Source organism: Geodermatophilus sp. YIM 151500, from assembly GCF_025716945.1.
Lineage (GTDB): Bacteria > Actinomycetota > Actinomycetes > Mycobacteriales > Geodermatophilaceae > YIM-151500.
Genome location: NZ_JAOVZT010000002.1, coordinates 315,425 through 364,318 on the forward strand (window position 1 = coordinate 315,425; position 48,894 = coordinate 364,318).

General features: G+C 74.8%; 46 protein-coding genes and 1 tRNA gene. 29 read left to right on the top strand and 18 right to left on the bottom strand.

What is annotated here, in order from left to right; all coding sequences use genetic code 11:
• Nucleotides 1–122 precede the first annotated feature (122 nt).
• The 7 genes from OF117_RS05065 to OF117_RS05095 form a co-directional block, all read right to left on the bottom strand.
• On the bottom strand, nucleotides 123–1,304 hold the full coding sequence (locus OF117_RS05065) for an RtcB family protein (protein ID WP_263551713.1): 1,182 nt from the start codon (nucleotides 1,302–1,304) through the stop codon (nucleotides 123–125).
• A gap of 93 nt (nucleotides 1,305–1,397) precedes the next feature.
• On the bottom strand, nucleotides 1,398–2,111 hold the full coding sequence (locus OF117_RS05070; protein WP_263551714.1) for a metal-dependent hydrolase: 714 nt from the start codon (nucleotides 2,109–2,111) through the stop codon (nucleotides 1,398–1,400).
• Between the two features lie 125 nt (nucleotides 2,112–2,236).
• Entirely contained in the window at nucleotides 2,237–2,428 is a 192-nt protein-coding gene (locus OF117_RS05075; RefSeq protein ID WP_263551715.1) for a DUF6104 family protein, read from the bottom strand.
• 30 nt (nucleotides 2,429–2,458) lie between these two features.
• Complete coding sequence (locus tag OF117_RS05080; protein ID WP_263551716.1) at nucleotides 2,459–6,367, bottom strand: multifunctional oxoglutarate decarboxylase/oxoglutarate dehydrogenase thiamine pyrophosphate-binding subunit/dihydrolipoyllysine-residue succinyltransferase subunit; 3,909 nt, start codon at nucleotides 6,365–6,367, stop codon at nucleotides 2,459–2,461.
• Nucleotides 6,368–6,537: 170 nt separating this feature from the next.
• Nucleotides 6,538–7,347: an ankyrin repeat domain-containing protein gene (locus OF117_RS05085; RefSeq protein WP_263551717.1), complete on the bottom strand. Its 810-nt coding sequence runs from the start codon at nucleotides 7,345–7,347 to the stop codon at nucleotides 6,538–6,540.
• Nucleotides 7,348–7,464: 117 nt separating this feature from the next.
• The gene (locus OF117_RS05090; protein ID WP_263551718.1) at nucleotides 7,465–8,226 is read right to left on the bottom strand and encodes an ABC transporter permease; all 762 of its coding nucleotides are present in this window, start codon (nucleotides 8,224–8,226) and stop codon (nucleotides 7,465–7,467) included.
• Nucleotides 8,223–9,167 carry an ABC transporter ATP-binding protein gene (locus tag OF117_RS05095; RefSeq protein WP_263551719.1) on the bottom strand — a complete coding sequence of 315 codons (945 nt, stop codon included), beginning with the start codon at nucleotides 9,165–9,167 and terminating at the stop codon, nucleotides 8,223–8,225. The genes OF117_RS05090 and OF117_RS05095 overlap by 4 nt, the downstream gene beginning before the upstream one ends.
• Before the next feature lie 183 nt (nucleotides 9,168–9,350).
• On the opposite strand from OF117_RS05095, the gene OF117_RS05100 reads away from it, so the two are divergent.
• From OF117_RS05100 to OF117_RS05120, 5 genes are all read left to right on the top strand, one after another.
• The gene (locus OF117_RS05100; RefSeq protein ID WP_263551720.1) at nucleotides 9,351–10,499 is read left to right on the top strand and encodes an adenylate/guanylate cyclase domain-containing protein; all 1,149 of its coding nucleotides are present in this window, start codon (nucleotides 9,351–9,353) and stop codon (nucleotides 10,497–10,499) included.
• A 114-nt stretch (nucleotides 10,500–10,613) separates the two neighbouring features.
• Entirely contained in the window at nucleotides 10,614–11,063 is a 450-nt protein-coding gene (locus OF117_RS05105) for a hypothetical protein (RefSeq protein ID WP_263551721.1), read from the top strand.
• Complete coding sequence (locus OF117_RS05110; RefSeq protein WP_263551722.1) at nucleotides 11,060–11,323, top strand: hypothetical protein; 264 nt, start codon at nucleotides 11,060–11,062, stop codon at nucleotides 11,321–11,323. The genes OF117_RS05105 and OF117_RS05110 overlap by 4 nt, the downstream gene beginning before the upstream one ends.
• Before the next feature lie 26 nt (nucleotides 11,324–11,349).
• A complete protein-coding gene (locus tag OF117_RS05115; protein WP_263551723.1) occupies nucleotides 11,350–12,045 on the top strand; it encodes a Crp/Fnr family transcriptional regulator in 696 nt (231 codons plus the stop codon).
• Nucleotides 12,046–12,058: 13 nt separating this feature from the next.
• On the top strand, nucleotides 12,059–13,696 hold the full coding sequence (locus OF117_RS05120; protein ID WP_263551724.1) for an ABC-F family ATP-binding cassette domain-containing protein: 1,638 nt from the start codon (nucleotides 12,059–12,061) through the stop codon (nucleotides 13,694–13,696).
• 45 nt (nucleotides 13,697–13,741) lie between these two features.
• Here the strand turns inward: OF117_RS05120 and OF117_RS05125 are convergent, their stop codons facing one another.
• The 3 genes from OF117_RS05125 to OF117_RS05135 are packed head-to-tail and all read right to left on the bottom strand — an operon-like array spanning nucleotide 13,742 to nucleotide 15,820.
• Nucleotides 13,742–14,362: a GNAT family N-acetyltransferase gene (locus tag OF117_RS05125; RefSeq protein WP_263551725.1), complete on the bottom strand. Its 621-nt coding sequence runs from the start codon at nucleotides 14,360–14,362 to the stop codon at nucleotides 13,742–13,744.
• Complete coding sequence (locus tag OF117_RS05130; protein ID WP_263551726.1) at nucleotides 14,359–15,489, bottom strand: alpha/beta fold hydrolase; 1,131 nt, start codon at nucleotides 15,487–15,489, stop codon at nucleotides 14,359–14,361. The genes OF117_RS05125 and OF117_RS05130 overlap by 4 nt, the downstream gene beginning before the upstream one ends.
• Nucleotides 15,410–15,820 carry a hypothetical protein gene (locus tag OF117_RS05135; RefSeq protein WP_263551727.1) on the bottom strand — a complete coding sequence of 137 codons (411 nt, stop codon included), beginning with the start codon at nucleotides 15,818–15,820 and terminating at the stop codon, nucleotides 15,410–15,412. Before OF117_RS05135 ends, OF117_RS05130 begins: the two co-directional genes overlap by 80 nt.
• Before the next feature lie 120 nt (nucleotides 15,821–15,940).
• Here OF117_RS05135 and OF117_RS05140 point away from each other — a divergent pair, with 120 nt between their 5' ends.
• Nucleotides 15,941–16,711, top strand: a complete 771-nt coding sequence (locus tag OF117_RS05140) for an SDR family NAD(P)-dependent oxidoreductase (RefSeq protein ID WP_263551728.1) — start codon at nucleotides 15,941–15,943, stop codon at nucleotides 16,709–16,711.
• 21 nt (nucleotides 16,712–16,732) lie between these two features.
• On the opposite strand, the gene OF117_RS05145 is transcribed toward OF117_RS05140, so the two are convergent.
• Nucleotides 16,733–18,100 carry a circularly permuted type 2 ATP-grasp protein gene (locus tag OF117_RS05145; protein ID WP_263551729.1) on the bottom strand — a complete coding sequence of 456 codons (1,368 nt, stop codon included), beginning with the start codon at nucleotides 18,098–18,100 and terminating at the stop codon, nucleotides 16,733–16,735.
• Entirely contained in the window at nucleotides 18,097–18,972 is an 876-nt protein-coding gene (locus OF117_RS05150; protein WP_263551730.1) for a RimK family alpha-L-glutamate ligase, read from the bottom strand. Before OF117_RS05150 ends, OF117_RS05145 begins: the two co-directional genes overlap by 4 nt.
• A 70-nt stretch (nucleotides 18,973–19,042) precedes the next feature.
• Here OF117_RS05150 and OF117_RS05155 point away from each other — a divergent pair, with 70 nt between their 5' ends.
• Entirely contained in the window at nucleotides 19,043–21,049 is a 2,007-nt protein-coding gene (locus OF117_RS05155; protein ID WP_263551731.1) for a hypothetical protein, read from the top strand.
• Between the two features lie 30 nt (nucleotides 21,050–21,079).
• Here the strand turns inward: OF117_RS05155 and OF117_RS05160 are convergent, their stop codons facing one another.
• Together OF117_RS05160 and OF117_RS05165 are read right to left on the bottom strand one after the other, a co-directional pair.
• Nucleotides 21,080–21,481: a hypothetical protein gene (locus tag OF117_RS05160; RefSeq protein ID WP_263551732.1), complete on the bottom strand. Its 402-nt coding sequence runs from the start codon at nucleotides 21,479–21,481 to the stop codon at nucleotides 21,080–21,082.
• A gap of 90 nt (nucleotides 21,482–21,571) precedes the next feature.
• A complete protein-coding gene (locus OF117_RS05165) occupies nucleotides 21,572–22,102 on the bottom strand; it encodes a hypothetical protein (protein ID WP_263551733.1) in 531 nt (176 codons plus the stop codon).
• A gap of 243 nt (nucleotides 22,103–22,345) precedes the next feature.
• Between OF117_RS05165 and OF117_RS05170 the strand changes: the two genes are divergently transcribed.
• Nucleotides 22,346–23,602, top strand: coding sequence for an erythromycin esterase family protein (locus tag OF117_RS05170; RefSeq protein WP_263551734.1), 1,257 nt, complete (start codon nucleotides 22,346–22,348; stop codon nucleotides 23,600–23,602).
• A gap of 182 nt (nucleotides 23,603–23,784) precedes the next feature.
• Here OF117_RS05170 and OF117_RS05175 read toward each other — a convergent pair whose 3' ends face one another.
• From OF117_RS05175 to OF117_RS05190, 4 genes are all read right to left on the bottom strand, one after another.
• Nucleotides 23,785–24,144, bottom strand: a complete 360-nt coding sequence (locus OF117_RS05175) for an MmcQ/YjbR family DNA-binding protein (RefSeq protein WP_263551735.1) — start codon at nucleotides 24,142–24,144, stop codon at nucleotides 23,785–23,787.
• Between the two features lie 282 nt (nucleotides 24,145–24,426).
• Nucleotides 24,427–24,498, bottom strand: a tRNA-Arg gene (locus OF117_RS05180).
• 60 nt (nucleotides 24,499–24,558) lie between these two features.
• A complete protein-coding gene (locus OF117_RS05185; RefSeq protein ID WP_263551736.1) occupies nucleotides 24,559–25,233 on the bottom strand; it encodes a DUF305 domain-containing protein in 675 nt (224 codons plus the stop codon).
• Nucleotides 25,234–25,262: 29 nt separating this feature from the next.
• The gene (locus OF117_RS05190) at nucleotides 25,263–26,078 is read right to left on the bottom strand and encodes a DUF3105 domain-containing protein (RefSeq protein ID WP_263551737.1); all 816 of its coding nucleotides are present in this window, start codon (nucleotides 26,076–26,078) and stop codon (nucleotides 25,263–25,265) included.
• Between the two features lie 173 nt (nucleotides 26,079–26,251).
• Here OF117_RS05190 and argS point away from each other — a divergent pair, with 173 nt between their 5' ends.
• The 21 genes from argS to atpD all read left to right on the top strand — a co-directional run bounded on the left by argS (nucleotide 26,252) and on the right by atpD (nucleotide 48,879).
• Nucleotides 26,252–27,913 (top strand): arginine--tRNA ligase, encoded by a 1,662-nt coding sequence (gene argS, locus OF117_RS05195; protein ID WP_263551738.1) that lies wholly within the window; start codon nucleotides 26,252–26,254, stop codon nucleotides 27,911–27,913.
• Entirely contained in the window at nucleotides 27,910–29,478 is a 1,569-nt protein-coding gene (gene lysA, locus OF117_RS05200; protein ID WP_263551739.1) for a diaminopimelate decarboxylase, read from the top strand. Before argS ends, lysA begins: the two co-directional genes overlap by 4 nt.
• Entirely contained in the window at nucleotides 29,475–30,776 is a 1,302-nt protein-coding gene (locus tag OF117_RS05205; protein ID WP_263551740.1) for a homoserine dehydrogenase, read from the top strand. Before lysA ends, OF117_RS05205 begins: the two co-directional genes overlap by 4 nt.
• Before the next feature lie 11 nt (nucleotides 30,777–30,787).
• Nucleotides 30,788–31,870, top strand: a complete 1,083-nt coding sequence (gene thrC, locus OF117_RS05210) for a threonine synthase (protein WP_411969422.1) — start codon at nucleotides 30,788–30,790, stop codon at nucleotides 31,868–31,870.
• 74 nt (nucleotides 31,871–31,944) lie between these two features.
• A complete protein-coding gene (thrB, locus tag OF117_RS05215; protein WP_263551742.1) occupies nucleotides 31,945–32,868 on the top strand; it encodes a homoserine kinase in 924 nt (307 codons plus the stop codon).
• Between the two features lie 372 nt (nucleotides 32,869–33,240).
• The gene (gene rho / locus OF117_RS05220) at nucleotides 33,241–35,199 is read left to right on the top strand and encodes a transcription termination factor Rho (RefSeq protein WP_411969423.1); all 1,959 of its coding nucleotides are present in this window, start codon (nucleotides 33,241–33,243) and stop codon (nucleotides 35,197–35,199) included.
• A 248-nt stretch (nucleotides 35,200–35,447) separates the two neighbouring features.
• Nucleotides 35,448–35,672, top strand: a complete 225-nt coding sequence (gene rpmE, locus OF117_RS05225; protein ID WP_263551744.1) for a 50S ribosomal protein L31 — start codon at nucleotides 35,448–35,450, stop codon at nucleotides 35,670–35,672.
• 116 nt (nucleotides 35,673–35,788) lie between these two features.
• Nucleotides 35,789–36,868: a peptide chain release factor 1 gene (gene prfA / locus OF117_RS05230; protein ID WP_263551745.1), complete on the top strand. Its 1,080-nt coding sequence runs from the start codon at nucleotides 35,789–35,791 to the stop codon at nucleotides 36,866–36,868.
• Between the two features lie 10 nt (nucleotides 36,869–36,878).
• Entirely contained in the window at nucleotides 36,879–37,733 is an 855-nt protein-coding gene (gene prmC / locus OF117_RS05235; protein WP_263551746.1) for a peptide chain release factor N(5)-glutamine methyltransferase, read from the top strand.
• Between the two features lie 87 nt (nucleotides 37,734–37,820).
• Nucleotides 37,821–38,462: an L-threonylcarbamoyladenylate synthase gene (locus OF117_RS05240; protein WP_263551747.1), complete on the top strand. Its 642-nt coding sequence runs from the start codon at nucleotides 37,821–37,823 to the stop codon at nucleotides 38,460–38,462.
• Between the two features lie 130 nt (nucleotides 38,463–38,592).
• A complete protein-coding gene (gene glyA / locus OF117_RS05245) occupies nucleotides 38,593–39,870 on the top strand; it encodes a serine hydroxymethyltransferase (RefSeq protein ID WP_263551748.1) in 1,278 nt (425 codons plus the stop codon).
• A 21-nt stretch (nucleotides 39,871–39,891) separates the two neighbouring features.
• Nucleotides 39,892–41,166: a glycosyltransferase family 4 protein gene (locus tag OF117_RS05250; protein ID WP_263551749.1), complete on the top strand. Its 1,275-nt coding sequence runs from the start codon at nucleotides 39,892–39,894 to the stop codon at nucleotides 41,164–41,166.
• Nucleotides 41,163–41,693, top strand: a complete 531-nt coding sequence (locus OF117_RS05255; protein ID WP_263551750.1) for a hypothetical protein — start codon at nucleotides 41,163–41,165, stop codon at nucleotides 41,691–41,693. The genes OF117_RS05250 and OF117_RS05255 overlap by 4 nt, the downstream gene beginning before the upstream one ends.
• Nucleotides 41,694–41,708: 15 nt before the next feature.
• A complete protein-coding gene (locus OF117_RS05260; RefSeq protein ID WP_263551751.1) occupies nucleotides 41,709–42,047 on the top strand; it encodes an AtpZ/AtpI family protein in 339 nt (112 codons plus the stop codon).
• Nucleotides 42,044–42,874 (top strand): F0F1 ATP synthase subunit A, encoded by an 831-nt coding sequence (atpB, locus tag OF117_RS05265; protein ID WP_263551752.1) that lies wholly within the window; start codon nucleotides 42,044–42,046, stop codon nucleotides 42,872–42,874. The genes OF117_RS05260 and atpB overlap by 4 nt, the downstream gene beginning before the upstream one ends.
• An 85-nt stretch (nucleotides 42,875–42,959) precedes the next feature.
• Nucleotides 42,960–43,190 carry an ATP synthase F0 subunit C gene (atpE, locus tag OF117_RS05270; protein ID WP_263551753.1) on the top strand — a complete coding sequence of 77 codons (231 nt, stop codon included), beginning with the start codon at nucleotides 42,960–42,962 and terminating at the stop codon, nucleotides 43,188–43,190.
• Nucleotides 43,191–43,237: 47 nt separating this feature from the next.
• Nucleotides 43,238–43,813, top strand: a complete 576-nt coding sequence (locus OF117_RS05275; RefSeq protein WP_263551754.1) for a F0F1 ATP synthase subunit B — start codon at nucleotides 43,238–43,240, stop codon at nucleotides 43,811–43,813.
• Entirely contained in the window at nucleotides 43,813–44,661 is an 849-nt protein-coding gene (locus tag OF117_RS05280) for a F0F1 ATP synthase subunit delta (RefSeq protein ID WP_263551755.1), read from the top strand. Before OF117_RS05275 ends, OF117_RS05280 begins: the two co-directional genes overlap by 1 nt.
• A gap of 68 nt (nucleotides 44,662–44,729) precedes the next feature.
• The gene (gene atpA, locus OF117_RS05285) at nucleotides 44,730–46,367 is read left to right on the top strand and encodes a F0F1 ATP synthase subunit alpha (protein ID WP_263551756.1); all 1,638 of its coding nucleotides are present in this window, start codon (nucleotides 44,730–44,732) and stop codon (nucleotides 46,365–46,367) included.
• Between the two features lie 3 nt (nucleotides 46,368–46,370).
• The gene (locus OF117_RS05290; protein ID WP_263551757.1) at nucleotides 46,371–47,342 is read left to right on the top strand and encodes a F0F1 ATP synthase subunit gamma; all 972 of its coding nucleotides are present in this window, start codon (nucleotides 46,371–46,373) and stop codon (nucleotides 47,340–47,342) included.
• A gap of 94 nt (nucleotides 47,343–47,436) precedes the next feature.
• Nucleotides 47,437–48,879, top strand: a complete 1,443-nt coding sequence (atpD, locus tag OF117_RS05295; RefSeq protein WP_263551758.1) for a F0F1 ATP synthase subunit beta — start codon at nucleotides 47,437–47,439, stop codon at nucleotides 48,877–48,879.
• The last annotated feature ends 15 nt before the right edge of the window (nucleotides 48,880–48,894 follow it).

The following is a 48,894-nucleotide window of genomic DNA, read 5'->3' on the forward strand; positions in this document are numbered from 1 at the left end:
GGTGAGGTGCTGGAACGGCCACCCTCCAGGGGCCCGCGCCGAGCCGGGTGAGGTGCTGGAACGGCCACCCTCCAGGGGCCCGCGCCGAGCCTGCGAGGCGTGGGGAGGAGGGTGGTCCTTTCTCAGTCGCCCTTGACGTTCACCAGCTGGCGCAGCGTGTGCCGCACCTCCACCAGGTCCTCGGCGTCGCGCATGACGACGTCGACCGGCTTGTAGGCCGCGGGGATCTCGTCGAGGAAGACGTCGCTGTGCCGCCACTCGATGCCGGTCATCGCCTCCTCCAGCTGGGCGCGGGTGAAGGTCCTGCGCGCCCTGGAGCGGGAGAACGCCCGCCCGGCACCGTGCGGTGACGACTCCAGCGAGAGCGGCTCGCCCTTGCCCGTGACCACGTAGCTCGCCGTCCCCATCGAGCCGGGGATGAGCCCGTCCTGCCCCCGCCTGGCCTGGATCGCCCCCTTGCGCGACACCCACAGCTCCACCCCGTCGTGCGTCTCGCGCCGGGTGAAGTTGTGATGGGCGTTGATCCGCTCGAGCTCCGGGGTCGCGTCGACGCGCATGTGCCGGGCCAGGCAGTCGGCGACCCGGTCCATCATCTCCTCGCGGTTCAGGAGCGCGAACTGCTGCGCCCACTGCAGCTCGGCCATGTAGCGGTCGAACTCGCGGGTGCCTTCGTCGAGCCAGGCGAGGTCGCGCTCGGGCAGGTCGAGCCGGTCGCGCTCCGCCCGCTTGCGCGCGACGGTGATGTGGTTCGAGGCGATGCGGTTGCCCACCCCGCGGCTGCCCGAGTGGAGGAACAGCCAGACCCGCCGCCGCTCGTCGGCGGTCACCTCGATGAAGTGGTTGCCCGACCCGAGACTGCCCAGCTGCAGCGGCCAGTTCGGCGACGTGGCGTCCACCGACTCCAGGACGCCGAGGCCTCCGGCGAGCTCGCGCAGCTCCTCGACCCGCTTCTCCGCGGTCGGCGTCAGCCGCTTGTTGTAGTGCCCGGCCGACAGCGGGACGGCGCGCTCGATGTCGCCGCGCAGCGGCGCGAGCGGTCCGCGGGCCCGGACCTCCTCGACCGTCCACGGCGTCCGGACGGCGATCATGCCGCAGCCGATGTCGACGCCGACGGCCGCCGGGATGATCGCCTCCAGCGTCGGCAGCACCGAGCCCACCGTCGCGCCCTTGCCCAGGTGCGCGTCGGGCATGAGGGCCACGTGCGGATGGACGATGTCCAGGGACGCCGTCCGCTCGGCCTGCCGGCGGGTCTCGTCATCGAGGATGCTGGCCCAGTTGAGCAGCTTGTCGCCGAGTCTCTCCACGGCTCGAGTCTGCGGTGCGCGCGGGCGACGCGGCCATGGGATATCAGCAGTGTCCCGTTTCCGCACTCGCGGCCGCACTGGCGGGGCGGGTGCTCAACCCAGCGAGCTCAGGCGCTCCAGCCACGGGTCGACGAGATCGCGCGCCGCGGTGTTCACGTAGGCGAAGGCGACGGCCGTGGCGAAGAACAGCGGCACCAGCACCGCCTTCTCCAGCGTCGCGCCGGTGCGCAGCGGGCTGAGCTTGAGCCGCGCGCGGCCGACGACCCAGAGCACGGGCACCGGGATGCCGTGGGAGGTCAGCGCGTCGCCGGCGATGTGCACGAGCACCCCGGTGGCCACCGCCCAGGGCAGCCAGAGCGGTCCGGCCAGGTGCTCGAGCAGCAGCCAGGCCCCGCCCCAGGACAGCAGCAGGTTGCCGATGACGGTGTTCTCCGCCCGCCCGGGGATGACGAAGTGCAGCGCCCGCAGGGCCAGCCCGATCGCCACCGCCATCAGCAGCAGGCTCGACCAGTACCACCCGGAGGCGAGCAGCGCGAGGAAGCCGAAGACCACGGGGGCGAGGACGGCGTCGTGCGTGCCCCACCGGTGGCCGCGGGCCACCGTGCCGACCACGCCGGAGGGGACGTCGGACAGCGGGCCCCACATCCGGGAGATCGTGGCCCCGCGCTGGTCGAGGTCGGGCAGCATCGCGAAGCCGCCCACCGCGGCCACCCATGCAACCTGTCCCACGGTTCCCTGGACGGGGGCCCACGGCAGCGTCACCGCGCCGGTCGCGAGCCCCGACAGCGCGTGGGAGTGACCGAGCATGCTCGAAGCGTGCAGCTCCACGGGCGGCCAGCGACGGAGGCGCGCGGGACGGACGCTTGCCCGGCGCCGGAACGGCGGGACGCGGCGTCACCGCACCGCGCCGCCGTGCGCCCGGGCCGCGGTGGTCAGTCGTCGAGGTCGGCGTCGGGATCCGCCCCGCCGCGGGCCAGCCAGGTGGCCAGCCGCTCGACGGGCACCTCGAAGTCGGGGTGCTGGTCGACGAAGGCCTGCAGCTGGTCGGCCAGCCAGGCGAGGGTGACCTCCTCCTCGCCCCGCCGGTCGGCGAGCTCCTCGATGCCGCGGTCGGTGAAGTACACCTCCCGAAACTACGACGCCCGACCGAGGCGTCAGCCGGCGAAGGCCTCCGCGACGAGCTCGCGCTGCTCCACCTCGTGCACCTTCGCCGAACCCACCGCGGGCGACGCCGACGCCTTGCGGCTGACCCGGCGCAGCGACCGGCCCTGCGGCAGATGCTCGGGCAGGTTGACCGCCATGAACTGCCAGGCGCCCATGTTGGCCGGTTCCTCCTGCACCCAGACCACGTCGGACGCGTCGGGGTAGCGCTCCAGCGTGGCACGGATCTGCTCGGCGGGCAGCGGGTAGAGCTGCTCGACGCGCACGACGGCCGTGTCGGCGCGGCCGTCGTTCTCGCGCTGCGCCATGAGGTCGTACGCCACCTTGCCGCTGCACAGCAGCACCCGGCGGACGGCGCCGTCGTCGAGCGGGTCGCCGCCGACACCGGGGTCGGGCAGCACGGGGCGGAAGCCCTCGTCGGTGAAGTCCGACACGGGGCTGACCGCCGCCTTCGCCCGCAGCAGCGACTTCGGCGTGAACACGACCAGCGGCCGGTGCACGTCGGACAGCGCCTGGCGGCGGAGCAGGTGGAAGTAGTTGCCCGGGGTCGAGCAGTTGGCCACCGTCATGTTGTTCTCGGCGCACAGCTGCAGGAACCGCTCGATCCGGCCGCTGGAGTGGTCCGGGCCCTGCCCCTCGAGCCCGTGGGGGAGCAGCAGGACGACGCCGGAGCGCTGCCCCCACTTCGCCTCGCCGGAGCTGATGAACTCGTCGATGACCATCTGGGCGCCGTCGACGAAGTCACCGAACTGGGCTTCCCAGAGCACGAGGGCCCTGGGGTTGGCGACCGAGTAGCCGTACTCGAAGCCCAGCGCGGCGTACTCGGAGAGCAGCGAGTCGTAGACGAAGAACTTCGCCTGCTCCTCGGCCAGGTGGGCCAGCGGCGTGTACTCCGCGCCGGTCCGCCGGTCGATGAGGACCGAGTGCCGCTGCACGAAGGTGCCGCGGCGGGAGTCCTGCCCGGCCAGCCGCACCGGGACGCCCTCCATGAGCAGCGACCCGAACGCGAGCAGCTCGCCCATCGCCCAGTCGACGTCGCCCTCGGTGACCATGGCCGCCCGCCGCTCGAGCAACCGCTGCAGCTTCGGGTGCGGCGTGAAGTCCGTCGGCATCGAGACGTGCGCGTCGCCGATGGCCTTGAGCACCTCCGGCGTGATCGCCGTCCGCACGGTCGACTGCTCGGCCGTGCGCGGGTCCATGACCGGCTCCGGCTTGGACTCCTCGCGCGCGTCGTGCGTCTCGGCGAAGGCCCGCTCGAGCTGCCCGCGGTAGTCCTTGAGCGCCTCCTCGGCCTCCTGCAGCGTGATGTCGCCGCGGCCGACCAGCGCCTCGGTGTACAGCTTCCGCACCGAGCGCTTGCGATCGATGATGTCGTACATCTGCGGCTGGGTCATCGACGGGTCGTCGCCCTCGTTGTGGCCGCGCCGGCGGTAGCAGACGAGGTCGATGACGACGTCCTTCCGGAACGCCTGCCGGTACTCGACCGCCAGCCGCGCGACCCGGACGCAGGCCTCGGGGTCGTCGCCGTTCACGTGGAAGATCGGCGCGTTGACCATGCGGGCCACGTCGGTCGAGTAGAGGCTCGACCGGGCCGCCGCCGGGCTCGTGGTGAACCCGACCTGGTTGTTGATGACGACGTGCACGGTGCCACCGGTGCGGTAGCCCCGCAGCTGGGAGAGGTTGAGCGTCTCGGCCACGACGCCCTGGCCGGCGAACGCCGAGTCGCCGTGGATCAGGACCGGCAGGACGGTGAAGCCTTCCTCGCCCTTGTCGATCATGTCCTGCTTGGCGCGGGTGATGCCCTCGAGGACCGGGTTCACCGTCTCCAGGTGGGAGGGGTTGCTGGCCAGCGAGACGTCGATCTCGGCGCCGTCCTTGAACGGGTTCTTGAAGACGCCCTCGGCGCCGAGGTGGTACTTGACGTCACCCGAGCCCTGCACCGTGCCGGGGTCGATGTTGCCCTCGAACTCGCCGAAGATCTTGGCGTAGCTCTTGCCGAGCACGTTCGCCAGCACGTTGAGCCGGCCGCGGTGGGCCATGCCGATCGCGACCTCGTCCAGGCCGTGGTCGGTGCCGGCGATGAGGACCTCGTCGAGGATCGGGATGACCGACTCGCCGCCCTCGAGGCTGAACCGCTTCTGGCCGACGTACTTGGTCTGCAGGAAGGTCTCGAACGCCTCGGCGGCGTTGAGCCGGCCGAGGATGTGCTTCTGCTTCTCGCGGTCGGGCTGCGCGGCCTTGACCTCGATCCGCCGCTGGAGCCACTGGCGCTCCTCGGGATCGGTGATGTGCATGTACTCCACACCGACGGTGCGGCAGTACGAGTTGCGCAGCACGCCGAGGATGTCGCGCAGCGGCATCAGCTGCTCGCCGGCGAACCCGCCGACGGGGAACTTGCGGTCGAGGTCCCACAGCGTCAGGTGGTGCTCGAGGATGTCGAGGTCGGGGTGGCTGCGGACCCGGTACTCGAGGGGGTCGGTGTCGGCCATCAGGTGGCCGTTGCGCCGGTAGGCCTCGATGACCTCGATGACCCGGGCTTCCTTGTCGATCTCCCCCTCGCGGCTGATCCGGACGTCGGGCATCCAGCGCACGGGCGCGTAGGGGATGCGCAGCGAGCGGAACACCTCGTCGTAGAAGCCGTCCTGGCCGAGCAGCAGGCCGTGGATCCGCCGGAGGAAGTCACCGGACTCCGCGCCCTGGATGATGCGGTGGTCGTAGGTCGAGGTGAGCGTGATGATCTTCGAGACGGCCATCTCGGTGAGCGTCTCGGGGTTCATCCCCTGGAACTCGGCCGGGTACTCCATCGCGCCGACACCGATGATCGCGCCCTGGCCGGCGGTCAGCCGCGGCACCGAGTGGTTGGTGCCGATGGTGCCCGGGTTGGTCAGGCTGATCGTGGTGCCGGAGAAGTCCTCGACGGTCAGCTTGCCGGTGCGGGCGCGGCGGATGATGTCCTCGTACGCCCCCCAGAACTGGGCGAAGTCCATCTCCTCCGCGGCCTTGATGCTCGCCACGACGAGCGACCGCGAGCCGTCGGCCTTGGGCAGGTCGATGGCGAGGCCGAAGTTCACGTGCTCCGGCGCGACCAGCGTCGGCTTCCCGTCGGCCTCGGCGTAGGCGTTGTTCATGTTCGGGAAGTCGTCGAGCGCCCGGACCAGCGCGTAGCCGATCAGGTGGGTGAACGACACCTTCCCGCCGCGGGCGCGGGCGAGGTGGTTGTTGATGACGATGCGGTTGTCGGCCAGCAGCTTGGCCGGCACCGCCCGCACGCTCGTGGCCGTCGGCACGGTCAGCGAGGCGTTCATGTTCTTGACGACGCTGGCGGCCGCACCGCGCAGCGGCGTCCGCTTCGGGCCCTCGCCCGAGTCGGCGGCCGGCTTTCGTCCCGGCTGCGCGGCCGGGCGGGGCCCCGCCGCGGACCGCGCGGCCTCACCCGGCGCAGGCGACGCCGTCCGCTCCGCCTTCTCGGAGGCCGGCGCGCCCTGCCGGCCGGCCTCCGCCGGCCGCTGCGCCGGCCCGGCGGACGGCTCGGCGTCGACCACCAGCCGCTCCGGGGCGGGCGTGGCGTAGTTGGTGCCGGTGCGCTGCGGCTGCCCGGCGGCGCCGTTGCCGGCGGTCGGGCGGCCGGTGGTGGCCAGCGGGTTGCCCGAGGGCGGGCCGGACGGCGAGGGCGGCTCGGCGGCGGGCGACGGGGCCGGGGACGCCGCCGCCCGATCGGCGCTCGCCGCGACCGGGCTGCCCGGCCGGTAATCGGCGAAGAACTCGTGCCAGGCCTGGTCGACGCTCGACGGATCGGCGAGGTACTGCTGGTACATCTCCTCGACCAACCACTCGTTGGTGCCGAAGCCGGACGCGGCGGAGGAGGACGGGGAGGACGGCCGGGAGGAGCTGGCGCTTGACACGGGGCGGGTGCCTTCTTCGTCTGTGGGCGTCTTCGTCTGGTGGCAGCTTCGTGGGTGGGCAGCTTCGTCGTGGGCGGCGCGGAACCGGGTGTCGAGTCTACGCCCGCCGACCTGGGCCGACGGACCCCGCGGCTGCGGCCCCCCGGAGGACACCGTCCGCGGGAGGTCGGTCAGTCGCTCGCACCCCGGGCGACGAGCAGCTCCGCCAGGGCGTCGTTGCCCGTGGCCCGACCTGCGTCGTCGCGGCGGGACCGGGCCGCGGCCACCCGGCTGATGTCCACGGCGCTCGCCCCGTCCGCCGTGGTCGCGTTGACGTCCGCCCCCGCGTCGAGCAGGGCGCGCACGACCTCGGGCGCGTCGCCGGACGGCCCGGCGGCGACCGCCGCGTGCAACGGCGACCGGCCGGTGTCGGGGTCGCGCCGGTCGACGTCGGCCCCGGCGGCGAGCAGCATCCGCACCACGTCCACGTGGCCCTGGCCGGCCGCGGCGTGCAGCGCGCCGCCGTCGGCGTCGGCACCCCGGTCGAGCAGCAGGCGGACCGCCTCGGCCGCGCCGCCGTACGCGGCCAGCGAGAGCAGGTCGACGCCGGTGACCGGGTCGGCCAGCGGGGCCCCGCCGTCGAGCTCGCGGACGAGCTGGTCGACGTCGTCGAGGTAGGCGGCGCTCGCGGCGTCGACGACCGCGCCGAGCTCCCGGAGCAACCCGACGAGGGTGGGCGCCTGCTCGAGAGCGACGTGCAGCGGGGTGCGGTCCCGCTCGGTGCGCGCCGCCAGGTCGCCACCGGCCTCGGCGAGCACGCGGACGACGTCGCCCCGGCCCTCCGCGACTGCGACGTGCACCGGCGTCCAGCCGCCCTGGCCGTCGCGCTCCACGGTCGCCTGCAGCAGGCGGGGGTCGTCGGTGACCGCCGTCCGTACGGCGTCGGCGTCACCGGCGGCGATGAGCCGGCCCAGCCGCTGGGCGGTCATGCGGATGGTCATGCGGGATCTCCGGTGTCCGGTGGGGGTCGTCGGGTCGGTGGCACGGCCGTCGGCTGCCCCGGCGTGCGGCGGACGCGGTCGGACCACGGGGATCGGGCGCGGACCGGCCCCGGAGCGTCAGACGACGTCGCGCCGGACGGCCAGCAGAGTGCCGAGCAGCGCGGCCACCAGACCGTAGCCGAGCAGCAGCAGCCCGCCCTGCCAGGGTGCCAGGAGATCGAGGTTCTCGGCCTGCAGGGTGGCCGTCAGTGCCTCCAGCCCGCCGCCCGGCAGCCACTTGTACGCCGGTGCGGTGACGGGGATGGAGCGGATGATCGGCTCGACCACGTACAGGTAGACCAGGCCCCCGACGATGGCGCCCACCTGGCTGCGCAGCAGCGCCCCCAGACCCACCCCGATGACGGCGTAGACCACCAGCGCCAGCCCGCTCGTTACGAGCACCCGCAGGTTGTCGCCGGACAGCGTCGGGGCGGCCCCCCGGGCGCCGGCGTGGACGGTCACCACCGCGACGTTCACCGCCAGCACCACCACCGCGAAGGGCACGGCCGCGAGCGCGTACCCGACCAGCTTCGCCGCGACGACGCGGCCGCGCGTCGGGGTGGTGAGGAACGTCGGGGTCGCCGTCCGGTGCCGGTACTCCTGCGTCATCCCGATGACGCCGAGGATCAGGAAGAGGACGACGACCTGCGAGGCGGTGGCCAAGGCCACCTGCTCGTACGCGGCCGTGCCGACGGGCGGCAGTCCGGCCTCCGGGTTGCCCGCGAAGGTCGTGAACAGCACGGCGAAACCGGTCACCAGCAGGCAGGCGCCGAGCAGCAGGCCCAGCCACACCCGGGTCGTGAACAGCTTGGTCCACTCGGCGCGCACCAGCGCGGTCATCGGCCGGCCTCCGCGGTCATGACGGTGTCCTCGTCGGTGGCGGCGAACTGCTCCTGCCCGGCGGTGAGGTGGAAGTAGAGCTCCTCGAGCCCGCTGGTCTCGGCCCGCAGCTCGTGCAGCTCGATGCCGGCCGCGAAGGCACGGGAGCCGACGGCGGCCGGCGTGGCCGCGGCGACGCTGAGCAGCCCGTCCGCGTGCTCGGTGGTCTCGTGCCCCTCGGTGCGCAGCATCTCGGCGAGGCGGCCGCTGTCGGGGCTGCGCACGAGCACGGTGCTCGCGCCCGCAGCTCCGGCGCGCAGCTCGGCAATCGACCCCTCGCGGACCAGCCGGCCGGCGCCGACGATCACCACCCGGTCGGCGGTCTGCTCCATCTCGGAGAGCAGGTGGCTGGAGACCAGGACGGTCCGCCCCTGGTCGTGGGCGAGGTGCCGGAGGAAGCCGCGCAGCCAGTGGATGCCCTCGGGGTCCAGGCCGTTGGCCGGCTCGTCGAGCACCAGCACCGACGGGTTCCCGAGCAGGGCGGTGGCCAGGGCCAGTCGCTGCCGCATGCCGAGGGAGTAGCCCCCGGCCTTCCGCCGTCCGGCGTCGGACAGGCCCACCTGCGCCAGCGCGTCGTCGGCGCGCGACACCGGGAGCGAGGCCGCCCGGCAGTACACGCGCAGGTGGTCACGGCCGGAGCGGGCGGGGTGGAACGCGGTCTCCAGCACCGCGCCCACCGTGCGCACCGGCTGCCGCAGGGATCGGTAGGTCGCGCCGTCGAAGGTCGCCGTCCCGGCGTCGGGCCGCTCGAGGCCGAGGACCATGCGCAGCGTCGTGGTCTTGCCGGCGCCGTTGGGCCCGAGGAATCCGGTGACCGAGCCCGGCTCGACGGTGAAGCTCAGGTCGGAGACGGCCCGCACCGGCCCGAAGGACTTGGTCAGCCCGCTCACCTCGACCCGCACGGGATCGACGGTCGCGGTGGTGTCGATGGGAATGGGACAGCTCCTCGTCGTCCGCCGCTCGCGTGCCCGCCCATCCTCCCGCACGACGCGCGTCGCGCTGCAGAACCGGGGAGGTGACAGGCCGGTGCACGGGGCGTGACCCCGGGCACAACGGGGGCCCGTCGGCTCGTACTGTTCGCCGCGATGCCGGACGACGGGATGCCGGACGACGGGCTGCCGGACGGCGCGGTGGCCGACGACCCCGCCCTCCGCCGGGAACGCGACGCCCGCGAGGCCGTCGAGCAGCTGCTGCTCGACGGCCCACGCCGCTACACCCGCCTGCAGGTGGCCGCGATGGCGGGCATGCCGCCGGCGCGCACGCAGCGGCTGTGGCGCGCGCTCGGCTTCCCCGACGCGGCCGACGACGACGTGGCCTTCACCGACGCCGACATCGCGGCGCTCGGCGTGCTGTCCGCGCTCATCGACTCCGGCTTCGTCGGCCCCGACACCGAGGCCACCATCGCCCGCGCGATGGGGCAGTCGCTGTCCCGGCTCGCCGACTGGCAGACCGACATGCTCGCCGACGTGCTGGCCCGCCGCGCCGCGGCGGGTGCCGGAACCGGCCGGCCGGACGGGGCCGTGGGGGTCGACCCGGCCGAGGCGGTGGACGCCGCCCGGACGCTGCTGCCCCTGCTGCGATCGGTCCAGGACTACGTGTGGCGTCGGCACCTCGTCGCCAACGCCGACCGGATGCTCGCCGTGGCCGGACCCGCCGACCGGCGGGAGCTGGCCGTCGGCTTCGTCGACCTGGTCGGTTACACCAGCCGCAGCCGGGGGATGGCCCGTCGCGAGCTGGGGGCGATGGTCGAGGACTTCGAGAGCACGGCGGCCGAGGTGATCGCCCGCCACGCGGGGCGGGTGGTCAAGACCGTCGGCGACGGGGTGCTCTACACCGTGGCGACGGCGGTCGACGCGGCCGAGATCGCCCTGGACCTCCCCCCGGCCTGGGACGCCCCGGACCGGCCGCCGCTGCGGGTGGGCGTCGCCTACGGGCCGGTCCTGACCCGGCTCGGGGACGTCTTCTCGCCGGTGGTCAACCTCGCCAGCCGGCTGACGTCGCTGGGCCGGCCGGGGGCGGTGCTCGCCGACCGCGAGCTGGCCCGGCGGTTGCGCCGACGGCCGGCCTACCGGGTGCGGCCGCTGCCGCCGGTACCGGTGCGCGGCTACGACTCGGTGCGTCCGTGGCAGGTCCGCCGCCGTCCGCCGGCCGAGGAGGACAACGCCTTCGAGCGCATGCTCGACGAGATCGCCGACGACGTCCTCGACGAGGAGGACGGGGATGACCGGCAGTGACAGCGAGCCGCCGTCGGCGCGGAGTGTGCCCCAGGTCACTGACGGCCGCTGCGGTGCGGCGGACGGTCGACCCCGGCGGCACCGCAGGGCGCGGTGCCCGGGAGGAGGTCGACCATGGACACGGTCCAGCGGAGCCGGTCGCACGCCGTCCGTGCCCGGCTCGTCACCGAGCTGCCCCGCGGGATCGTCGCCGGGCTGGTCGGCGGCCTCGCCTTCGGCGCGATCATGCTCGCCGGCGGCATGCTGCCGATGGTCGCCGCCCTCGTCGGGTCGTCGAGCGCCGTCGTCGGTGGTGTCGTGCACCTCGCCATCGCGGCGGGCATCGGGGCGGCCTTCGCCCTGCTCGTACCGGTCGGGCGGGTGCCGGCGCTGCTGGCGGCCGGGCTGGTCTACGGGGCGATCTGGTGGGTTCTCGGGCCGCTGGTCATCATGCCGGCCTGGCTCGGCGGGGAGCTCTTCGCCGTGGATGCCATGGCCGTGACCAGCCTGGTCGGCCACCTGGTCTTCGGTCTGGTCGCGGCGGCGGTGCTGGCCGGGCTGCGGCGCCGGCCGGCCCGGGCGTGAGCCGCCCGCAGCCGCTGCGGGTCGTGGTCTCGGCGGCGTGCCCCTCCTGCGCGCGCGCCCGGGCGCTCGTCGACGAGGTGCGCCGGCTGCGACCGGGCCGGCCGGTGGAGCTGGTCGACGTCGGCCGCGACGCCGACCGGTTCGCCGGTGGCCTCGTCGGCACCCCCACCTGGTTCCTCGGGAACCGGCTGCTGTTCCTCGGCAACCCCGACCTGGATCCCCTCCTGGCCACACTGGACGGGACGGCAGCGCAGCCGTGACCCGGAGCGCCGGGAGGGGGCCCACCGTGCGGGACGACCACTACTGCCTGTCCGAGGTCGCGCTGTTCCGCGACCTCTCCCGCCGCGAGATGGCCGCGCTGGCGGCGGCGGCGCCGATGCGCACCGTCGCGGCCGGGCAGGTCGTCTACGACCCGTCCCGGCCGGTCAGCGTCCTGTTCATCGTCAAGAGCGGCCGGCTGCGCCTGTACCGCGTGCTGCCGGACGGGCGGACGGTGACCACCGCCCTGCCGGGTCCGGGCGCCGTGTTCGGCGAGATGGGGCTGTTGGGCCTGCACATGGGCGGCACCTGGGCCGAGGCGCTGGAGGACGCCGTCCTGTGCCTGATGAGCCCGGCCGACGTCCGGAGCATGCTCCTGTCCGATCCCCGCATCGCCACCCGCATCGCCGAGCAGCTGGGTGCCCGGATCGCCGAGCTCGAGCAGCGGGTCGTCGACCTGGCGGGCAAGTCGGTGCTCGAGCGCACGGCGCACACGCTGTGCCTGCTCGCCGTGCGGACCGGGGCCGGTCGCGATCCCGAGCCGGTCCGGTTGACCCACGAGCAGCTCGCGGGTCTGGTCGGGGCCACGCGCGAGCGGACGACGGAGGCGCTGGGCGAGCTGGCCCACCGGGGGCTGGTGCGGTTGCAGCGCGCCCGGGTGCGGCTGCTCGACCCGCCCGGCCTGGCCGCGGTGGCCGACGGCGCCCGGCCGCCGCCGGAATGACAGCCTGTCCGGTGTGAGTGCCACCCTCGTCGCGCGCGGTCTCGCGGCCGCGCACGGCGCCCGTGTGCTGTTCTCCGGTCTCGACCTCGTCGTCGCCCCGGGTGACGTCGTCGGCCTGGTCGGGGTGAACGGCGCGGGCAAGTCGACGCTGCTGCGCACCCTCGCCGGGGAGCTGCCGCCCGGGGAGGGGTCGGTCGCGCTCAGCCCGCCGCACGCCACCGTCGGCTACCTGCCCCAGGAGGCCGAGCGGCGGCCCGGGGAGACGGTGCTGGCCGCGCTCGCCCGGCGGACGGGCGTCTCCGGCGCGCAGGCCGCCCTCGACGTGGCCACCGGGCAGCTGACCTCGGGCGCCACCGGCGCCGACGAGGCCTACGCCGACGCGCTGGAGCGCTGGCTGGCCCTCGGCGGTGCCGATCTGCAGGAGCGGGCCGCCGAGGTCGTCGCCGAGGTGGCGCCGGGTGTCGGGCTCGACGCACCGACGACGGGGCTCTCCGGTGGGCAGGCCGCCCGGGTGGGGCTGGCCGCGCTCCTGCTCTCGCGCTACGACGTGCTGCTGCTCGACGAGCCGACCAACGACCTGGACCTGCGCGGCCTCGACCAGCTGGAGCGGTTCGTGACCGGCGCGCGCTCCGGCGTGGTCGTGGTCAGCCACGACCGGGAGTTCCTCGCCCGGACCGTCGGCCGCGTGGTCGAGCTCGACCTGGCGCAGCAACTGGTGCGGGTGCACGACGGCGGCTACGAGGCCTACCTCGTCGAGCGGGAGGTGGCCCGGCGGCACGCCCGTGAGGAGTACGAGGAGTACGCCGAGACCAGGGCCGGGCTCGAGGCGCGGGCGCGGACGCAGCGGGCGTGGATGGACAAGGGGCTGCGCAACGCCGTCCGCAAGCAGAAGGACCCGGACAAGTTCATCAAGCACTTCAACCGGCAGACCTCGGAGAAGCAGGCCGCGAAGGCGCGGCAGACGGAGCGGCGCATCGAGCGGCTCGAGGCGGTCGAGGAGCCGCGCAAGGAGTGGGAGCTGCGGATGACGATCGCCGCGGCGCCGCGCGCCGGTGCCGTCGTCGCGACCCTGCGCGGCGCCGTCGTGCGCCGCGGCGGCTTCGCGCTCGGGCCCGTCGACCTCCAGGTCGACTGGGGTGACCGGGTCGCCATCACCGGCCCGAACGGGTCCGGGAAGTCGACGCTGCTCGCCGCGCTGCTCGGCCGGGTGCCCCTGGACGAGGGGGTCGCGTCGCTGGGCCCCTCGGTCCGCATCGGCGAGATCGACCAGGCCCGCGGCCGGTTCCTGGGGGAGGAGCCGCTGCTCGACGCGTTCGGCGCGGAGGTGCCCGACCGGCCGACGTCGGAGGTGCGCACCCTGCTGGCCAAGTTCGGGCTGGTGGCCGACCACGTGCTGCGTCCGGCGGTCACCCTCTCGCCCGGTGAGCGCACCCGCGCGGCGCTCGCCCTGCTGCAGGCGCGGGGGGTCAACGTGCTGGTGCTCGACGAGCCGACCAACCACCTCGACCTGCCGGCCATCGAGCAGCTGGAGCAGGCGCTGACCACCTACGAGGGCACCCTGCTGCTGGTCACGCACGACCGCCGGATGCTCGACGCGGTGCACACGACCCGGCGGCTCGCCCTCGACGGCGGCCGGGTCACCGAGGCCTGATCCCGCCGCGCGGCGGGAATGGCGGTCACCGCCGCGCGGGGCTGGTCAGCCGGTGTCCGCGTCGAGGGCGTCGGCCAGCCCGACGGTGTCCATGCCCGACCAGGTGTCCCCGACGTGGTGGGCCAGCACCATGAGGTCGCGCAGCTCCCCCCGGCGGTCGCGGATGTGGTCGCGCAGCAGCGCCTCGCCGGTGAAGCCGAGCGCGGTGAACAGCGCCAGAGCCGCCCCCTGCTCGGCCACCACCTCGACCACGAGCTTGGTGCGGCCGGCCTCGACCGCCTGCACCAGCGCGTGCCGGGCCAGCAGCCGGCCCAGGCCGGTGCCGCGCCGGTCCGGGGCGACGACCAGCCGGATCTCGGCGACGTGGTCCGACCAGCCGGGCAGCGGCCGCGCCGCGACGTAGCCCACGACCGCGCCGCCGGTCCCGCCCGCATCGCCGGCGTCCGGGCCGCCGGCGACGGCGATCCAGCGGTGCCCGGCGGCCGCCCACGTGCGGACGACGGCCGGGTCGGCGACGTCCTCCTCGATGAAGGTGCGGTCGCCCTCGGGCAGGGCGGTGAAGAAGCGCACCAGGGCGTCCTCGTGCCGCGGGGCGAGCGCGACGACCCGGACACCGTCCGGTGCACCCGCGGTGGTCGCTCCGCCGGCGGTCCCGGCTCCGGTCATACCCGTGCCCCCTCCCCGGCCGCCGCGGGGGCGCCCACCTCGTCGCAGCGCCGGCGGAGGAAGTCGATGATCGTCGGCACCGTCGTCCGGGCTGCCGTCCGCCCGACGACGAGGCCCATGTGTCCGGCGGGCAGCCGCAGCTCGTGCTTGTCGGCCGAGCCGACCAGGTCGACCAGCGGGGCGCTGGCGTCGGCCGGCACGATGTGGTCGCGGTCGGCGCGCACCGTGAGGAACGGGACGGTGATGTCCGACAGGTGCACCGGCCGACCGCCCAGCCGCAGCCGGTCGCGGACCATCGCGTTGTCGCGGACCAGCATCTCGACGGTCTGCTTCGCGGCCGCGCCGGGGAAGGGCACGTGGTCGTCGGACCAGCCGGTCATCGCCTGGTAGGCAGCCACGTACTCGTCGTTCCAGAGCCGCTCCCACAGCGTCACGTACCGGGTGACCTCCGCGGTGGGCGTGAGGGTCCGGAAACCCTGGACGACGACGGACGGCGGCACGTTGCCGTCCGCGTCGAGCACCCGGTCGACGTCCAGGCCGCCCTTGAGGAAGACGTCGGCCATCGGGCCCATGTGCCGGAAGTCGACCGGCGTCGCCAGCACGGTCAGGCTGCGCAGCGGCGAGCCGGGGTGGGCGGCGGCGTGCAGCAGCGCGAGGTTGCCGCCGAAGCAGTAGCCGAACAGGTTGACCTCGTCGGCGCCGGAGTCCTCCAGCACCCGGGCGATGCCGGCCGGCAGGTAGTCGTCGACGTAGTCCTCGAGGCGGTTCTGCGCGTCGCGCTCGTCGGGCTCGCCCCAGTCCAGCAGGTAGACGTCGAAGCCGGCGTCCAGCAGGTGCTCGACGAAGCTGTTGCCCGGCGTCAGGTCCAGGATGTAGCTGCGGCTGACCAGGCTGAACACGATGAGCAGCGGCGGTCGGTACCGCTTCGCCGGCGGCCCGCCCTCGCGCCGGTAGTGCCACAGCTGGCAGCGGCCACGCTCCCAGACGACGTCCTTCGGGGTGCACCCGACGCCGGGCCGGTCGACGCCGGCGACCAGCTTGATGCCGTTACGCGCCCGCAGGGCGTTGCGTTCGACGTCGCGCCGGACGCGGTCGAGGATCGTCTGCGGGCTCGGCACGCTGGGCACGGGGCTCCTCCGGTGCGGTGGGGTGCGCCGGGCGGGGCGGCGTGCGCCGGCGCTCGTTCTCGAGCTGCACGGTCAGGCGGCGGACCTCGCGGTCGAGGGCGCCGATCTGGGCGCGCAACCGCTCCACGTCGCTGCCGGCCGGCAGGTTGAGCAGGTGCCAGGCGCGCGCGCTGGTGTCGCGGGCGATATCGCGGACCAGCCGTTGCGTGCGCTGCACCAGGGCGGTCCCGACGGCGAAGGCCTCCGTGCGGACCACCTGCTCGGCCGGCGGCGTCACCCGCCTCTCCACGGCGTCGTACGCCTGCCGCCACAGCGGTGGATCGCCGGCCATCCGCGTCCTCCTCCGCTCGGGTCCGCGGCACGGCTGCTACCCGTCCGGTGCGTGATCTACCGCACGTCCCCGATACGGTGCCCGCGGCTGCCGGACCGGCCGGCGGAGAGGGAGGGTGGCGTGGCGGGCAGGACGATCCTCGACATGTTCCGGCTCGACGGCCGGGTGGCGATAGTGACCGGGGCGTCGTCCGGCCTGGGCGTCACCTTCGCCCGGGCGCTGGCCGAGGCCGGTGCCGACGTCGCGCTCGGGGCCCGGCGGGAGGACCGGATGGCCGCCACCCGCGAGGCGGTGGAGTCGGCCGGACGGCGGGCGATCACCGTGCGCACCGACGTCTCCGTGCCCGAGGACTGCCAGGCGCTGGTCGACGCCGCCATGGCCGAGTTCGGCCGGGTCGACGTCCTGGTCAACAACGCCGGGGTGGGCACCGCCGTGCCCGCGACCCGGGAGACTCCCGAGCAGTTCCGCGCGGTGATCGACGTCAACCTCAACGGCTGCTACTGGATGGCCCAGGCCTGCGGCCGGGTGATGCAGCCGGGCAGCTCGATCATCAACATCTCCAGCATCCTCGGCCTGACCACGGCGGGCCTGCCGCAGGCCGCCTACGCGGCCAGCAAGGCCGGGCTCATCGGGCTCACCCGCGACCTGGCCCAGCAGTGGACCGGCCGCAAGGGCATCCGCGTCAACGCGCTGGCGCCCGGCTTCTTCGCCTCCGAGATGACCGACCAGTACCCCGAGGGCTACCTCGACCGGCAGCTGGGGCGGGTGCTGGCCGGCCGGCCGGGCGATCCGACGGAGCTGGCCGCCGCCCTGGTGTTCCTGGCCAGCGACGCCGGCGGCTACGTCACCGGGACGACGCTGCCGGTCGAGGGCGGCCTGCTCACCAGCTGACGGCGGCGGCGGGCCCGGCGGTCAGAGCACCCAGGTGTCCTTGCCGCCGCCACCTTGCGAGGCGTTGACCACCAGGTCGCCCTCGGTCAGCGAGACCCGGGTCAGGCCGCCGGGCAGCACCGTCACGTCGCGGCCGTCGTGCACCGCGAAGGGCCGCAGGTCGACGTGCCGCGGCACGAGCTCGCCCTCGACCGCGGTCGGGTGCGTCGAGAGGGCCACCGGCTCCTGGGCGATCCACTCCCCGGGCTGCGCCTCCACGGCCGCCCGCGCCCGGGCGAGCTGCCCGTCGTCCGCGCGGGGGCCGATCAGCACGCCGTGGCCGCCGGAGCCGGACCGCGGCTTGAGCACCAGCTCGGGCAGCCTCGGCAGGGCCTCGGCCCGCTGCCGCGGGTCGCCGAGGTCGTAGCTGGGCACCGAGGGCAGCAGCGGCTCCTCGCCGCAGAAGAAGCGCACCAGGTCCTCGACGTAGGGGTAGGTGCGCTTGTCGTCGGCGACCCCGGTGCCGAAGGCGTTGACGACGGTCACCCTGCCGGCCCGCAGGGGCGCCAGCAGCAGCTCGCCGAGCTGGTTGAGCCGGCCGGCGTCGTCGTGCAGCCGCTCCTCGCTGGTCCGCCGCCAGAGCAGGTCGACCACCCGGCCGTCGGGCCGCACCAGCGCGTCCCCGCGCCGGGTCAGCTCCCCGGGCCGCACCGCCGGGGCCCCCACCAGCTCGGCCAGCCGGGCGACCTCCCAGCGGACGGCGTCCCGCCCGCCGTCGTCCAGCACCGCGACCCCGGCGTCGGCCGAGCCGGCGGCCGCCCGCAGCATCCGCCGCAGCGCCTCCTCGGCGGCCGGGCGCAGCGGCCGCGGCCCCGGCTCGACCCCGAGCAGCGGGGCGACCAGCTCGCGGGCGGCGAGGGCGTAGCCGAGCAGCGTCGGCGTCCGCACGTTGTCCTCGAGGACGACGAGGCGCCCGTCGGCACCGCGGACGACGTCCGGACCGGCCATGCCGATCCAGAACCGCGGCGGCGGGAGCGAGACGCCGTACCGGCCGAGCGCGTACCGGTTGGTGTCGAGCACCTCGGCCGGCACGACGCCGGCGCGCACCGCCTCCCGCGGCCCGTGCGCGTCGGCCACGAAGGCCTCCAGCGCGCGCACCCGCTGCGCGATGCCGGCGGCCAGCCCGTCCCACTCGGCGGCCGGGACCACCCGGGGCACCGGGTCGATGTGGAACGGGTGCTCCGACGGGCCCGACTCGTGGACCACGCCCCGCCGGGCGACCGACTCCTGCACCGCGGCGGCCAGCGCCGCCGGGCCGTACGCCCGGACGGCGGCGAGCGCGGCGGCCGCGGACGGCCGGTCCCGCCCGCCCGGGTCGAGCGCCTCGTCGAGGCCCGGGCCGACGGTCACGCCGCGGGCACCCGCGCGGACCGGGCGGCCGCCAGGGCCGCGCGGGCGACCCAGCGGCCCTGCCCGGGGTCGGTGACGTCGAAGCCGAAGGGGGCGTTGGCCTCCAGCGCGACCAGCCGGCCACCGGGCTCGACCAGCACGTCGACGCCCATCAGACCGCCGCCCAGGGCCGACACCATGCGGCAGGCCAGCTCGGCCATCTCCGGCGGGGCCGGGTGGACGCGGGGGTAGACGGTGCCGTGGGTGACCAGGTCGCCGGCCCCGCGGGACTTCTCGTAGGCGAGCGAGACGTCGGTGGGTGTGGCGAACAGCCGCACGCAGGCCGGCTCCTCGACCCACTCCTGCAGCAGCGCGGTACCGCGCCGCTCGCCGCCGTCCGCCTCGTCGGCCCGCCATGCCGCCTCGACGGCGCGCGCCCCGGCGAGGTCGTGCACCAGCGAGATGTAGCGGGCGCCGTCGCAGAACGAAGGCTTGAGCACCAGCGGCCGCCCGGGTGCCGGCCAGTCGGCGAGGCGGGCCAGGTCCCAGGAGGCCGGTTGCGGGATGCCGGCCGCGGCCCACACGGCGTGCGTCACGAGCTTGTCCGACGACGCCAGCAGCGAGGCGACCGGGTTGAGCAGCGGTACCCCGCAGGCCTCGAGCAGCGCGGCCACCTGCAGCGTCGGCGCGAAGGCGGCCACCTCCTCGACCAGCACGTGGGCGATCGCCAGGTCGTACCGCCCCACCGGCGGCCCGCCGATCGCCCACTCCGCGGGGATCCGCGCCAGCCGCTCGACCGCGCACCCCTCGGCCTCCAGCGCCTGCACCCAGGCCCCGGCGTAGCCGGTGGGCTCGTAGAAGTCCTCGTCGGTGACCACCAGCGCGACCCGCACGGCGATCCGACGTTCCCCGCCGCGCGCGGCGCCACACGTGCGCGCTCCGGCATCGCTACGGTCCCGCCGCATGACACGGGCCGCCCCGCTCCGCCCGGGTGCCCCGCCGGGCGTGCCGCCGTCCGCCGGTCCGGTGCCGGACGGCGCGGCGCCGCGGACGGCGGAGGAGCGACGCCGCCGGTACTCCGCCGACCTGCTCGGCGTGCTCCCGGTCAGCGGCCCCTTCGACGCGTGGCGCGCGGCGACCGGCGAGCTGGCGCCCGACTTCGCCCGGCTGCCCGCGCGCACGCAGCTGTGGTCGCCGGTGGAGGGCGTCGGCACGGCAGCGCGGTGGCCGGTGCGGCGGGCGGTGCTGCGGGCCCGGTGGCGACGCTGGCTGACCGGTCCGCTGCCCCCGCCGCCGCGACGCACGGCTGCCCGGGTGACCCCGGTCCGCGCCGCCGACGGGGTGGAGTGCCGGGAGCTCGTCGTCGGCGACGGGTGGCGGCTGCGCGCGCGGCTGCTGCTGCCGGCGCGGGCGCCCGGACCGCGCGCCGACGTCCCGGTGTACCTGCTGCAGTCGTCGCACGGCGGGTGGGCGCAGGCCGCGCTCGCCCGTGGCTGGGGCGCCTGCCTGGTGTCCGCCGCGGACGGCGACGACGACACCGAGCCGGTCGAGCGCGCCTTTCCCGGCGTCGTCGCCGGCCGGCTGGCCTGGCGGGCCTGGGCCCTGTCGCGGGTGCTCGACGTGCTGGTCGACCAGCCGGGGGTCGATGCCCGGCGGGTGCTGGTCGGCGGGCACAGCCGCAACGGCAAGACGGCGCTGCTCGCCGCGGCCTTCGACGACCGCTTCGCCGGCGTGGTCTCCAGTTCCAGCGGCGTGCTCGGCGCCATCCCCGCGCGGCTGTGCACCGACCGGCACTTCGGCGAGGGCGTCGAGCTGCTCACCCGCCACTACCCCGGCTGGTACCACCCCCGGCTGCGCTGGTTCAGCGGGCGCGAGCACCGGCTGCCCACCGACGCGCACGAGTTGCTGGCCCTCGCCGCCCCCCGGCCGGTGCTGGTGTCGGTGGCGGTCGAGGACCCGGTCGAGCGGGTGCCCGCGGCGCGCGCGGCGGTCGCCGCGGCGGGGGAGGCCTACGCCCTCCTGGGCGCCCCGGACGTGCTGACCCTGGCGCTGCGGCCCGGGGGGCACCGGGCCGACGAGGCCGCGGTGGAAGCGCAGCTGGACTGGGCGTCGTCCGTGCTCGGCCGCGCGCGCCGCCGTCCGGCCGCCCCGGCACCCCGGCGCGCCGCGGACGGCGGGCCGCGCGCCGTGCGCTGGCCCGCCGAGCCGCCGCGGCCGGATGCCGCGCCGGTCCGCGGTCCCGCCCTGCACGACGCGATCCGGGCCGCGCTCGGCACCGTGCCCGCACCGCACCCGCTGGCGGTCGTCGACGGGTCCGGCCTGCGTACCGCCACCGGCGTCCCGGTCACGCTGCTGCGCCCCGACGCGGCGTCGGGCGGGCGCGGCGTGGTCCTGTGGCTGGGGGCGCCGTGCGCGGCGACGGGCTGGCGGGCCGGGTACGAGCAGGCCGAGCCGCTGCCCGAGCAGCTCGCCGCGGCCGGCTGGGTCGTCGTCTGCCACGAGCCGGTGGCGACCGGTTCCCGCCACGCCGAGCGTCCGCCGCGGGGCAGCTCGCCGCTGGCGGTGATGACCGCCGACGCCGCCGCGGTCGCGCGGGTGGCCCTGGAGGCCACCGGGCAGGACCGCCTCTGGGTGGCCGCCTACGGCACGGGGGCGCTGGTGGGGCTGCACCTGGCGGCGCTGGCCGCCGTCCCGCTGGCCGGGGCGGTGCTGGCCGCGCCGAGCTGCGGGGAGCCGCTGCTCCGCGCCCGCCCGGCCTACGGCCTGGCCGATCTGCTGGCGGCGCTGGACGGCGTCCCGTCGGTCGTGCTGGACCCGGCCTGGGACCCGGAGTCACCCCCGGGCGCGGTCGCCGCCGCCTGCCGCGCGGCCGGCGTGGAGCGCCGGGAGCTGCCCGACTGGCACCGGCTCAGCGGGGAGACCCGGCGGGTGGTGGTCGACTGGCTGGGTACCGCGTCCGCGCCGGTGTGACGGGCGTCCGCGCCGGCGTGACCGCGTCCGTCAGGGGCGGGACGCCGGCTCGGCGCGGGTGAGCGCCACGACGCGCTCGGCGGCCGGGTCCGGTTCGGGCAGCGCCGCCGCGCCGCCCTGCCGGAGCGGCCGCGGACGGCGGGGCTGGCGCGAGCCGCTGCCCCCGCCGCGGTGCGGGTAGACCAGCACCCCGGCGACCGGGTCGGGTGCCGCGTCGAGCGCGGCGCGCAGCGCGGCGGCCTCCCGGAAGCCGTCGCGGGCCCGCTCGTCGGCGAAGCAGAACTCGAGCACCACGCCCCAGCGGTGCTCGTGGTCGTCCCAGTAGCAGGCACCGGAGGTCACCGCCGCCTCGACGAGCCAGTCGTGCCAGGCACGGGCCCATGCAGCGGCGCTCGCCGTCCCGTCGAAGACCTCGACCGTGAGCCAGTGCACAGTGCTGCGGACGCTAGGTGCCCGGGCGGCACGGCCGACAGGGCCGGAGGACCCTGCAGCCCGCCGGGGACCGTGCCGCCCGAGGGGTGGTCAGAGGCAGGGGTGCCAGCGACCTCCCTCCTCGGTCATCGGCAGGACCGTCCGGTCCGGCAGGCCGACCTCGGTCGTGAAGGTGATCTCGACCCGGGCCGTCGTGTCCCCGTTGACCGTGCTCACGTCGACCCCGTCGATGCGGTAGCCGGTCAGCGGCGGTGCGCCGTGCTGCGCGGCGAGGTCCGCGGCCGAGACGGCCGCCCGGTTGCTCGCGCAGAGGAGGGCGTGGGCGTCCTGCCAGCGCTGTTCGACCAGAGCCGACGCGTAGACGTCCGCGGCTCGCGTCACGGGTCCCAGCGAGCCGGCCACGCCGCCGACGAGGACCCAGACGGCGACGCCGCAGCCGCCGAGGGCAGCGAGCACGGCGAGCGGCAGACCGATGGTGAGCCAGCGGGACCGGCGTCGCCGTGGGGGCACGGACCCGGCCGCCGCGGACGCCGGCGGGTAGGGCGGGGGCCGCTGCTCCCACTGCCCGGGAGACGACGGCGCGCCCGGCTCGCGTGCCGGTGGCTGGTCCTGAGCGCCCACCTCGTCGCACCCCTTCCGTCGGTCTGCCGGTCCTCGACGGCCGGTCGTGGCCGCGGTCGCCGGGGTGCTGCAGTACGTGTCCGGTCGACCGCAGTCCACGGCCCTGGACGGGGAGATTCACCTGGACGGAGGACGGGGCGTCGGTCACGCCTCCGACGTCGTCCCGAGCCGCTTCGGTTGCGAGGCCGGCGCTGCGGTGCCGCGGGCATGGAGCGCCGGCCGGTGGTTGCCTAGCGTCGCTTCATGACGTTCCGCATCTCCGAGCTCACCAGCCTCGATCCGGACGCCGTGCTCGACGACCTCGAGCCGCTGCGCGAGGTGATCGGTTCCGCCCGGGTGGTCGCCGTCGGCGAGAACGCGCATTTCATCAGCGAGTTCGCCCGCCTTCGGCACCGCATCCTGCGGTTCCTGGTCGAGCGGTGCGGGTTCACCGTGCTCGCCCACGAGTCCGGCTTCAGCGAGGGCTTCGCGCTCGACGGATGGGTGCAGGGGGAGCGGCGGGACGACGAGCTGCCCGAGCTCGCCGAGGAGTGCATCGCCTCGGGCCTGGCCCGGCCGGCCGCGGTGCGGGAGATGTTCCGGTGGCTCCGCGCGCGCAACGCCCCGGGCGTCCCCCCGGTCCGCTTCGCCGGCATCGACGTCCCCGGCGCGGCCGGCTCGCTGCTCCCGTCGCTGCACCCGCTCGCCCCCTACCTGGACTCGGTGGACCCCGCCGCCCGACGGCTGCTGGATCCCGCCGTCGACATCGCCACGGGCATCGCCGGCACGACGCAGGCGGCGTCGGCGCCCGGCTACCTGGCGATGGACGCGGCCCGGCAGGACGCCCTGACCGCCGAGCTCAGCCGGCTCGCCGACCGCTTCGACGCGCTCGCACCGACCTACCTCGATGCCGGCGGCAGGGCCGCCTACGACCTCGCCCGCTGGCGGCTGGAGGGTGCGCGCGCCGCCGACCACCAGCTCCGCGGGATCGCCGGCGCCTTCGCCGGCACCGCCCTGCCGGCGGCCGCCACCTCGCGCGAGCGGTACATGGCCGCGACCGTCGGCTGGTGGCTCGACCGCCTCGACCCGGGGGAGCGCGTCGTCCTCATGGCGCACAACGCGCACATCCAGCGCACCCCGGTCGTGTACGGCGGTGAGCTGCAGGTGCTGCCCCTGGGGCAGCACCTGGACCGGGTGCTCGGGAACGACTACGCGGTGGTCGGGCTGACCAGCGGCGGCGGCCGGACGGCCGCTCTGCATCCCGACGCCGAGGCCGGCCCGTACGGCTTCCGCATCCAGGACACCGCGCTGGACCCACCGGAGCCCGGCAGCATCGAGGCCGCCCTCGCCGAGGCCGGCGCCGGCCTGGGCATCGCCGACCTGCGTGCCGCCCGCGGCGACGGCGCCGGACCGGACCGCATCCGGCTGGACTCCGACTACCTCGCCACCCCGGTTGTCGACGCCTTCGACGCCGTCGTCCACGTCCCCGAGTCCCACGTGGCGGTCGATCTCGGCTTCTGAACTGCCGGCGCCGCGCAGCTGGTGCACGAGTCCCGACCCGTACGTCTCTGCTTCCCGAACCCGACCGACGATCGCGGCGCCGGTCAGCCGTGGCCGGCTGCTCGGGTCCGCGGGTGTCCGCGAGAGCGGCGGCCCGGCCCGCGAGCGCCCAAGCCGACGGAAGTCGTCACGGAGCCCCGGTTTCAGCCCGGGCCCGTGGGATGGAGGAGGTCGTAGGCGTCGGAGACCTTCCTCGGGACGACCATGCGCCAGGCGTCGACGACGAGCTCTCGTGCTTCGGTCGGATCCAGGGCAGCAAGGTGGGCGTGGACCCAGTTGAAGCGCATGTCCGCCGCCGTCGGCATGTGGAACGTGTGCGGCTCGCTCAGGACGAGCGCCTCCCGCTCCTCCTCGGGGAACGCGAAGCCCATCACGGCCTCGTCCGAGGAGAACGCCACGTAGACGATCTGTTCGACGCGGAACGTCAACCTGCCGCGCACGTAGACCTGGTACGAGCGCTCCAACCCGGCACCCAGCGGCCGTACGTCCTCGATCACCGCCATGCCAGAACCCATCCGCTCCGGCCGGCAGGCCGCCCGTCCGCACGCCGCGGATCACCCACGACGCGGATCACCCACGCCGTGATCCGAGCGGCCCCGTCCAGAGGAGCCCGCTCCTCCTGCGTCGTGCACGCAGGATCGACTGCGACGGCGGGCCGAAGTCATCGGTTGCCGCGTCCAGCGGTGGTCGGAGAGTGTGCGCTGACGTCCGGTTCCACGGCCGCGAACTGGTCCCGAGCGCCCACCGTTCCGCCCGTGCCGCAACCAGGTCGTCCTTCTCGAAGGTGCCCCCGGCAGGATTCGAACCTGCGCACCCGCCTCCGGAGGGCGGTGCTCTATCCCCTGAGCTACGGGGGCTCGTCGTGGTGGGGCTGCCAGAAAGCTACCAGCCGCCCGCACCCGCCCGGACGGCGGTGGTCAGGGCGCCTCGAGCGGCGCGCCACCGCGCGCGGCGAGCATGTCGGCCATCGTGGTCGTCTCCACCGCCTGGGTCTCGGCGATGGTGCTCGCCAGCCGGCGCACGGCCGGCACCTCGGCGTGTTCGGCACCGTGCGCGGCCATCTCGAACCCGCCCTGGTGGTGGCGCATCATCAGCTGCAGGAAGCGCAGGTCCAAGGCCCTCCCGGTGAGCGAGCGCAGCTCGGCCAGCTCCTCCTCGCTGGCCATCCCCGGCATCGCCCCGGCGGTTCTGCCGCCGGACATGTCGTGCCCGGCGTGCGCGTCCTCCGACATCCAGGCCATCCGGTCGCTGCTGGAGAACGGCAGCCCCCACAGCGACAGCCAGCCCTGCATCCGGCCCACCTGGTTCTGCTGCAGCTCGGCGATGTCGAAGGCGAGCTGCTCGACCTCCGGGTCGCTGCTGCGCGCCGGCACGTAGTTGGCCATCTCGACGGCCTGCAGGTGGTGGGCGGCCATGTCGCGGGCGAAGCCGGCCGCGACCGAGTCGGTCGCCGGCGGTTCGTCCCGCCCGATGCCGAGCGCAACCGCCGCGCCGCCGCCGAGCAGCAGCAGCCCGACGCCGATGACGGCGAGAAGCGCGATGCGCAGCCGGCCGGACGACGTGCCCGCCGGGCCGGCGGGAGGCGTGGTCACGGGCGTCACCTCCGGAGGCGCGGTCACGGTCACCGGGCCGGGGTCTCGCTGGCCTCGGCGGACGGCGTGGTCTCGGCGTCGCTGGGGCCGATGTCCTCGCTGGGCTCGCCGGCGAGCACCGGGTCGGCGGCGAACGCGGGGTTCTCGCAGCTGGCCCCCGGCTCGGGGAAGAACCCGCTGCGGTAGGTGAGGAAGTCGGCGAACTGCGCCAGCCGCGGGTCGTCGGCCGAGTCGACCTTCAGTTGGTGGTTCCAGCTCTGGATGCTGATCGGGGAGTCCAGGCCGGCGTACGGCGAGAGCATGCGGCCCGACTCGCCCTCGACCAGGGCGGCCAGCGTCTCGACGTCGGCGCCGGAGACCCGCTCGGGGTCGTAGGTGATCCACACCGCGCCGTGCTCCAGGCTGTGCACGGCGTTCTCGTGCCGGATGTCGACGTCGTAGACGGTGCCCGTGCAGTCGGCCCAGTTCGGGTCGTGCGGGCCGCCGACCGGCGGGGACTGTTCGTAGGTCACGGGGGTGGTGACGTGTTCCTGGCCGGCCGCGTAGTCGAGGATCTGGACGCCCTCGAGCTCGTCGATGGCCTCGATGCGGCCCTCGTTGGCCCGGTTGACCGCCACGACGGCGTAGGTGATGACCGCGCCGGCGAACACGACGACGGCCACCGCGCCGGCGATCAGTCCCCACGGCCGGCGCTGGGCGGTGACCACCTGCGTCGGCGGGCGGGTGCGGCCGCCCTTCTTGCGCCCGCCGCCGGTCCCGCCGTCCCGGGCGGCGCCGGTCGCGCCGTCCCGGGCGCCGCCGGTGCGCCGCGCACGGGCGTCGTCGGTCGTGCGATCCTTGGCCAAGGCCACTCCTGTTCGCTGCTGCGCGGGGTGCCCGCCGGCTCGGGGCGGCACCGTCGTCCTGCCGGCGAGTCTAGGTGGGCAACCTGGGCGGCCCCGGTGAACGCCGCGGTGGCGGACGCCACCACCCGGGCGGGCGCACGAGGGCCCGCGGGTGCGGTCAGTACGCTCGCACGGTGACACCCGAGCAGCTGCGCGACGTCGTCCGGACCGCTGTGCGCGCGGTCGTCGACCGCGGCGCGCTCAGCGTCCCGGTGCCCGACGACGTCGTCGTCGAACGACCCAAGAACCCCGACCACGGCGACTACGCCACCAACGTCGCCATGCGCCTGGCCAAGCCCGCCGGCCGCCCGCCCCGCGAGGTCGCCGAGCTGCTTGCCGAGGAGCTGCGCGCGCACGACGGCATCGCCTCCGTCGACGTCGCCGGGCCCGGCTTCCTCAACCTCCGGCTCGCCTCGGGGGCGCTCGGCACGATCGCCGTCCGGGCGGTCACGGCGGGGGAGGCCTACGGGCGCACCGACGTGCTCGCCGGCGAACGGGTCAACCTCGAGTTCGTCTCGGCCAACCCGACCGGCCCGGTCACCCTCGGCTCGACCCGGTGGGCCGCGGTCGGCGACGCCCTCGCCCGGCTGCTGGAGGGCAGCGGCGCAGCGGTGACCCGGGAGTACTACTTCAACGACGCCGGCGCGCAGATCGACCGGTTCGCCCGCAGCCTGCAGGCCGCGGCGACCGGCGAGCCCGTCCCGGAGGACGGGTACGCCGGCGACTACGTCGCCGACATCGCCGCCCGGGTGGTCGCCGCCGAGCCGGGCCTGCTCGACCGGGACGACGCCGAACAGCTCGTGGTCTTCCGCGCCCGCGGCGTGGAGCTCATGTTCGACGAGATCAAGGGCTCGCTGGCCGACTTCGGCGTGCACTTCGACGTCTACTTCAGCGAGCGCACCCTGCACGAGGCCGGCGCGCTGGAGAAGGCGGTGGCCCGGCTCCGCGACGGCGGTCACGTGTTCGAGGCCGACGGTGCCGTCTGGCTGCGGACGACGGACTTCGGCGACGACAAGGACCGCGTGCTGGTCAAGGCCGACGGCGAGCCGACCTACTTCGCCGCCGACTGCGCCTACTACCTCGACAAGCGCGCCCGCGGGTTCGACCGGGTCGTGATCATGCTCGGCGCGGACCACTCCGGCTACGTCGGCCGGTACAAGGCGCTGGTCGCGGCCATCGGCGACGACCCCGACTCGCACCTCGAGATCCTCATCGGCCAGATGGTCAACCTGCTGCGCCACGGCGAGCCGGTGCGGATGAGCAAGCGCAAGGGGAACTTCGTGCTGCTCTCCGACCTGGTCGAGGCGGTCGGCGCCGACGCGGCCCGCTACGCGTTGGCGCGCGCGTCGGTCGACCAGCCGATCGACCTCGACCTGGACCTGTGGAGCCGGCAGACCAACGACAACCCGGTCTTCTACGTGCAGTACGCGCACGCCCGCATCTCCTCGGTGCTGCGCAACGCCGCTGATCTGGGGATGGCGCTCGGCGACGCGGCGGACGTCGACGCCGCGCAGCTGGCCCACCCCCGCGAGAGCGACCTGCTGCGGGCCATCGGGGAGTTCCCGCGGATCCTGTCCACCGCCGCCGAGCTGCGGGCGCCGCACCGGGTGGCCCGCTACCTCGAGGAGCTGGCCGGCACCTACCACCGGTTCTACGACACCTGCCGGGTGCTGCCCCGCGGCGACGAGGAGGCCGGCCCGCTCAACGTCGCGCGGCTGTGGCTGTGCGCGGCGACCGCGGTGGTGCTGCGCAACGGCCTCGACGTGCTCGGCGTGCACGCCCCGGAGCGGATGTGAGGGCGCACCCCGCCGGCCCGCTGCACGGCGGTCTCGCGCCGCCGTCCGCGGCCGGTGCCCCACCGGCCGACCTCGGCACGCTCGACCCGCACGTCTGGCCCCGCTCGGCCCGGCGGGTCGGCGGCGAGCTGCACCTCGGTGGGCGGCCGGTCACCGAGCTGGCCCGGGCGCACGGCACCCCGCTGTTCGTGCTCGACGAGGTCGACTTCCGCGGCCGGGCGGCCGACTTCGCCGCCGCGTTCGACCACCACGACATGGCCGCCGACGTGCACTACGCGTCGAAGGCGTTCCTCTGCGGCCAGGTCGCCCGGTGGATCGCCGACGACGGGCTGCACCTGGACGCGTGCAGCGGCAACGAGATGGCCCTGGCGCTGACCGCCGGGTTCCCGGCGGCGCGGATCGCCCTGCACGGCAACAACAAGTCACTGGTCGAGCTGCGGCTGGCCGTCGACGCGGGGATCGGCCGGATCGTGCTGGACTCGTCCGACGAGATCGACCGGCTGGTGCCGCTGGCCGCCGCCCGGGTCGCGGCGGGCGGCGCGCCGGTGCCGGTGCTGATCCGCGCGACGGTGGGCATCGAGGCCCACACGCACGAGTTCATCGCCACCGCCCACGAGGACCAGAAGTTCGGCTTCTCGCTGGCCACCGGCGACGCGCTGGCCGCCGCCCGGCGGGTGCTGGCCGAGCCGGCGCTGCAGCTGGCCGGCCTGCACAGCCACATCGGCTCGCAGATCTTCGACACCGCCGGGTTCGAGGCGGCCGCGCACCGCGTGGTCGGCCTGCTCGCCGCCGTCCGGGAGGCCACGGGGCAGACCCTCGGCGAGCTCAACCTCGGCGGCGGCTTCGGCATCGCCTACCTGCCCGAGGACGACCCGGTCAGCCCGGCCGAGCTGGCCGGGCGGCTGCGCGCGGTGGTCGCCGCCGAGTGCGCCGAGCAGGGGCTGCCGGTGCCGCGGCTGGCCGTCGAGCCCGGCCGCGCGATCGCCGGCCCCGGCACGGTGACCCTCTACGAGGTGGGCACGATCAAGCCGGTGCGGCTGGGCGCGAGCGGCGCGCCGGGCACCCCGCACGTGCGCAACTACGTCTCGGTCGACGGCGGGATGAGCGACAACATCCGCACCGCGCTCTACGACGCCTCGTTCACCTGCGTGCTCGCCAACCGCACCTCCGACGCGCCACCGGCGCTGTGCCGCGTGGTGGGCAAGCACTGCGAGAGCGGCGACATCCTGGTGCGCGACCTGTGGCTGCCCGCCGACGTGCAGCCCGGCGACCTGCTCGCCGTGGCCGCCACCGGGGCCTACTGCTGGTCGATGGCGAGCAACTACAACTACCTGCTGAAGCCGCCGGTGGTCGCGGTGCGGGACGGGCGGGCGATCGAGATCGTCCGCCGGCAGACGCTGGCCGACGTGTGGGCGCTCGACGCCGTGCTCGCCGGGACGCCGGCGCCGGCGCCGGCCGTCGACCAGCCGGCGCCGGAGCACCCGGCGGGCGCGGCATCGGTCGGCACCCCGTCGGCCGGGACGAGGACGACGGGCGCACGGGTCGGCGTGGAGGCGCAGGCATGAAGCCGCTGAAGGTCGCACTGCTCGGCTGCGGCACGGTCGGCAGCGCCGTGCTCCGCCTGCTCCACGAGCAGGCCGAGGACCTCGCCGCCCGCATCGGCCGCCCGGTGCAGGTCGCCGGCGTCGCCGTCCGGCGGCCCGACCACCACCCCGACGTGCCGGCCGAGCTGCTGACCACCGACGCCGAGGCGCTGGTCACCCGCGACGACGTCGACCTCGTCGTCGAGGTCATCGGCGGCATCGAGCCGGCCCGCACGCTGCTCATGGCCGCCTTCGAGGCCGGCAAGTCGGTGGTCAGCGCGAACAAGGCGCTGCTCGCCGACGACGGAGTCGCGTTGCACGCCGCGGCCGCCAAGGCCGGCGTCGACCTGTACTACGAGGCCGCGGTGGCCGGGGCCATCCCGCTGCTGCGCCCGCTGCGCGAGTCGCTGGCCGGCGACCAGCTGCGCCGCGTCGTCGGCATCGTCAACGGGACGACGAACTACATCCTCTCGCGCATGGCCGAGACCGGCGCCGGCTTCGCCGAGGCGTTGGCCGAGGCCACCGAGCTGGGCTACGCCGAGGCCGACCCGACCGCCGACGTCGACGGGTTCGACGCCGCGGCGAAGGCGGCCATCCTCGCCTCGCTGGCCTTCCACACCCCGGTCACCGCCGACGACGTGCACCGCGAGGGCATCTCCGAGGTCACCGCGACCGACGTGGCCCGCGCCGCCGAGATCGGGTGCACGGTGAAGCTGCTGGCCATCTGCGAGCGGGTCGGCCGGGCGGGCAACGGCGGCGACGGCGACACGGTCGCCGTCCGCGTGCACCCGGCGATGATCCCGACCAGCCACCCGCTGGCCTCCGTCGGCGGGGCCTTCAACGCCGTCTTCGTCGAGGCGGAGGCCGCCGGGCAGCTGATGTTCTACGGCCAGGGCGCCGGCGGGGAGCCCACGGCCAGCGCCGTCCTCGGCGACCTGGTCGCGGTCGCGCGCAACCGGCTGGCCGGGGCCGCCGGACCGGGGACGACCGGCTATGCGGGGCTCGCCGTCCGGCCGATGGCCGCCACGCCGACCCGCTACCACATCAGCCTGGACGTGGCCGACAAGCCGGGCGTGCTCGCCGCGGTCGCCGCCGAGTTCGCCACGCACGGGGTGAGCATCTCGACCGTCCGGCAGGACGGTCACGGCGACGCGGCGACCCTGGTGATCGTCACGCACAGCGCCCCCGACGCCGCGCTGGCCGCGACCGTGGCCGCGCTGCGGGGGATGGACATCGTGCGCGCGGTGACCAGCGTGCTGCGCGTGGAGGGATTGCAGTGAGCCTGCTCGGGATGCGCCGCGGGCGCGCGCCGGCCGGCCCGTCGCCGGCCTGGCCGGGGCTCATCGAGGCGTACCGGTCGCGGCTCCCGGTGACCGACGCGACGCCGGTGGTGACGCTGCACGAGGGGGCGACCCCGCTGGTGCCGGCGCACGAGGTCTCCCGCCGCACCGGTTGCGACGTCTGGCTCAAGGTCGAGGGCGCCAACCCGACCGGGTCGTTCAAGGACCGCGGCATGACGATGGCCATCACGAAGGCCGTCGAGGAGGGTGCGCAGGCGGTCATCTGCGCCTCAACCGGCAACACCAGCGCCAGCGCCGCGGCCTACGCCGCCCGGGCGGGGCTGATCTGCGCGGTGCTCGTGCCGCAGGGCAAGATCGCCACCGGCAAGCTGGCCCAGGCGCTCGTGCACGGGGCCAAGCTGCTGCAGGTCGAGGGCAACTTCGACGACTGCCTGGCGCTGGCCAGCAAGCTGGCGGTGGACTACCCGGTCAGCCTGGTCAACAGCGTCAACCAGTACCGCATCGAGGGGCAGAAGACGGCGTCGTTCGAGGTCGTCGACGTGCTCGGCGATGCGCCCGACGTGCACTGCCTGCCGGTCGGCAACGCCGGCAACATCACCGCGTACTGGCAGGGCTACCGCGAGTACGCCGCCGACGGGACGGCGACGCGGACTCCGCGCATGTGGGGATTCCAGGCGGCCGGCGCCGCGCCGATCGTCACCGGGAGGGTCGTCGAGCAGCCCAGCACCATCGCCACCGCCATCCGGATCGGCAACCCGGCGTCCTGGACCAAGGCGCTGGCCGCGCGCGACGAGTCCGGCGGCCGGATCGAGGCGGTCACCGACCGGGAGATCCTCGCCGCCTACCGCCTGCTCGCCCGCAGCGAGGCCGTCTTCGTCGAGCCGGCGTCGGCCGCGTCGGTGGCCGGGCTGCTGCAGCTGGCCGAGGCCGGGCAGCTCGAGCCCGGGCAGCGGGTGGTGTGCACGGTGACCGGCAACGGGCTCAAGGACCCGGAGTGGGCGATCTCCGGAGCGCCGGCGCCGGTGACCGTGCCCGTCGACGCCGCCGCCGCGGCGGCCCAGCTGGGGCTGTAGTGGAAGGACCACGTCCCGCCCTCCGGTCGCAGGCTCGCGAGGGAACCCCGGACGCGGCCGCAGTGCGGGTCCGCGTGCCCGCGACCAGCGCCAACCTCGGCCCGGCGTTCGACTGCGCCGGGCTCGCGTTGAGCTGCCACGACCGGCTGGAGTTCGCCCTGGCGCCGTCCGGGCTGTCGGTCGAGCTCGACGGCGTCGGCGCCGGCGAGCTGCCCGAGGACGAGTCGCACCTCGTCGTCCGCGCCTTCCGCGCCGCCTGCGACGAGCTCGGCTGGGCACCGCCCGGCCTGCGGCTGTCGGCGGTCAACGCCATCCCGCAGGGCCGGGGCATGGGCTCGTCGGCCGCCGCGGTGGTCGCCGGCGTCCTGGCCGCCTGGGCGTTGTGCCCGGACGTCGAGGCCGTCGACGCGGACGCCGTGCTCCGGCTGACCACTGCGATGGAGGGCCACCCGGACAACGTCGCCGCCTGCCTGCTGGGCGGGGCGACGCTCACCTGGACGACCGACGGTGGCGTCGCCGCCGACCGCGTGCCCGTGCACGACGAGGTGCTCCCGGTGGTGCTCGTGCCCGACGCCACGCTGTCGACGCACGTCGCCCGCGGGCTGCTGCCCGACCTCGTCCCGCACGCCGACGCCGCGTACAACGCCGCGCGGGCGGCCCTGCTGGTCCACGCGCTCGCCGCCGAGCCCGGGTTGCTCCTCGCGGCGACCGACGACCGGCTGCACCAGCGGCAACGGGCGGCGGCCATGCCGGCCACGCTCGCCCTGGTCGACCGGCTGCGGGACGCCGGCCACGCCGCCGTCGTGTCGGGCGCCGGACCGAGCGTGCTCGTGCTGACCCGGCGGCACCCCGACGACCCCGACGGCGACCCGGCCCGGGCGGTGCGGGTGCGCGAGGTCACCGGGCTCACCCCATCGGGGTGGACGACGTTGCCGTTGCGTGTCGATCCGACGGGCGCCCGCCTGGATTTCCAGCCCCGCGAGGTATCGTCTTCGTAACGGGGAACACGCCGGTGCACACCGGTGTTGTCGACGGCGAGAGCCTGAGTCTAGGCTTTCGACGTAGCCGCCCTCTCGGGCGAGCCTCGCGCGGGGCGATGCAGACGTTCTGATGTCCGTCGCCGCTGATCCGCCTCGCACCTCTCGACCCGAATCTTCCCGTCGGGTCCCGCCTCCCGGCCGGACCCGACGGGTTCCCGGGTCACCTCCTGCGCTCCGACGGCGCAGGCCACCGCAGGGAAGGACCTGTACGTGAGCGAAACCACCGACCTCGTCGCGACCGGCGCGCCCGACGCCGCCGGAACGAGCGAGGCACCTGCCGCTTCTGGGACGGCGACTCGTACCCGCCGCCGCGGCAGTGGGCTGTCGGGGATGCTGCTGCCCGAGCTGCAGCGCCTGGCCGCCGAACTGGGCATCCCCGGGACCGCCCGGATGCGCAAGGGCGACCTGGTCGCCGCCATCTCCGCCCGCCAGGTGGGCTCGGGCGGTGCCGCCCCGGCCGCGGCGACCCCGGCCGAGAGCGGCGCCCCGCTGGAGGCGCCGGTCAGCGGCGGCGCCAACGCCGCCCCCGTGACCGGCGACGGCCCTGCGCGCACCCGCCGGGGCGCCCGCCGGCCGGCCGGCGCCCCGGACACCGCCGCTCCCGCGGCCGCCACCGGCTCGCCGGCCGCCGACGCCGCGACGGCGACCGCGCCGGCCGAGACCGACCAGCGCAGCACCGACCGCGACACCGACCAGCGCGACACCGACCAGCGCGACACCGACCAGCGCGACGGCGACCGGCGCCGCGACCGCAACCGCAACCGCGGCGACCGGGACGGCGGCGCCGACCGCGCCGACCGCGCCGAGCGCGGTGACCGCCCGGAGCGCGGCGACCGGGGCGAACGCGGCGACCGGACCGAGCGGGGCGAGCGCGGCGACCGGACCGAGCGGGGCGAGCGCGGCGACCGGGGCGATCGCGCCGAGCGGGGCAACCGCGGTCCCGACCGCAACGAGCGCGGCGAGCGCAACGACCGCGGCGGCCGCCCGGACAACCGCACCGACACCCGCGACTCACGTGACACCCGCGACTCCCGCGACGACGGGGACGACGACGACTTCGAGGGTGGCCGCGGCCGCCGCGGACGCCGCTACCGCGACCGCAACCGGCGCGGGCGCGACCGCTTCGAGCCGAACGAGCCCGTGATCAACGAGGACGACGTCCTGCTGCCCGTGGCGGGCATCCTCGACGTCCTCGACAACTACGCGTTCGTCCGCACGTCCGGCTACCTGACCGGGCCGAACGACGTGTACGTGTCGCTGTCGCAGGTGCGCCGCTACGGGCTGCGCCGCGGTGACGCGATCACCGGTGCCGTCCGGCAGCCCCGCGAGGGCGAGCGCAAGGACAAGTACAACGCGCTGGTCCGGCTCGACACCGTCAACGGCCTCGAGCCCGAGCAGGCACGGCAGCGTCCGGAGTTCACCAAGCTGACGCCGCTGTACCCGCAGGAGCGGCTGCGCCTGGAGACCGAGCCGCACCAGCTGACCACCCGGGTCATCGACCTGGTCATGCCGATCGGCAAGGGCCAGCGGGCGCTGATCGTCAGCCCGCCCAAGGCCGGCAAGACGATGGTGCTGCAGTCGATCGCGAACGCGATCACGACGAACAACCCCGAGTGCCACCTGATGGTCGTCCTCGTCGACGAGCGGCCCGAGGAGGTCACCGACATGCAGCGCTCGGTGAAGGGCGAGGTCATCGCCTCGACCTTCGACCGGCCGCCGTCGGACCACACCACGGTCGCCGAGCTGTCGATCGAGCGGGCCAAGCGCCTGGTCGAGATGGGCCACGACGTCGTCGTCCTGCTCGACTCCATCACCCGGCTGGGCCGCGCCTACAACCTGGCGGCCCCCGCCAGCGGGCGCATCCTCTCCGGCGGTGTCGACTCCACGGCGCTGTACCCGCCCAAGCGCTTCCTCGGTGCCGCCCGCAACATCGAGAACGGCGGCTCGCTGACGATCCTCGCCTCGGCGCTGGTCGAGACCGGCTCGACGATGGACACGGTCATCTTCGAGGAGTTCAAGGGCACCGGGAACGCGGAGATCAAGCTCGACCGCCGGCTCGCGGACAAGCGGGTCTTCCCGGCCGTCGACGTCAACGCGTCGGGTACGCGCAAGGAGGAGATCCTCCTGTCGCCCGACGAGCTGGCCATCGTCATCAAGCTCCGCCGGGTGCTCGCCGCCCTCGAGCCGCAGCAGGCGCTGGAGCTGCTGATCGACAAGCTGAAGAAGACGCGCAACAACGTCGAGTTCCTGATGCAGATCCAGAAGACCACGCTGGGCACGAACGACTAGAAGGACCCCCGTCCTCCCCACCCTTCGCAGGCTCAGGGCGGGTCCCTGGACGGGGGCCGTTCCAGCACGTCGCCGGGGCCGTTCCAGCACGTCGCCGGGGCCGTTCCAGCGCCTCACCGGGGCCGCCTGCGCGCCGGGCGCGGCCGTCGGGGATACTCGACGGTCGGGCCCGCGCCGGTGGCGTGGAATCCGCGACGGGTCGCCGGCGTTCGACCCGGAGCACCGAGACGCAGACCGAAGGCAGAGGCATGAAGGCCGACATCCACCCCGAGTACAAGACCACCACCGTGACCTGCGGTTGCGGCAACACGTTCACCACCCGCAGCACGTCGCCGACCGGTCAGCTGACCGTCGAGGTGTGCTCGGCGTGCCACCCGTTCTACACCGGCCGGCAGAAGATCCTCGACACCGGCGGCCGCGTCGCCCGCTTCGAGAAGCGGTTCGGCAAGCGCGGCTCCGGCGCCGGCAAGTAGCGCTCCCGACGGCGCCCGTCCCACCCCGCCAGGGGCCGGGGCGGGCGCCGTCGCCATGTCCGGGCACGTCCCCCGGCGCTCGTGCCCGTGAGCGCCGCTCCCGAGAGGTCGACACCGTGAGCAGCAGCGACACCGCCGCGCCCGAGCGGCTGCCCGCGCTGCTCGCCGAGCACGGTGACCTCGAGCGCGAGCTCGCCGACCCCGCGGTGCACGCCGACCAGGTCCGTGCCCGCCGGCTCGGCCGCCGCTACGCCCAGCTGGCGCCGGTCGTCGAGACCGCCCGCGCCCTCGACGCCGCCCGCGCCGACCTCGACGCCGCCCGCGAGCTCGCCGCCGAGGACCCCTCCTTCGCCGCCGAGGCCACCGCCCTGGAGGCCCGGGTCGAGGAGCTCACCGCCCGCCTGCGGGAGCTGCTGCTGCCCAAGGACCCGGACGACGACAAGGACGTCATCCTCGAGATCAAGGCGGGGGAGGGCGGCGCCGAGTCGGCCCTGTTCGCCGGCGACCTGCTCCGCATGTACCTGCGGTACGCCGAGCGCCGCGGCTGGTCGGCCGAGGTGATCGACGCGGTCGAGGCCGAGCTCGGCGGCTACAAGGACGTCTCGGTCGCCATCAAGTCCCGCAGCGACGAGGGCATCTGGTCACGGCTGAAGTTCGAGGGCGGCGTGCACCGCGTCCAGCGGGTGCCGGTCACCGAGTCCCAGGGCCGCATCCACACCTCGGCCGCCGGCGTGCTCGTGCTGCCCGAGGCCGAGGAGGTCGACGTCAGCGTCGACCCGAACGACCTGCGCATCGACGTCTTCCGCTCGAGCGGGCCGGGTGGGCAGAGCGTCAACACCACCGACTCCGCCGTCCGCGTCACCCACCTGCCCACCGGCATCGTGGTGAGCTGCCAGAACGAGAAGAGCCAGCTTCAGAACCGCGAGTCGGCGCTGCGCATCCTGCGCTCCCGGCTGCTGGCCGCCGCCCGTGAGGAGGCGGCCGCCGCAGCCAGCGACCAGCGCCGCAGCCAGGTGCGCACCGTCGACCGCAGCGAGCGGGTGCGCACCTACAACTTCCCGGAGAACCGGATCAACGACCACCGGGTCGGCTTCAAGGCGCACAACCTCGACGCGGTGCTCGACGGCGAGCTCGACGCGGTCATCGACGCGCTCACCCGGGCGCACACCGCCGAGCTGCTGACGGCCGGCTCCTGAGCGTCGTCCCGTGAACCGCAGGGCCCTGCTGACCGAAGCCGCCCGGCGGTTGGCCGCCGCCGGGGTGGAATCGCCCCGGGTGGACGCCGAGCTGCTGCTCGCGCACGTCCTCGACACGACCCGGACGGCGCTGCTCACCCGCGACGACGTGCCCGACGACCGCGCCGGGCGGTTCGCCGACCTGCTCGAGCAGCGTGCCGACCGGGTGCCGCTGCAGCACCTCACCGGGCGGGCCCCCTTCCGGCAGCTCGAGCTGGCCGTCGGCCCGGGGGTCTTCGTGCCCCGGCCGGAGACCGAGCAGCTCACCGGCTGGGCGCTGGCCCGGGTCGCCGACCTGCCGGCCCCGGTCGTGGTCGACCTGGGCAGCGGGTCGGGTGCCATCGCGTTGTCGGTGGCGCACGAGCACCCCGGCGCGCGGGTGATCGCGGTCGAGCGCGACCCCGACGCCCTCGCCTGGACCCGGCACAACGCCGCGGCGCGGACAGCGGCGGGGGACACCCCGGTCGAGGTCGTCGAGGGCGACATGACCGACCCGGCGCTGCTGGCGCACCTAGACGGCGCCGTCGACGTGGTCGTCTCCAACCCGCCCTACGTCCCTGACGGCGCCGTGCTGCCCCGCGAGGTCGCCGACCACGACCCGCCGCTCGCGCTGTGGGGCGGGCCGGACGGGCTCGACGTCGTCCGCGGCATGCTCGCGGTGGCCGCGCGGCTGCTCGTGCCCGGTGGCCGGCTCGGCGTCGAGCACGCCGACGTCCAGGGCGGCAGCCTTCTGGCCGTCGTCCGCGCGCACGGCGGCTTCGCCGACGTCGCCGACCACCGCGACCTCGCCGGCCGGCCTCGCTACACCACCGCCGTCCGCCGCTGACCGAGCGGCGGCCGCGCCGGTCGGACCCCGACCGCGCTCGAGAGGTCCGTCCCGGCGCAGTCGCGCGAGGTGACAGACTGGCCACCCGTGGCCGACGTGTACGACTGCAGCGACCCCGACGCCCGCGCCAAGGGCCTGGACGCCGCGGCCGCGGCCATCGCCGGCGGCGACCTGGTGCTGCTGCCCACCGACACCGTCTACGGCGTCGCGGCCGATGCCTTCACCCCGACCGCGGTGACGACCCTGCTCGCGGCGAAGAACCGCGGCCGCACCATGCCCGTGCCGGTGCTGATCGGCGAGGCGTCCACGCTGGCCGGGCTCGTCCTGCAGCTGCCGCCGGTGGCGAACCGGCTCGCCGAGGCGTGCTGGCCCGGCGGGCTGACGCTGGTGCTCGAGCACGCCCCGTCGCTCGCCTGGGACCTCGGCGACGCGGAGGGCACCGTCGCCGTCCGGCTGCCCGACGACGACATCGCGCGCGACCTGCTCCGCCGCACCGGGCCGCTCGCGGTCTCCAGCGCGAACCGGTCCGGGCGCCCGGCGGCGACCACCGCGCAGGAGGCCGCGGACCAGCTGGGCGCGCACGCCGCCGTCATCCTGGACGGCGGACCCCGGAACACGCAGGTCAACAGCACCATCGTCGACTGCACCGGACCGGCTCCGCGGGTGCTGCGCGTGGGCGCGATCCTCGTCGACCGGCTCCGCGAGATCGCCCCCGACCTGACCGATTGACCGGGAGTGGAATCGTCGGCGCAACCACGACGGATCGACTCCGCTCCTCGGCTACCGTGGAGCGACCGCCGCCCCGCCCGAGCCCGGGCCTCGCGGGACCGCACCCGACCCGTCTGGAGCGCGCCTACCGATGAGCACCGCCTACTGGGGCCCGGACTTCGACGCCCTGGCCGCCTTCGACCCCGAGATCGCCGACGTGGTCACCGGAGAGCTCGACCGGCTCCGCGGCGGGCTGCAGCTGATCGCGAGCGAGAACTTCACCAGCCCCGCGGTGCTGGCCGCGCTGGGCAGCACCCTGTCGAACAAGTACGCCGAGGGCTACCCCGGACGGCGGTACTACGGCGGCTGCGAGGTCGTCGACCGGGCCGAGGAGATCGGCATCGCCCGCGCCAAGGAGCTGTTCGGCGCCGAGCACGCCAACCTGCAGCCGCACAGCGGGGCCAACGCGAACCTCGCCGCCTACGGCGCCTTCATGCGGCCCGGTGACACCTTCCTGGCCATGGCGCTGCCGCACGGCGGCCACCTGACCCACGGCGCGAAGGTCAGCTTCAGCGGCAAGTGGTTCAACGCCGTGCAGTACGGCGTACACGAGAAGACCGAGCACATCGACTACGACCAGGTGCGCGACCTGGCCCGCGAGCACCGGCCCAAGGTCATCGTCTGCGGCGGCTCGGCGATCCCGCGGCTGATCGACTTCGCGGCCTTCCGCGAGATCGCCGACGAGGTCGACGCGAAGCTGATGGTCGACGCGGCGCACTTCATCGGACTGGTCGCCGGCAAGGCCATCCCCAGCCCGGTGCCGTACGCCGACGTGGTCACCTTCACCACGCACAAGGTGCTGCGCGGCCCGCGCGGCGGCGCCATCGTCTGCAAGGCCGAGCACGCGAAGGCCATCGACAAGGCCGCCTTCCCGATGATGCAGGGCGGCCCGCTCATGCACGCGGTCGCGGCCAAGGCGGTCAACCTCAAGGAGTGCCTGACCCCGGAGTACCAGGCCTACGCCCGGCAGGTGATCGCCAACGCGCAGGCGCTCACCGAGGGGCTGGCCGCCGAGGGGCTGCGCCCGGTCGCCGGCGGCACCGACACCCACCTGGCCCTGCTCGACCTGCGCGACACCGGGGTGACCGGGGCCGACGCCGAGGCGCGCTGCGACGCGGCCGGCATCGTGCTCAACAAGAACGCCATCCCGAACGACCCCCAGCCGGCCTCGGTCGCCTCCGGCATCCGCGTCGGCAGCCCGGCGGTCACCACCCAGGGCATGCGGGAGACGCAGATGAAGGAGATCGCCACCCTCATCGGGACGGCGATCCGCGACGCCGAAGGCAGCCGGACGGCGGAGGTCGCCGCCGCCGTCCGCGAGCTGGTCACCGCCCACCCCGCGTACCCCGAACCGCGGCCCGCCGGCTGACCCGACCGGAGCCCGAGCCCCGTGCGCGAGTACGCCGTCGTCCTGCTCACCGCGGCGCTGGTCACCTACCTGGCCACGCCCGTGGTGCGCCTGGCGGCGGTGCGGATGCGCATGATGGCCGCACCCCGCGAGCGGGACGTGCACATCATCCCGACGCCCCGCGGCGGCGGCGTCGCGATGTACCTCGGGGTCGCCGCCGCGGTGCTGGTGGCCATGCGGCTGCCCGCGCTGCAGCGCACGTTCGACGACTCGCAGACCGTCGCCGTCGTCGCCGGCGGGGGCCTGATCTGCCTGCTGGGCGTCCTCGACGACCGGTGGGGCCTCGACGCGCTCACCAAGCTGACCGGGCAGATCGCCGCCGCCGGCGTCATGGTGCTGTTCGGCGTGCAGCTCGCGGTGCTGTTCGTGCCGGTGGCCGACATCGGGACGCTGTCGTTCGGCCCCACGGTGGGGGTGCCGCTGACCATCCTGGTCACCGTCCTGGTGATCAACGCGCTCAACTTCATCGACGGCCTCGACGGGCTGGCCGCTGGCGTCTCGGCGATCGCCGCGCTGGCCTTCTTCACCTACAGCTACTACCTGGGCGAGGTGGGTTACCAGAACGTGGCCAGCGCCCCGGCGCTGATCACCGCCGTCCTCGCCGGCGCCTGCCTGGGCTTCCTGCCGCACAACTTCAGCCCCGCCCGGATCTTCATGGGCGACTCGGGCTCCATGCTGGTCGGCCTCATGCTCTCGGCCGGCGCGGTGACGGCGACCGCGCAGGTCGACCCGCAGACGTTCGACTCGGCGGCCACGCTGCTCCCGCTGGCGCTGCCGCTGCTGGTGCCGGTCGCGGTGCTCTTCATCCCGTTCGTCGACCTGGTGATGGCCGTGGTGCGGCGCACCCGGCGCGGCCGGTCGCCGTTCGCGCCGGACAAGATGCACCTGCACCACCGCCTGCTGGCCATCGGCCACTCGCACCGCCGCGCCGTGCTGGTCATGTACTTCTGGGCGGCGCTGCTGTCCTTCGGCGCGGTCGGCCTGGCCATCACCGGGGGCAACGCCGAGCTCGTGGTGGCGATCGGCGTGCTGCTCGTCGTCGGCGTCGTCGTCGTCCTCAGCCCGCGCGCCCGCCGGGCGGCGCGGGAGGCGCGGGCCGCCGAGCTGGCCGCCCAGCGGGCGCGCAGCCGGGCCGACCACCCCACCGGCCGGGCCCTGCGCCAGCCGGCGCCGCCCGCGCCCGCCCCCGCGCCCGCGCCGGCCGCCGCCGGCCCGGCGGGACGTCGGTCGGCGGGTGCCGAGCAGGTGGTCCGGTGACCGCCCCGCCGCGGCCGGGCCGCCCCCGCCCCGGCCAGCCGCCCCCGCGCAGCGACGCACCCTGGGACCTGTCGTTCCTGCGGGTCGGCGCGCTCGCCACCGCCGCGGTGACCGCGGTCGCCGCACCGGTCACCGGCCTGGCCGCCGGCTGGGCCGACGCCGCCGGCGTCGTCGCGGGTGCGGCGGTCGTCACCGCCTTCTTCGTCCTCTCCGGCGTCGTCGTGGCCTGGGCCGGGCGGATCGACGACGCCTTCACGCTGCCGGCGGCGCTGCTCACCTTCTTCCTCAAGGCGGTCGTGCTCTTCGGCGTGCTCTCCGCCCTGCCCGCCGACGGCTGGCCGGACCGGCTGACCCTCGCCTGGACCGTCGTCGTGGGCGCGCTCCTCTGGAGCGGGGTGCAGTTGCGCTGGGTCTGGACCCGACCGCTCTACTACGTCACCCCGCCCCGGCCGCCGGCCGCGCGGTCGCCCGACGCCCGCCCGGGGGAACCTGCGGCCGACCCGGGAAGACCGGCCGCAGGCGGCTGATAGGGTCCGCAGGCGATGGCCGAGGACGACCCCCGCAGCGGGGACTCTCGGCCCCGACCCGCGAGCACGGGCCGTCGGGGCAGTGGCGCCGACACCGGCTGGGCGGTCACCGGGACGCTCATCTCCGGGATGGCCGTGTGGGGCGGGGGCGGGTGGCTGCTCGACTCGTGGCTGGACACGCGCGTGTTCGCCCCGGTCGGCATCATCCTCGGCACGGCGGCGGCGATCTACCTGGTCGTCGTCCGCTACGGCAGCGCCGACCCGCCTCCCGGCGGGCGGCCCGCACGCACCACCCCGGGCGGACGACGGAGCCGGACCGGGCCGACAGGGAAGACGCAGAAGGGACGACGGTGACCTCCAGCGCCCCCGCGCTCGTCGACGTGCTCGCCGCAGAGGGCGGCGGCGAGGGCGACGGTTTCCAGGCTCCCGGGCTCGGTGAGTTCTATCCCGAGGTCCTCGTCTCGTTCTCGGTGCTCGGCGTCGACTTCGAGATCACCCGGATCACGCTGATCCTCTGGATCGCGACGCTGGCGATGCTGGCCTTCCTCGTCGCGACCGTGCGCAAGCCCTCGATCGTCCCCGGCAAGCTGCAGTTCGTCGGCGAGACCGGCTACTCGCTGGTCCGCGACGGCATCGCCCGGGACGTCGTCGGCCCGAAGGGGCTGCCGTTCGCGCCGTTCCTCGTCTCGCTGTTCTTCTTCATCCTCGCGAACAACATGATGTCGATCATCCCGTTCGCGCAGATCTCGCCGATGTCGAAGTTCGCCTTCCCGCTGGTGCTCGCCGCGATCTGCTGGGTGATGTACATCTGGATCGGCATCCGCGAGCAGGGGGCCGGTCGCTACTTCAAGGACATCCTCTTCCTGCCCGGCGTCCCCAAGCCCATGTACATCCTGGTGACGCCGATCGAGATCCTGCAGAACTTCATCGTCCGGCCGTTCACGCTGGCCGTCCGGCTCTTCGCCAACATGTTCGCCGGCCACATGCTGCTGGTGGTCTTCTCGCTCGGCGCGGTCTACCTGTTCAGCCGCGACAACTTCTCGTTCGTCTTCGGCCCCATCTCGGCGCTGATGGCGATCGTCATGACCTTCTTCGAGCTGCTGGTCATCTTCCTGCAGGCCTACGTCTTCACCGTCCTGATGGGCACCTACCTCAACGGGTCCATCGAGGCCGAGCACTGAGGCCCGCACCGGCCGCTCCCGTCCGCACCACCCCCGCCAGCCGTCCGGCAGCCGCCGGGCGACCGACACAGGAGGAACACCCGCAATGGACCTCATCGCTCAGGGCCTGACCGGCAGCGTCGGCTCGATCGGCTACGGCCTCGCCGCGATCGGCCCGGGCATCGGCGTGGGCATCGTCTGGGCCGCCTACATCCAGGCCACCGCCCGGCAGCCCGAGTCGGCCGGCCTGACCCGTACCTACGCCTTCCTCGGGTTCGCCCTCTCCGAGGCGCTCGCCCTCATCGGCTTCGTCGTCCCCTTCGTCTTCGGCACCTGATCCGTCCCCCGACGGACGACCTCCACTGAGACAGGGAAACTGAGCGCATGAGAACTCTCGCTGCGGAGAGCGCCAACCCGCTCCTCCCGCCGGTCGGCGAGATCATCATCGGTCTCATCGCCTTCGGCCTCGTGCTGCTGGTGATCTTCAAGTTCGTGGCGCCCCGCTTCGAGCAGGTCTTCGTGGCCCGCCGCGAGGCGATCGAGGGCGGCATCGAGCGGGCCGAGCAGATGCAGGCCGAGGCCAAGGCGGCGCTGGAGCGCTACCAGGCGCAGCTGGCCGAGGCCCGCAACGAGGCCGCGCAGATCCGCGACCAGGCCCGCGCCGAGGGCCAGCAGATCCTCGAGGAGCTGCGGGCCCAGGCGCAGGAGGAGTCGGCGCGGATCGTCGCCCGCGGCCAGGAGCAGATCGCCGCCGCCCGCCAGCAGGTGGTCAACGAGCTCCGCGGCCAGATCGGCGCGCTCGCCGTCGACCTCGCCGGCCGGGTGGTCGGCGAGTCGCTCGCCGACGACGCCCGCCGCAGCGGCACCGTCGACCGGTTCCTCGACGAGCTCGACGGCATGGCCGCCGGGGTGAGCCCCGACGGCCGCAGCGGCACCACGCTGGCCGGGGGCACCCGTTGATGGAGGCCTCCAGCCGGGTCGCGCTCGAGCAGGTGCGCGAGCGCCTGACCGAGCACACCCGGCCCGCCCCGGGAGGGGTCGGGCAGCCGCGCGGTGTGATCGGCGACCGGCTGCTCGGGCTGGCCGGTGAGCTGTTCGCCGTCGCCCGGCTGCTCGACGCGCAGCCGACCCTGCGCCGGGCGCTGGCCGATCCGTCCGGCCAGCCGGAGGACCGGGCCGGCCTGGCCCGGCGGCTGTTCTCCGAGCGGGTGTCGGCCGAGGTCGCCGACCTGGTCGAGTCCTCCGCCCGGCAGCGCTGGTCGCGGCCCGGCGACCTGGTCGACGCGATGCAGGCGCTGGGCACCGACGCCGCGCTCGAGGCGGCCGACGCGCGCGGCGAGCTCGACGAGGTGGAGGACCAGCTGTTCCGCTTCGGCCGCATCGTGGCCGGCGACCGCGAGCTCTCCCGCATCCTCGGCGACCGGACGGCGCCGGCGGAGGGCAAGGCCGCGCTGCTCGACCGGCTGGTCGGCGGCAAGGTCAGCCCGGTCACCGAGGCGCTGCTGCGCAACGAGCTCACCCGCCGGCGGACCAGCAGTGCCGAGGTGGCCGTCGAGCAGCTGTCCGAGGCGGCGTCCCGGCGCCGCGGCCGGTCGGTCGCCCGGGTGACGTCCGCCGTGCCGCTGACCGACGCCCAGGAGCGCCGGCTGGCCGACGTGCTCGGCCGGATCTACGGGCGGACCATCGGGCTGCAGGTGACCGTCGACCCCGAGGTGCTCGGCGGCCTGGTCGTCCGCGTCGGCGACGAGGTCATCGACGGCAGCATCGCCCACCGGCTCGAGGCCGCCCACCGGCGGCTGGCCGGCTGACCCGCCGGGCCACCGGCGCCCGGACCAGCCCACCGACAGACCACCCAGCAGGGAAGAGGACGCGAGACATGGCCGAGCTGACGATCTCCGCGGACGAGATCCGCAGTGCCATCCAGACCTACGTCACCGAGTACCGCCCCGACGTCTCCCGCGAGGAGGTCGGCACCGTCACCGAGGCCGGCGACGGCATCGCGCGCGTCGAGGGCCTGCCCTCGGTCATGACCAACGAGCTGCTCGAGTTCGAGAGCGGCGTCCGGGGTCTGGCGCTGAACCTCGACGTCCGCGAGGTCGGTGTCGTCGTCCTGGGTGACTTCTCCGGCATCGAGGAGGGCCAGCAGGTCCGCCGGACCGGCGAGGTCCTGTCCGTGCCGGTCGGCGACGGGTACCTCGGCCGGGTCGTCGACCCGCTGGGCAACCCGATCGACGGTGGTGGCGAGATCGCGACCACCGGCCGTCGCGCCCTCGAGCTGCAGGCGCCCACCGTGGTGCAGCGGCAGTCGGTCAAGGAGCCCCTGCAGACCGGCATCAAGGCCATCGACGCCATGACCCCGATCGGCCGCGGCCAGCGGCAGCTGGTCATCGGTGACCGGCAGACCGGCAAGACCGCGATCGTGGTCGACACGATCCTCAACCAGAGGGAGGCCTGGGCCACCGGCGACCCGGCGCAGCAGGTCCGCTGCATCTACGTCGCGGTCGGCCAGAAGGGCTCCACCATCGCCTCCATCAAGACGGCCCTCGAGGAGGCCGGCGCGATGGAGTACACGACCATCGTCGCAGCCCCGGCTTCGGAGTCGGCCGGCTTCAAGTACATCGCCCCCTACACCGGCTCGGCCATCGGCCAGCACTGGATGTACGAGGGCAAGCACGTGCTGATCGTCTTCGATGACCTGTCCAAGCAGGCCGAGGCGTACCGCGCCGTGTCGCTGCTGCTGCGCCGCCCGCCGGGCCGCGAGGCCTACCCCGGCGACGTCTTCTACCTGCACTCCCGGCTGCTCGAGCGCTGCGCCAAGCTGAACGACGAGCTCGGCGCCGGCTCGATGACCGGCCTGCCGCTGATCGAGACCAAGGGCAACGACGTGTCGGCCTACATCCCGACCAACGTCATCTCGATCACCGACGGGCAGATCTTCCTCGAGACCGGCCTGTTCAACTCCGGCGTCCGCCCCGCGATCAACGTCGGCATCTCGGTGTCGCGCGTCGGCGGGTCGGCGCAGGTCAAGGCCATGCGTTCGGTCGCCGGCCGGCTCCGCCTCGACCTCGCCCAGTACCGCGAGCTCGAGGCGTTCGCCTCCTTCTCGTCCGACCTCGACGCCTCCAGCCGCGCGACGCTGGACCGGGGGTCGCGCCTCGTCGAGCTGCTCAAGCAGGGCCAGTACGCGCCGTACCCGGTCGAACGGCAGGTCGCCTCGCTCTGGCTGGGCACCACCGGCAAGCTCGACGTGGTCCCCGTCGGCGACGTCCGCCGCTTCGAGTCGGAGTTCCTCGACTTCATCGCCCGCAGCCACCAGGGCGTCTACGACGAGATCCGGCAGACCAAGCAGCTCGGCGACGACGCGGTCAAGGGCCTGGAGCGGGCCGTCGAGGAGTTCTACGGCCAGTTCACCACCGGCGAGGGCGAGACCCTGAAGGTCAACGAGCCCGAGGCGGAGGCCATGGACGCCTCGGAGCGCGGGCAGGAGCGCGTCCAGGTCAAGCGGAGCGCCTGACCGATGGCCGCCTCCCTCCGCGCGCTGCGGCGCCGCATCCGCTCCACGCAGTCGACGAAGAAGATCTTCTCGGCGCAGGAGCTGATCGCCGGTGCCCGCATCGTGCGCGCCCAGGCCCGGGTGGAGGCCTCCAAGCCCTACGCCCGGGAGATCACGCGGGTGCTCTCCGCGCTCGCGTCGTCCGCCTCCCTAGACCACCCGCTGCTCACCGAGCGGGAGAAGCCGAAGCGGGCCGCCGTGCTGGTGATCACTTCCGACCGCGGGTTCGCCGGCTCGTACAACGTCAACGTGCTGCGGCGCACCGAGGAGCTGCTGTCCCTGCTGCGGCAGGAGGGCAAGGACCCGCTGCTCTACGTCGTCGGCCGGAAGGGGGAGACGTACTACTCCTTCCGCAACCGGCCCATGGTGCGCACCTTCACCGGCTTCTCCGAGCAGCCCGGGTACGTCAACGCGCAGGAGGTCGGCAGCGTCCTCATCGACGCCTTCACCGCCGGTGAGGACGACGAGGGGGACGACCCGGGGGCCGACGACGTGCTCGGCGTCGACGAGCTGCACATCGTCTACACCGAGTTCCGCTCGCTGCTCTCCCAGGTCCCGGTCGCCAAGCGGATGGCCCCGCTGGAGGTCGAGGAGGTCGAGGAGTTCGACTACGAGCGCGAGGAGCGGGAGCAGGGGCGTGGCAGCGACACCGGCGTCCCGACCTCCTACGAGTTCGAGCCCTCGGCCGAGGGCCTGCTCGACGCCCTGCTGCCCAAGTACGTCACCACCCGCATCTACGCGGCGATGCTGGAGGCAGCGGCGTCGGAGTCGGCGTCCCGCCGGCGGGCCATGAAGTCGGCCAGCGACAACGCCGAGGAGCTGGCGAAGAACCTGTCCCGGCAGGCCAACCAGGCCCGGCAGGCCGAGATCACCCAGGAGATCAGCGAGATCGTCGGCGGTGCCGACGCGCTGGTCTCGGCCGGGGTCGACGACTGAGCCGCCGGCGCCCCCACCGCCGACGGCCCACCGTCGGCGACCCAGCACCCCGATCCCACGGACCCCGAACGCCCAGGGCAGGAGAGACCCCACGATGACCGTCACCGAGGACCGACCGACCGCCACGCAGACCACGGCCACCGGCCGGGTCGTGCGGGTCACCGGGCCGGTCGTCGACGTCGAGTTCCCGCGCGACGCGATGCCCGACCTGTTCAACGCGCTCAAGGTCGAGGTGACCCTCGCCGACCTGCAGAAGACGCTGACCCTCGAGGTCGCCCAGCACCTCGGCGAGAACGTCGTCCGCACGATCTCGATGCAGCCGACCGACGGCCTGGTCCGCGGCGCCGAGGTGGCCGACACCGGCTCGGCCATCAGCGTCCCGGTGGGCGACGTCACCAAGGGCCACGTGTTCAACGCCCTCGGTGACTGCCTCGACGAGCCCGGGTACGGCGCGGACGCCGAGCGTTGGGCGATCCACCGGCACGCGCCGCGGTTCGACCAGCTCGAGGGCCGCACCGAGATGCTGGAGACCGGCATCAAGGTCATCGACCTGCTGACCCCGTACGTGGCCGGCGGGAAGATCGGCCTGTTCGGCGGCGCCGGCGTGGGCAAGACCGTGCTGATCCAGGAGATGATCCGCCGGGTCGCCCAGGAGTTCGGTGGTGTGTCGGTGTTCGCCGGGGTCGGCGAGCGCACCCGTGAGGGCAACGACCTCATCACGGAGATGACCGAGTCCGGCGTCATCGAGTCGACCGCGCTGGTCTTCGGCCAGATGGACGAGCCGCCGGGCACCCGGCTCCGGGTCGCGCTGTCGGCGCTGACGATGGCCGAGTACTTCCGGGACGAGCAGAACCAGGACGTGCTGCTCTTCATCGACAACATCTTCCGGTTCACCCAGGCCGGCTCCGAGGTGTCGACGCTGCTCGGCCGCATGCCGTCGGCGGTGGGTTACCAGCCCACCCTGGCCGACGAGATGGGCGGGCTGCAGGAGCGGATCACCTCGACGCGGGGCCGGTCGATCACCTCGATGCAGGCGATCTACGTGCCCGCCGACGACATCACCGACCCGGCGCCGCACACCACCTTCGCCCACCTCGACGCGACGACCGTGCTCAGCCGGCCGATCTCGGAGAAGGGCATCTACCCGGCCGTGGACCCGCTGGACTCGACCAGCCGGATCCTCGACCCGCAGTACATCGGCGACGACCACTACCAGGTCGCGCAGACGGTGAAGCGGGTCCTGCAGCGCTACCAGGAGCTGCAGGACATCATCGCCATCCTCGGCATCGACGAGCTCTCCGAGGAGGACAAGGTCACCGTCCAGCGGGCCCGGCGCGTCGAGCGGTTCCTGTCGCAGAACATGTTCGTGGCCGAGGCGTTCACCGGTCAGCCGGGGTCGTTCGTGCCGCTGGCGGAGACGCTCCAGGCGTTCAAGGCGATCACCGAGGGCGAGTACGACAACGTGCCCGAGCAGGCCTTCTTCATGTGCGGTGGCCTGGAGGACCTCGAGCGGAACGCGGACCGGCTCAAGAAGTAAAAGGACCCGGCTGCC

Excerpts from the sequence above, each read along its gene's own strand:
- atpE (WP_263551753.1), top strand. The coding sequence starts at position 42,960 with ATGGACCTCATCGCTCAGGGCCTGACCGGCAGCGTCGGCTCGATCGGC.
- OF117_RS05260 (WP_263551751.1), top strand. The coding sequence starts at position 41,709 with ATGGCCGAGGACGACCCCCGCAGCGGGGACTCTCGGCCCCGACCCGCG.
- OF117_RS05070 (WP_263551714.1), bottom strand. The coding sequence starts at position 2,111 with ATGCTCGGTCACTCCCACGCGCTGTCGGGGCTCGCGACCGGCGCGGTG.
- glyA (WP_263551748.1), top strand. The coding sequence starts at position 38,593 with ATGAGCACCGCCTACTGGGGCCCGGACTTCGACGCCCTGGCCGCCTTC.
- atpD (WP_263551758.1), top strand. The coding sequence starts at position 47,437 with ATGACCGTCACCGAGGACCGACCGACCGCCACGCAGACCACGGCCACC.
- OF117_RS05135 (WP_263551727.1), bottom strand. The coding sequence starts at position 15,820 with ATGGCCGGCGATCCACCGCTGTGGCGGCAGGCGTACGACGCCGTGGAG.
- rho (WP_411969423.1), top strand. The coding sequence starts at position 33,241 with ATGCTGCTGCCCGAGCTGCAGCGCCTGGCCGCCGAACTGGGCATCCCC.
- rpmE (WP_263551744.1), top strand. The coding sequence starts at position 35,448 with ATGAAGGCCGACATCCACCCCGAGTACAAGACCACCACCGTGACCTGC.
- OF117_RS05085 (WP_263551717.1), bottom strand. The coding sequence starts at position 7,347 with ATGACCATCCGCATGACCGCCCAGCGGCTGGGCCGGCTCATCGCCGCC.
- OF117_RS05205 (WP_263551740.1), top strand. The coding sequence starts at position 29,475 with ATGAAGCCGCTGAAGGTCGCACTGCTCGGCTGCGGCACGGTCGGCAGC.
- OF117_RS05170 (WP_263551734.1), top strand. The coding sequence starts at position 22,346 with ATGACGTTCCGCATCTCCGAGCTCACCAGCCTCGATCCGGACGCCGTG.
- thrC (WP_411969422.1), top strand. The coding sequence starts at position 30,788 with ATGCGCCGCGGGCGCGCGCCGGCCGGCCCGTCGCCGGCCTGGCCGGGG.
- OF117_RS05290 (WP_263551757.1), top strand. The coding sequence starts at position 46,371 with ATGGCCGCCTCCCTCCGCGCGCTGCGGCGCCGCATCCGCTCCACGCAG.
- OF117_RS05175 (WP_263551735.1), bottom strand. The coding sequence starts at position 24,144 with ATGGCGGTGATCGAGGACGTACGGCCGCTGGGTGCCGGGTTGGAGCGC.
- OF117_RS05090 (WP_263551718.1), bottom strand. The coding sequence starts at position 8,226 with ATGACCGCGCTGGTGCGCGCCGAGTGGACCAAGCTGTTCACGACCCGG.
- OF117_RS05155 (WP_263551731.1), top strand. The coding sequence starts at position 19,043 with ATGACACGGGCCGCCCCGCTCCGCCCGGGTGCCCCGCCGGGCGTGCCG.
- OF117_RS05275 (WP_263551754.1), top strand. The coding sequence starts at position 43,238 with ATGAGAACTCTCGCTGCGGAGAGCGCCAACCCGCTCCTCCCGCCGGTC.
- OF117_RS05100 (WP_263551720.1), top strand. The coding sequence starts at position 9,351 with ATGCCGGACGACGGGATGCCGGACGACGGGCTGCCGGACGGCGCGGTG.
- OF117_RS05125 (WP_263551725.1), bottom strand. The coding sequence starts at position 14,362 with ATGACCGGAGCCGGGACCGCCGGCGGAGCGACCACCGCGGGTGCACCG.
- atpA (WP_263551756.1), top strand. The coding sequence starts at position 44,730 with ATGGCCGAGCTGACGATCTCCGCGGACGAGATCCGCAGTGCCATCCAG.
- OF117_RS05105 (WP_263551721.1), top strand. The coding sequence starts at position 10,614 with ATGGACACGGTCCAGCGGAGCCGGTCGCACGCCGTCCGTGCCCGGCTC.
- OF117_RS05280 (WP_263551755.1), top strand. The coding sequence starts at position 43,813 with ATGGAGGCCTCCAGCCGGGTCGCGCTCGAGCAGGTGCGCGAGCGCCTG.